Here is a 57,671-nt window from a genome sequence, read left to right as displayed (position 1 = left end):
GCCATGGGTGTAGGGCTGGTATTTGGCCTGCTTCACCGCTTTACAGGAGGTGTATTACTGTGACAGCAATACCTGAGATGGCAGTTGCAGCCCTGGGTACGGTTGCATTTGCCCTGTTATTTGGGGTACCTGCCTTATACTACCCATATTGCGGTTTCATTGGGGGAATCGGCTGGTTTGTATACAGTATGCTGGTAAAAGAATTATCGGAGCCGAATGCTGCTCTGTTTGCAACCATTGCCGTGATCCTGATTTCCAGAACATTTGCAGTCAGAAAGCACTGCCCGGTGACCATCTTTCTGGTATCCGGGATATTTCCCCTGGTTCCCGGGGCATTAGTCTACTGGACTGCTTACTATATTGTAACCGATAACACTGCGCTTGCAGCGCATACCGGGTTTCTTGCCCTGAAGGTTGCAGTTGCAATTGTGCTTGGTATTGTGTTAGTTTTTGAATTGCCTCAGGGATTCTTTCGCTTTGCAGCAAAAAAGGACAGACAGGCATCAGAAAAGAAAGGAAAAACGAAACGATGATATGGATTAAGAATGCTCATGTAATCAATCCTGCAACTCAGACGGAACAGGATATGGATATCTGCATAGAAAATGGAAAGATAGTTGATATGGGAACTGGTCTGAGTCCGGAAGGAGCAGCAGCATCAAAGGAAGATGTGGTGATTGATGCATCCGGTCTGATTGCAGCACCGGGACTTGTGGACGTACATGTTCATTTCCGCGATCCGGGTCTTACTTATAAAGAAGACATACAGACAGGTGCAAGAGCCGCTGCCAAAGGCGGTTTTACAACCGTTGTCTGTATGGCAAATACGAAGCCTCCGGTGGACAATACAGATACTCTGGAATATGTAAAAAAGGAAGGGGAAAAGACTGGGATTCATGTGCTTCATGCGGCAGCTGTGTCGAAAGGACTGAAGGGGCGTGAACTGACGGATATGAAGGATTTGGCATCCCATGGAGCAGCTGGTTTCACAGATGACGGGATTCCTTTGATGGATTCTGGTCTTGTGAAACAGGCCATGGAACTGGCGGCCAGTTTAAATCTTCCTTTAAGCTTTCATGAAGAGGATCCGGCATTAATTGAAAATAACGGAATTAATCATGGAAAAGTTTCAGAACGTCTCGGTATTTACGGATCTCCGGCAGAGGCTGAGGACAGCCTTGTGGCAAGAGACTGCATGCTTGCCCTGCATACCGGGGCTGCAGTGAATATTCAGCATATCAGTTCGGCTGCATCGGTTGGCATGGTCCGGTTTGCTAGAGATTCCGGGGCAGATGTTTATGCAGAGGTAACTCCCCATCATTTTACTCTGACAGAAGAAGCTGTACTTATCCACGGAAGTCTGGCGAAGATGAACCCACCGCTGCGGACAGAGGCAGACCGCTTAGCAGTGATAGAAGGTCTGAAAGACGGAAGTATTGATATCATCGCCACGGACCATGCGCCTCACAGTGCAGAAGAAAAAGACAGACCTCTCCTGGAGGCACCCAGCGGAATTATTGGTCTGGAAACAGCACTGGGGCTGGGAGTGACAGCGCTGGTCCGTCCGGGGCATTTAACCATGATGCAGTTATTGGAAAAGATGAGCATAAATCCGGCTAAATTATATAGACTGGACTGCGGCGTGCTGAAATCAGGCGGTATGGCGGATCTGGTGATTTTTGATCCGAACGAGGAATGGACGGCAGGCGAATACGTTTCCAAGTCTTCTAATACTCCATTTACAGGGAAGAAGCTTTTTGGAAAAGTAAAATACACAATCTGCAAGGGAAAGATTGTATATCAGGATGAAAAAGATTAATCAGACATACGCCAGAAAAGGATAAAAGATGGAAATCAGGTTGCAGGACCCAGTCGTTCCGGGGGATCTAAAAGCAGAAGGAACGCCAGAGGGTAATATGAGTGAGATAACAGAGTTGAATCCGAAAGGTATAATCACAGGAGAGATTCTGTTAAACCAGGCCATTGCCCAGACTCAGGCCACAAAGGAAGAGGCAAAAGCAGAGCAATCAGAAAAATCGGATAAACCAGAACAGTCAGGTTCGGACAGAGATACTGCTTCCGTACGTGATTCTTCTGATGTGTGGGATGAGGAAGAGTGGTATGAAGCTTTTCGAGAGATTACAGACTGGTGTCCTTCTGAAACGATTCCTGTTTCAGAGGAATTAAACCGGCTGGCAAAAATTTATCAGGAGCTTCTCTTAGCAGTTCTTACCCATGGGACCCAGGAAGGGGAAGAAGCAGACAGGCTGAATCAGGAATTGTCTTTGCTGCTGCAAAAATTATTGGTATCCCGCCTTGGGGATCTTGAACTTCTATTTAAGAATTATGGATCTGCTGAAAGCATCACTGCATTGCGGTCGGCGGTCTGCCGCAGCGTTATGGGAAAGAATTTAAACGGGGCAGAGCTGAGTCAGATGTTCGGAGTCAGAGATTTAACGGGGAAATCAGCAGAGGCTGTTAATGAAAGTGGAATCAGGACTCCGGTCCCGGATAACGAAAATGAGGCCAATACGGGAATCATTTACCAGCCGGCAGGTGCGGGTACGATTAAAAATAACCCAGGATACGCTAAGAACCTGATGAAAGAAACCTCATTGATGATTCTGGAGAGAGGCGTATCTTTAAAGGGGAAAGCGGGGAAGAACCACGGGGCCAGTTTAACTCTCTCTCCGCTGAAAACCGGAAGGATTTATGAAATAAAAGATCTGGAGACAGCTCAGCGTTATGCTTCGTATTTGAACAGAGAAGGGAATCTGTTTAAGCTTGCAGGTCTGACGGGAAAGAGCGAAGAACTCTGGGGATTTTTAGCAGCGCTTATGTCAATAAAAACTCAGATTTCTGTATCATCTCTGGGATTGGAAAAAGGTCTAGCCATGGATTTAAGAGAAGCAGGTGACCGATTGACTGATGAATGGATCCAGAAGATGGCAGCCGGGTCATCACAAAACTATTCAGGAGCGGCTGGAAGAAAACCAGTTTTTGATACAAAGGATGCATACAAGATCTTTTATTACATCATGAATTTATATCAGACAAAAGCGGATGTGAATGAGGCCGCCAATAAAGGCCTCCGTTTTGCCTATCAGCAATTTTTAAAGAAAAAAGAAATCACAGAAAATACAAGAGAGCCAGAGCCTTTTTTTACAAAAGGCAAAAGGAACCCTGTTGAGGATTTTAAGGAAGGCAGGAAATTAATTGAACGGGACTGGAATGAATTCTCAGAGTTCTTAAGCAACGGGAATTTCCAAGAGGTGCCCCAGGGAGTTTTGATACTGAGCCCATGGGGAATGCTTGCGGAGCCGGAGACTGATACAGAGCGCAGTGGAGGGGATTTTAGTCCGGTGTTTCTGGCCGGAGGGGCGGCCGCTTTCGTAATACTGATTCTCATCTTAGCATTTCTGAGGCTTTAGCAGATTATACATAAATTTCTTCTTTACAGAAACACTTTACTATGCTACCATGGTAACACATGAAAATTACGAGGAGGATTTATGTTATGAAAAAAAGCGTGATTATGGCAGCTGCATTATTAGGAGCAGCGGTTTTATTAAGTGGCTGTGGAGTGAAAAAGGAAGTGCCTGCAGCAGCAGAGACAAAGAAAGCAGAATCTTCATCTGCAGCAACTGAAAAAGCAGAGGAGACAACTGCTGCGGACACCGGCAAAGATACATTTACCGTTGGATTTGATCAGGATTTCCCGCCTATGGGATTTGTGGGAGATAATGGTGAGTATACAGGATTTGATTTAGACCTTGCCAAAGAGGTGGCAGACCGCCTGGGTAAAACGTTCAAACCCCAGCCAATTGCCTGGGATGCGAAGGACATGGAACTGGAGAGCGGAAACATTGACTGTATCTGGAATGGCTTTACCATTAATGGAAGAGAAGATGGTTACACCTGGACAAAGCCTTACATGGCTAACCGCCAGGTCTTTGTTGTGGCAAAGGATTCCGGAATCAAAACGCTTGCCGATCTTTCCGGTAAGGTAGTGGAGGTGCAGGCCGATTCATCTGCAGAGGCTGCATTAAAGGATGATGACACATTAACCAAGACCTTCCAGACACTTCAGACTACACCGGATTACAATACAGCTTTTATGGATCTGGAAATGGGAGCAGTAAACTGTGTGGCAATGGATGAAATCGTAGCAGCTTATCAGATCCAGCAGAGAAAGGCGGATTTTGTTATCCTTGATGAAGCACTTACAGCAGAGGAATACGGAGTGGGATTTAAAAAGGGAAATGATGCCTTAAGAGATCAGGTGCAGGAGCAGCTGGAAGCGATGGCAGCAGATGGTACATTAAAGACAATTTCTGAAAAATGGTTCGGTAAAGATGTAACAACAATAGGAAAATAATTGATACTGACGGAGGGCAATCATGGCTTTTACAAAGATACTTACACAACTGGCAGGAGGAATGTGGGTCAGCATCCAGATCTTTCTGGTGACACTTATCTTTTCTCTTCCTCTGGGACTCCTGGTCTCCTTTGGGAGGATGTCAAAAAACCGGGTTATAGAGGCCATTGTTAAATTCTATATTTCAGTCATGAGAGGAACCCCTCTGATGCTGCAGCTGATGGTGGTGTATTTCGGTCCTTATTACCTTTTTGGAATAAAGGTTGGGAACGGTTACCGTCTTTGGGCTGCTTTTATCGGATTTGTTATTAACTATGCAGCTTACTTTGCAGAAATATACAGAAGCGGCATACAGTCCATGCCTGCGGGACAGTATGAGGCGGCAAAGCTTCTGGGATATTCAAAGAACCAGACATTTTTCAGAATCATTTTTCCTCAGGTAGTAAAACGGATTCTTCCTTCAATTACCAACGAGGTAATTACACTGGTAAAGGATACCTCCCTTGCGTTTACCATCAGTGTACTGGAGATGTTTGCTGTAGCAAAGGCGCTGGCCTCCTCCCAGACAAGCCTGATTCCTTTTGTGGCAGCAGGTCTTTTCTACTATGTATTCAACCTGGTTGTAGCCATGCTGATGGAGTACATAGAAAAACGGATGAATTATTACCAATAGGAGGAAGCGAGATGTACGTACTGGAAATGAACCATGTGGAAAAATCATTTAACCAGCAGAGAGTCCTTCGGGATATCTCTCTGGCTGTGAAAGAGGGAGAGATTCTTTCTGTCATCGGGCCTTCTGGTTCCGGAAAGTCTACTCTGCTTCGGTGCGCCACCATGCTGGAACAGATGGATGGAGGAGAACTGTTTTATCTGGGGGAGAAGGCTGCGTGGAATGGAAGCGGTGGGACTTCTGTCTATGCAAAGAAAGAAAAACTGAGAGAGATACAGAAAAATTATGGTCTGGTTTTTCAGAATTTTAATCTGTTTCCTCATATGACAGTTCTGGATAATATTATTGATGCACCAATTCATGTTCAGAAGCGGAGTAAAGAAGAGGCAGTCAGTGAGGCAAAAGGACTCCTTCAGAAGATGGGGCTTGCGGATAAGGCAGATGCATATCCCTGCCAGCTGTCAGGCGGGCAGTGCCAGAGAGTTGCAATTGCCAGAGCTCTTGCCTTAAATCCTAAAATACTCTTTTTTGATGAGCCGACTTCCGCACTGGACCCGGAGCTGACCGGTGAAGTGCTTAAGGTTATTAAATCCCTTGCAGATCTGCATATTGCCATGGTAATTGTCACCCATGAGATGGCATTTGCCAGGGATATCTCTGACCGGGTGATTTTTATGGCAGAGGGTGTGATTGTTGAGGAGGGGACTCCGGATGAGGTGTTTGCGTCAAACAATTTAAGAACACAGAGCTTTCTTGGAAGGTATGGGGATATTCTATAATATTAAGAAAAAAGAAAAAAACTATTCACATTCGGATGGTATACTATATGCGATATAATAGGAAATGGCAAACAGAGAAAAGAGGATGCTTTATGAAAAAAACTTTGTTTATTGCATTAGCTGTGTGCGCAGCTGCTTTATTTACCGCATGCGGTAAATCACCAGAGCAGACCCAGAGCGCAGCCGGTACCGTTACAGAAACAGAGACTTCAACCGTGAATGATACCTCTCCGGCGGCAAGTGCGCAGGCGCCCGGAAGTACAGCAGAGTTTAAGATATTGACCGCTAAGGTCACGGAAGTAGCTGATAATATGGAATCCATGACTGTCATGAACGGTGATGAAAAAGCTACCTTCCATTTGAATGATGTTATGGTTGAAACCTCTTATTCACTGGAACAGGATGTGAAAGTTTCCATCATCTATAAAGGAGAGATTTCAGGCTCTGATACGGCCAATGCTAAAGTCGTTCTTGTTCTGGATGCTCAGGATAAGATGGAAGTACAGGATGTGACCGGAAGTGTAAGGGATCAGGCTATGAGTACTTTTACCATTAATTCAGATTCAGGAAAAGAGATGGGTTTTATTAAAGATAACTGCGAAGGGCTGGAGTCGGGCGTGTTAGGAAAAGCCAGTGATGACAGCAATGGAAGCGGTGCTTTGGTAAAAGTTACCTATGTAACGGTTACCTATGATGCAGGAAGTGAATCCAACTTCCCTTTAAAGGTGGAAGCAGCGAAGTAAACAATGCATAAATCCCGGATAGGCAGGGCTTTTTTGATAAAAGGCTTGCAAATTCGGGATTTTCATGTAAAATAAGAGAGATGACAGATCAGGGGCCAAAAGCCCCCTATTTTGATGATTTCGGCGTAGCATATGATATGGATTAAAACCAGATTTCAGAAAGGGAATTAAGATGATTAGTGCACATAGCGTAACATTAAGACTTGGGAAAAAAGCATTGTTTGAAGATGTAAATATTAAGTTTACGGAAGGTAACTGTTATGGCTTAATCGGTGCCAACGGTGCCGGTAAATCCACGTTCTTAAAAATTCTTTCCGGCGAACTGGAGCCAACCGGCGGTGATATTGTGATCACACCGGGTCAGAGACTTTCTTTCTTAAAACAGGACCATTTCAAATATGATGAGTATCAGGTTCTTGATACGGTTATCATGGGAAATGTGAGATTATATGAGATTATGAAGGAAAAGGATGCCATCTACATGAAGGAAGACTTCACAGATGAGGATGGTATTAAGGCTGCAGATCTGGAGGGAGAATTCGCTACCATGAACGGTTGGGAAGCGGAGTCCGATGCTGCAAACCTTTTAAACGGCCTTGGAATTGAGACCGACTTACACTATAAACTGATAAAGGATTTAACCGGTGCCCAGAAGGTGAAAGTGCTTCTTGCACAGGCTCTTTTTGGTAATCCAGACATCCTTTTGTTAGACGAGCCGACCAACCATTTGGATTTAGATGCTATTGCATGGTTGGAAGAGTTCTTAATTAATTTTGAAAATACGGTAATCGTGGTTTCCCATGACCGTTACTTTTTAAATAAGGTCTGCACCCATATAGCAGACATCGACTACAGCAAGATCCAGCTTTATGCCGGTAACTATGATTTCTGGTATGAATCAAGCCAGCTTATGGTAAAACAGATGAAGGAAGCCAACAGGAAGAAGGAAGAAAAGATTAAGGAGCTGCAGGACTTTATTCAGCGTTTCTCAGCCAATGCTTCCAAATCCAAGCAGGCAACTTCCAGAAAACGTGCCTTAGAAAAGATTGAGCTGGATGACATCAAACCTTCCAGCCGGAAATATCCCTATATCGATTTCCGTCCGGCCCGTGAGATTGGCAATGAGGTTCTTACTGTTAATGATCTATCCAAGACCATTGATGGGGTAAAGGTACTTGATCATATTTCCTTTACTTTAACCAGAGAGGATAAGGTGGCTTTTGTAGGACCCAACGAGCTTGCGAAAACCGTCTTGTTTAAGATTCTTTCCGGTGAGATGGAAGCGGATGAAGGTGATTATAAATGGGGGCTTACCACAACTCAGTGCTACTTCCCCAAGGATAACACCGCAGAATTTGATAACGATGATACCATCGTGGACTGGCTGACCCAGTACTCTCCTGAAAAGGAAGCTACTTATGTCCGTGGTTTCCTGGGACGTATGCTTTTTGCAGGAGAAGACGGAGTGAAGAAAGTAAAAGTATTATCCGGTGGAGAGAAGGTGCGCTGCATGCTTTCAAAACTGATGATTTCCGGCGCGAATGTTCTTCTTTTAGATGAACCGACGGACCACCTTGACATGGAATCCATTACAGCATTGAATAACGGACTGGTGAAGTTCCAGGGAGCGCTTCTTTTCTCCTCCCGTGACCATCAGATCGTACAGACAACTGCCAACCGTATTATGGAGATTGTAGGAGGTCAGCTGATCGATAAGATTACTACCTATGATGAGTATCTGGAGAGTGATGAGATGGCTCGTAAGAGACAGGTATTTACTCTGACAGAAGAAGAGATGAGTGAAAACCAGTAAAGTGACAGGCCGATGCGCTGCGGATAAGTATTTACCCGCAGCGCATCGGCCTTTTAATAATAATATTATTTTAATCCGTTATACAAGGTGTTAAGAAGCTCGTTATTGGAATCCTGGCTCAGTTCCCATATCATGGCGCCGCCTAAATTCCTGGATTTAATATAGTCTGCTTTATAGGCAATGGACTCCGGGTCTTCATAACTGATGAAGATTGTACCGTTAAATAACCACGGAACCTTTGATTGAGAGTGAAAGTATCTGGTATAACCAGTTTTGTTTAAATAGTTGGTCTTAATATCCTTGTAGCTGATGGAGTTGGCTCCGCCGTATGTCTGGTATAAACCGTTATTTGAGTTGTTGACGGAAGAATACAGGTATCCGTAAAAAGGAACTCCCATAACCAGCTTATCTGCAGGAAAGGCTGCATTTAACCAGGTGCTGACTGCAGAATCTACACTTGTTTTATATTGAGGGGAGTAATCATTATTATTATAAAGTGGTGCCAGTAAATCCGTATAAGGATCCCAGGTTCCGTGTAAATCATAAGTCATAATATTCGCATAATCCAGATACTGTGCCAGTGCGGACAGCTCCACATTTTTCACATAGGAAGCATCGGCTCCTCCGGCAATGGTGAGCAGATAGTGCTTCTGATCAATTGCTCCTCTGGCATCCAGCTTTTCACGGATTTTCTGAAGCAGCAGGGTGAAATTCTGTTTATCCTCTGGTCGTCTGCTGTTGGTAACAAGACCTCCGCTTACTGGATATTCCCAATCCAGATCCACACCGTCAAACCCATATTTGACTATAAAATCTACACAGCTGTCTGCAAAGGCACTTCTGGAAGCGTCGGTCAGCGCTGCATCTGAGAATCTTCCGGACCAGTTCCAGCCACCAACGGAAATCAGCGTTTTTAAATTGGGATTTTTAAGCTTCAATTCATTTAGAAGTCTGATATTATTAGGATCTATATCCGGATATCCCAGCGTAAGCTTTAAATCCGGTCCGATGTTGGCAAAGGCGTAATTAATATGGGTCAGCTTACTGGCATCGATCTGGTCAGGACAGTATCCCTTGTATGCTTCCCAGGCAGCATAATATCCTACCATTTTACCAGAGGGTGTCTCAGTGTTTACCGGAGGTAAATCTGGCTGCTGTGCAGTGGTTACAGTAACCGTATTACTTGGGGAAGACACATTTCTTTTATCTTTTGCCTTCACATAAAACTGGTAGGTCGTTGCCGGCGTTAAACCATTTACGGCATATGTAACAGAGGAAGTGGAACCCAGATATGTATTATTTTTATAAATCTGGTATTCCCTCACCCGGGTACTTCCTGCCGGAGCCTCCCAGGTCAGTGTAACTGAAGTGTCGGTAATATTACCCGCATTTAAATTTTGTGGTGGTGGGGAAGCGCTTCTGTCAGGCTTTGCTGCAAATGATTTTTCATTGCAGAAGCTGCTGATTAGAAAAAGTAAAAATACAGATATTGCCCACATGGTTGCCTTTCTCGTACTTCTTTTCATCGTGTTCTCCTTCACAATTTATTATAGAATAAAGTATAACATGATGGATTTTCCTTGAATAGCGCGCAAAAACTGGTATATTTACATAAAATTGGAAATTAGTTTGGACTGCCATTAAAAACTGATCTTGCAGAGAAATTTTTAATCGATTATAATCAGCCTTAAAAGGAGGTGAGAAACATTCATACAATTGATTCCTATGCATATGAATCCCGCTTAAAAGGGCTGAATCCTGGTTTAAAAGCGGCGGTGGCAATTGCAGCATTATTGATTTGTATCGGAACCGGAGATTATCTGGTCTCTGTCACGGTATTTTTGACCATGGGTGGGGTGACAGTTATTTGGGGAGGGTTGTCCATCTGGAAATATCTGGGACTTTTAAAGATACCCGCAGCCTTTCTGATTCTTGGAACAGCCGCCATTGTGGTGGGGATATCTCCCGCTCCCGCAGGACGTTTCTATGTATCGCTCCCTGGCTTTTATCTTTATCTGTCGGATAACGGAGCTATGCTGTCTGCACGTTTGATTATAAAGGCAATGGCCTGCGTAAGTGCCATGTATATGCTTGTTCTATCCACACCGGCAAGTGAGGTAATCAATTTACTGGGGAAGCTTCCTCTTCCCAGACTGATATTGGAACTAATGAATCTTATATACCGGTTTATCTTTGTAATGATGGATGTCCAGAGCCGCATGAAGCAGGCTGCGCAGTCCAGGCTGGGCTACCGCGACTTCTTTACCTCGTGCCGTTCTTTTGGGGGGATTGGAGCTAATCTCTTTCTGGTTTCGTTAAAAAAAGCGGGGACATATTACGATGCCATGACTGCCAGGTGTTATCAGGGAGAGCTTTTGTTTATGGAAGAGGAAAAGCCGGTAAAAAGAAAAGAAGCGGCAGCGGCAGCCGGTTATATCGCAGTTCTCCTGCTAATACTGCTGATATAAATGAGGAGGAATAAAGGATGGAGGAAATACTTTTACAGGCAGAGCATCTTTCGTACTCCTATGGAGACGGAAATAAAGCGCTTTATGATGTATCTCTGTCGGTGAGAAAAGGAGAAAAGATTGCGGTTCTCGGCTCTAATGGAGCGGGAAAATCCACCTGCTTTTTCAATCTTAACGGGGTTTTAATACCGGATTCTGGTACGATCTGGTATCAGGGGAAGAAGATAGAAAAAAAAGAATTAAGTGAGCTTCGACGGAAAGTTGGAGTCGTATTTCAGGATGCGGATAATCAGATCATTGCTTCCACAGTATCTGCGGAGGTATCCTTTGGTCCCATGAATTTAAAGCTTCCCAGAGAACAGGTGAAAACCAGGGTGGATATGGCTTTAGAGTCCATGAATCTAATGATGCTGAGAGACCGGCCGCCCCACTATTTAAGCGGAGGGGAGAAAAAGCGGGTCAGCATAGCAGATATTCTTGCCATGGAGCCGGAGGTAATCCTGTTTGATGAACCCACTGCGTCCTTAGATCCGGTAAATGTGGATATGTTAACGAAAGTTCTGGGAAAAATGTCGGATATGGGGAAAACGCTGCTGATTTCCACCCATGATGTGGATTTTGCCTATCAGTGGGCAGACCGCGCTGTGGTATTTGCAGGAGGAACCATTATTGCTGATGGTCCGGTAACGGATATCCTCGCCTGCGGTCCGGTTCTGAAACAGGGGAATTTGAGAAAACCGGTTTTAATGGAGGTTTATGACAGTCTGGTGAAAAGACGGATCATACTTAAAAACAGTCCTCATTTTAAGAATACACAAGAGTTAGACCACCTGCTTAAGGCGTGGTGTGAGGACTAAACAGCATTGTGTTATTGACAGAAACTGGTAATACAGTTACAATACAAGCGTATTATCAAAAAGGTGCCTGTGAAATTCTCCGCAGGATAATAGGGAAAAGGGTGAAAGTCCCTTACGGTCCCGCCGCTGTATATGCAGAGCAGGGCTCCATAAGTCACTGGGAAACCGGGAAGAGGGAGCTGCTGTGATTGATGCATGAGTCAGAAGACCTGCCTTTTTGTCGGGAGTATCCGGTTACGAGCGATGACCGGTGCCGGGAAGTCTTTTTGTTGTATAAAGATTTACCCATAGGGCACCTGTCTGATGAGTGGGAATCATCGGATATGAGGTGCTTATTTTATTGGAAGGAGAATGAAAATGAGTAAGAAAGAAAAAAGTATCATGAAACTTGCAGTTGCATTTGCGCTTACATTTGGAATGGTGTCCAGTGCCTATGCCATGCATATTATGGAGGGCTATCTGCCAGCGGGGTATTGTATTGCCTGGGGAGCGCTCAGTATTCCGTTTCTCACAGCCGGTTTCTTTTCCATTCAGAAGAAACTTCGGGATAACCGGAGATCCATTACCGTGCTTGCCATGTCGGGGGCCTTTGTATTTGTGCTTTCCTCATTAAAGATTCCTTCCGTTACCGGAAGCTGTTCTCACATGACAGGAACCGGTCTGGGAGCGATTCTGTTTGGACCATCGGCAGTCAGCATTCTGGGTATTATTGTATTGATATTCCAGGCAGTGCTGCTGGCACACGGCGGCCTTACCACACTGGGAGCCAATACTTTTTCCATGGCAATTGCAGGTCCTTTTGTGTCTTTTGGAATATACAGATTATGTAAAGCATTAAAAGTGAATAAGATGGCGGCTGTTTTTCTTGCTGCCACACTGGGAGATTTATTTACATATTGTGTTACCAGCTTTCAGCTTGCCCTTGCATATCCTTCTGAAATCGGAGGTGTGGGCGTTTCTGCTATAAAATTCCTGGGTGTATTTGCACCTACCCAGCTGCCACTTGCAGTGATTGAGGGAATTCTGACTACGGTCATCGTAATGACACTTGAAACCTATGCTTTGCCGGAGCTGAAAGCCATTGGTTTTGCAAAGGAGGTAAAATAATATGAGCAGAAGTAAGAAACAGACCATTGCAGTGCTGCTGGTATTTGTAGTACTGATCGCAGTCATTCCACTGTTTGCAGTAAAAGGAGCGGAGTTTGGAGGTTCTGATGATGCAGGAAGCCAGATGATTACGGAGATCCGCGGTACAGAATATGAACCCTGGTTTACTCCGGTCATGGAAACAGCGATAGGCGGAGAGATTCCCGGAGAGATCGAAAGCCTGCTGTTCTGCCTTCAGACAGGAATCGGAGTGGGAGTGATCGCGTTTTTCATGGGAAGACTGGTAGAACGGAAAAAATGGCAGGATAAACAGTCATAATAGGTTGAATGAAGAGGTAAATTGTACCCTGATAGTTAGACACAGAAAAAGAGGCTGTGCTTAACTATCAGGGTATTTAAAACTTGAAGTTCAGAACCAGACATTTGTCATAAACTGTTCTCATTAACAGCCATTGTTGCAAGAGATGAAAAATCCTTAATTCTGTATGTTTTTTTGTCCATATGCTGCAAAATATCGGCCTCACATAAAACCGCAAACACATGAAGCAGGTGACGGTAGCTGACACCGAGGTATTCCGCAACCTCCGTGTGTTTCCTATTATAGATATCTCCATCTGCAGATAATAGTATAAAATTAGCCAAACGGTTCACCAGAGGATAATTCTGGTTGGTCGCATAATTAGAGGTATTGCGCAATGCCTTTCGGCATAAAAACAGGCATAGGTAATTTAAAAATTTAGTATCATTTTTTAAAAGATGGCTGATTTCCCTTACAGGTAACAGGATACATACACATTTATCCAAAGCAATGACTCCATTAGTAAATTTCTGCGCACCCATAAATTCCATTTCCCCAAATAAAGTAGGAGATTTAAAAAAATCAATGATGGTAACTTTTCCGTTTTCATGAGTCAGGAAAAGTTTAGCATTTCCTTTTATTAGAAATACCAGATCAGATAAATCATCACCTTCTCTGCATATTAACTCATTTTTTCGAAATTCTTTCCATTTGGCATATGGAGTAATATCAAAGGAAAAGAGATTAGTGATATAGGAGGGAATCATTTCGTTCGCCTTTTTTATTTTCATAGACAAGTCTCTTTCAAACACAATTTTTATAATTTATCTTACTATAAAACTTCTCTAAATTCCAGGTTTATGTGAGAAAACTCATATTTTTCACAAAAAGCAAATGATATAATTACTGCGTATGAAAAGCAGTTTGTAAAAGCGGCAAGAAACTTGAAAACACAAATTTTTTTCCAGGGGGGGTCTCATGATAAAATTTGCACTACCATACAATGGCGATATGGATTTCATTGATCAATCGCTTTTAAAGTACGGGAATTATGTTGAAAGCTATTTTGGTAATTTAGGGATTGATGATTTTGGCGGGGGACGCGCCCAGACTCAAAATATTGTGAAACAGGAAAATGAATTAAAAGTAATCCTGGACAAGCTAAACGCTGTCGGCATTGATTTTAATTATGTCATCAACAATAATGGACTGATGAACGAGGAGTTTACGGAAAAATACCAGGAAAGGTATCTGAAATTCATCAACAAATTAGTTGATTTGGGAATACGAAAGGTCACATTGAGCAATCCATATCTAATCAAATATACAAAACAAAAACTGCCGGATTTAAAAATATCAGCTTCGGTTAACTTAAAAACTCGTTCATGGGAAGAACTTGAATATTTGATCCAATTAGGCATTGATGAAGCAACGCTGCATTATGATTTAATAAAGAATTTTGGAGAGCTGATCAGAATTCGTTCGAAAACTGATATATTGTTGAAGCTTATTCCAAATGACTTGTACATATCGAACTGTCCCTGGCAAAAAGGTCATACGCGCATGCAGGGTTCCCACAGCAAGCACAAGGAAACAAAAACGCCATACTTCAGCTATTACAGAAATAAATGTGTTAATATCCGGAATTTAAGACCAGAGGAGATATATAGTGGAAAATGGATTTCTCCAGCTGATATTCCTAAATACATGGAAATTGGCTATGAAAACTTCAAATTGCTGGATCGCCTGGCCACGACAGAGTGGATTATGAAATCCATTGAAATATATCTTGAGCAAAGCCGGACCTCCCATCTGGAGGAAATATTAGGTACTTATGGCTCCAAATCAAACATTCATGCCACTGTATCTGATGGCCCTTTGGAGCAGACTCTTTATCCAAGAGACCAGCTGGAGCTTATACCTGAAATATCTCATGTGGACAATAAAATCTGGTATTCTGCGGATCATACGGACAATTGCATGCATTGCGCTTTATGCCGCCATGCCGCTTTAGAGGGTCTGAATTATCCTGAGGATAAGAGAGAAAAGTATATCGAAAATAACAGGAGGTGGCAGAGCAGAATTACAAAACTATCTTATATCAATGATTTAAATATCGGCGAGATACAGCGTATAGAATACAAGTAGGGGGGGCAGATACGGATGGGCGAAATGTTATTACCATTATACTTGGATGAGAGCTTTATGGACTCTGAATCAGAGGGCAGAATTTTTTTGACCAGATTTGAGAAGGACTTTCAGAAGGATTGTTTTTTGTTTCATGAGGCGAGGAACTGTACAATCTCGCCGGAGGAAGCCAGGAGCATAAGCGGCAGGCATCAGTTATGTTATGCCTATGATATGTTTCATTTTGAAAACAGAGAATTCACCGTAGAGGGGTATCGGGAGATTTGCAATGATATTCAGACCATGATTGACACAGGATTTAAATATATTCTGGTATCAAACCCCTACATTATTGAACTGCTTTGCAACGAATACAGCAAAGATATTCGTGTGATTGTCTCATCGCAGCTGGAAATCAATCATGCACACAGTAAAATATTTTTTGATGTTTTAAACAACACCAGAAGTATTTCCTATGTTGTTGTATCTCAGAATCATCTTCACAAACAAGAATTTGAAGAAATGAAACAAACATTCGGAGATATTAAGCTTATGGTTGAGTTAGACCGCCTGATTTCAGATAATCAGATTGTGCATGAGCATTTCAATAACATGCTTTACGGATATTATAATGATGCTGTAAAATGCCATTTAAAAGAGTATATAGAGGAAAACCGTCGTTATTTCAGAAAGCAGGATTTGGTGGACCAGTTTGATGAAAACATCTCTTATAAGTTGGGAGAGATTGGCGTGGAGAAGGAAATCCCAGAAAAAAATCTGGAACATCTGCTTAATAATGAATTGGAAGATATCCAGGTAATTGATTATGATTTATGGCAGTAAAAGAGAAAGAAAACTCAGCCGTTGTGAATTGGAATTATTAAAATTAACTGTAATTATAAGGATGCGAGGGTATAGATCATGAAGCTTTTAATATTAGATTTTGACGGAACAATAGCAGATACAAAGAGCAGCATTGTTAATACAATCCAGGCCACGGGAAAAGAGCTGGGCTATGGAATTGCCAAGGAGAAGGACATACAGGAAAAAATAGGGCTGCCGCTCAAGGATACCTTTTCAGCCGTATTAAAAGTTCCAGACAGCGAGATAGAAAATGCCATTGATTTATACCGCAGAAAATACCAGGATATCTGCATGGAAAGTGTTACATTGTTTCCAAATGTAAAGAGCACGATAGAGTACCTGTCACAAAAGGGAATCGTTATTACAGTTGCCTCAAGTAAGGGCAAAGAGGCTCTTCATCTATTGCTGGATCATTTAAAGGTAAGTCCTTTCATTTCCCGCATCTACGGCGAACAGGATGTAAAAAATAAAAAGCCGGCTCCGGACATGGCAAAATTAATATTGGAGCAGGAAAAATGTGAACCGGAAGAGGCATTGGTGGTAGGGGATACGGTATTTGACCTTCAGATGGGAAAGGGCGCAGGCTGTCATACCTGTGGTGTAACCTATGGAAACAATTCTTATGAAGAACTGAAAGCGCAAAACCCCACCTTTATTATTAATAATTTCAGCGAATTGAAAAGCATCTTTTAAGCAGCAAAAGGAAAAGAGGTCTCAAATGGTTAAATTATATAATGAAATTTCCAGAACCTTTAACGAATATCTGCTGATCCCTAATTTATCCACCCCCCAGTGCAGACCTGATAAAATTGATCTGACGACTCCTATTACAAGATTTAGAGCAGGGGAGGCACACGTAAGGCTTAACATTCCGTTTGTGTCAGCGATTATGCAGGCTGTATCGGATAACAAACTTGCCATTTCATTGGCCCGGTGCGGAGGGCTGTCATTTATATATGGGGCTCAGACAATTGATTCTCAGGCTGATATGATACGGAAAGTCAAAAAATTCAAATCCGGATTTGTTGTATGCGATTCGTATCTTTCGCCGGAACACACTTTGAATGATATACTGAGGCTGAAGAAGGATACCGGGCATACTACCATAGCTGTTACCTCTAACGGAAATTGGGACGGTATTCTTACGGGAATTATTACAAGCAGAGATTACAGAATAAGCAGGGATTCCCTGGATAAAAAAGTCTGTCATATCATGACTCCTTTTGAAGCGCTTATTACAGGGAGGGATGGGATGTCCCTGAATGAAGCCAATGACTTGATTTGGGCTAATAAATTAAATTGTCTTCCTATCATCAATGAAAAACAACAGCTGGTCCATATGGTGTTCCGTAAGGATTACGAAGCTCATAAGGAGAATCCTTTAGAGCTTCTTGATGAGAAGAAGAGCCTTCTTGTAGGTGCTGGAATTAATACTTACGATTATCAGGACCGAGTTCCGGCACTGCTGGAAGCAGGCGCTGACATATTGTGCCTGGACTCCTCCGATGGTTATTCCACTTGGCAATATGACGCCATTACCTATATAAAGTCAAATTTTCCCAAGGCATATATTGGTGCCGGCAATGTGGTTGATGCCGAAGGATTCCGTTATCTGGCAGATGCAGGAGCAGATTTTGTAAAGGTCGGCATCGGCGGAGGGTCTATTTGCATTACACGTGAGCAGAAGGGGATCGGAAGAGGTCAGGCGACTTCCATACTGGAAGTTACTTCTGCCAGGGATAGATATAAGGAGGAGACTGGTATCTACATCCCTATTTGTTCTGACGGAGGGATTGTATACGACAATCACATAGCGATAGCCCTGGCCATGGGTGCAGATTTTGTTATGATGGGAAGATATTTTGCAAGGTTTGATGAAAGCCCGGGAAAGAAGCTGAAAAGAGGCAATGAATATGTAAAGGAATATTGGGGAGAAGGGTCAGACCGAGCAAAGAACTGGCAGCGATACAGCATGTCAGCTAAGAAAGATACTCATTTTGAAGAAGGTGTTGACAGTTATGTTCCTTATGCAGGCGCACTCAAGGATAATTTATCCGTCACTATCAGCAAAATAAAGTCCACAATGTCAAGCTGTGGGGCCGCTTCCATCGAGGAATTTCAAAAAAAAGCAAGGATCACCCTTGTTTCCCCCATAAGTATAAGGGAAGGCGGAGCCCATGATATCATACTGAAAGATAAGGATTACTAATGGTCTTAAAGAGTCGGTAATGCAGGGTTCGGTATGAAATACATCAGAAAAGCAGTCATCATGTCAATATAAAACCAAGGGGTTGTTACTCAACAAACATTAAGTTTGATGAGTACAGCTCCTTTTTTATATAATAGGAAAGTTCGACCTTGGTTGAACTCCTAAATAAAATAGCCCGCACAGATGCGGGTACAACAAATAGACGATGGCTAGAATACGTCAATATAAAAACCTTCTTCAAATTCATCGTCATCAAGATCATCATCCTCGATAAGGAAGTAATGCATATCCAGCAAATCAGAGTCAGTCATGTTTTTGACGAGTTTTGCAGTCATTCCTTCCGGGGGATTTTGAATATATTTTTGTCTGAGTTCCTCTATAAGTTTTGGATCCATTTATTTTAAGACCTCCTGTCTGTTAGTAAATTAAGTATGATACAGACAGGTGAAAAAATCAAGCGGAACGACATTTGGCTTTTGCCATTGTCCTTTCATAAAGTTTTTCCAAAGAAACTCTGTGGTGATCATAATAAAGTTCTACAAGCAGCATTTCATGCTTACATTTGGGGCAGTTCAAGGGATCATAACCAAAAGACAAAATAATGTTGCTGCGCCACTTTGTAAAACTCTGCAGAAGCTGGTGCTTGGACTTAGGGATGGCTTTGTACAAAGATTTATCTATTTCCCTGTGCCTTGAATAAAGTCCATAATAACGAGTCATTTTGAAGTTTTTCTCAGGGATATGCTGGATTAATAAGCGCATGAAATCAAGTGCAGGAAGTGTTTTCTTCACATAGGCATTATCTTCATGACGGTTATAATGGAAAGTGACATGTTCTCCATCATAGGAATCAATCCGCTTTAATGCGATGACAGGACGGCCAAGATATCGGCTGATATATTTGATTACAGTATCGGTATCGGAGAGATTGGGTTTGGCATAAACGTAGAAACCATTTTTATCTTTGCGATAAATGAGGGCCTTAGTTTTTTTGAAAGAAGGACCGAGGCGTGATTCCAACAGGTTCAAAAGAGCAGTCTGGAAGGATTTCCTTAAAAGGGTGTAGTTGAAGTGTTTCACAGTCCGCCAGGAGCCGTCATCAGAAAAGCCGCCTTCAGAGATAAGGCAATGGATGTGAGGAATCCATTCCAAAGGGCGTCCGAAGGTGTGAAGAACACAAATGAAGCCGGGGACAAAGTTTTTAGATTTGTTTATGTTATGAAACATTCGGAGAACAACACTGCGGACAGCCTGAAAAAGACAGTCCAGGAGAGAACGGTCGTCTAAAAAGAAATGTCGGAGTTCATCATCAATGGTAAAGACACAGTGTCTGTGTACGCAATGAATGAGTTTAAAGGACATAGAAGTAGAACGTGCCTGTGAATACTTTACGCCGCAAGAGGGGCAGAAGCGGCTCTTGCAGCGGAAGGGAACAAACTTCATATTTTCACAATGAGGACAGATATACATGGCGCCGCCAAAGGAAGGGTCGCCACAGTTAATCATCCGGTCAACGTTTTCAATAACGACTTGGCGAGGGTGAAGGGTATACAACATTTCTTCAAAATGGTCTGAAAATATTTTCTGTAGTATATTCATAAGTCCATTATGGAGCAAAGTGATAAAAAAAGAAACCCCTAATCCCCTCAAGATTGAGGGGCAGGGGAGCTGAAGTGTCGAAGACACTTATTTATATTTTGAAACGATTAGTTTTGCAACACGCCCTTTTCTAATGCTGTTTAAAATGGTATACTAACACTATCTTTTTGACGGAGGTGACTGTGATGAAAAAAATGGTTTCATGGAATGTGAATGGACTTCGGGCCTGTGTGGAGAAAGGCTTTCTGGATTATTTTCATGAGGTGGATGCAGATGTATTCTGTATTCAGGAAAGCAAGCTTCAGGAGGGACAGATTGACCTTTCTCTACCTGGCTATTATCAATATTGGAATTATGCAATAAAGAAGGGATATTCAGGAACTGCCCTGTTCACCAAAGAAGAGCCGTTATCGGTCACATATGGAATGGGGATAGAGGAACACGACCAGGAAGGCCGGATCATAACAGCTGAATTTCCGGAATATTACGTGGTGACCTGCTATACGCCCAATTCCCAGAATGAACTGGCGCGCCTTCCTTACCGTATGACCTGGGAGGATGCATTTCTGGCTTATTTAAAAGGGCTGGAGGAGAAGAAACCAGTTATATTCTGCGGAGACTTAAATGTGGCACACAAAGAAATCGATTTAAAAAATCCAAAAACCAACCGGAAAAATGCAGGCTTTACCGATGAGGAGAGAGAGAAGTTTACCGCACTGGTAGAAACTGGATTTGTGGATACCTACCGTTATTTTTATCCGGATCAGAAAGAGATTTACTCCTGGTGGTCGTACCGTTTTCGGGCGAGGGAGAAGAATGCAGGGTGGCGTATTGATTACTTCTGCGTATCTCAATCTCTGGTGGACAGGCTGGTAAGCGCAGACATTCACACCCAGGTAACAGGTTCTGATCACTGTCCGGTGGAGCTTGTAATTGAGTAGTCAGGGATCAGACAGAGTATTACAGGAGAACAGCAAAGAATGAATTTATTGACAATTGAGCATTTAACAAAATCATATACGGAACGGCTGCTGTTTGATGACACCAGCTTTAGCATTAATGAGGGAGAAAAGATCGGCCTGATCGGTATTAACGGTACAGGAAAGTCCACGCTTCTGCGCATTGTGGCAGGGCTTGAAGAGCCGGATGAGGGAACCGTGGCAAAGGGCAGAAACTTAGATGTCCGCTTTCTTTCCCAGAATCCCAGGTTTGAAGAGGGGGAGACCATTCTGGAAAGTATTATCCGGGAGAATGAAGGGCATGAACATGTCTGGGATTTAGAAACCCAGGCGAAGAACATGCTGACCAGACTGGGATTTACGGAATTTGATACCAGAGTGGACACGCTTTCAGGTGGTCAGAGGAAGCGGGTTGCGTTGGTAAGCGTTTTGCTTTCCACTGCAGATTTACTGGTTCTTGATGAGCCGACCAACCATCTGGACAGCAGTATGGCTGACTGGCTTGAAGATTATCTGCGCCGTTTTAAGGGTGCTCTTTTGATGGTAACCCATGACCGGTATTTTCTGGACAGCGTGATTAGCCGGATTGTGGAGCTTGATAAGGGAAAACTTTACAGTTATCAGGAAAACTATGGCGGTTATCTGATACTGAAGGCTGACCGTATGGATATGGAGCAGGCAACGGAGCGGAAGCGCCAGTCCATTCTAAGAATTGAACTGCAATGGATGCAAAGAGGTGCAAGAGCTCGTTCCACCAAACAAAAGGCCCATATCGAGCGGTATGAGGCTTTACGGGACCAGAAGGCACCGGAGCTTGATAAGAACGTGGAGCTGGATTCCATAGAGAGCCGTCTGGGACGCACTACCGTAGAACTGGAAGGGATTACAAAGGCTTTTGGCGATAAGGTCCTGATGAAAAATTTTAATTACATTTTTCTGAGAAATGACCGTATCGGAATCATCGGTCCCAATGGATCGGGTAAGTCCACTCTTATGAAAATAATCGTAGGCTGGCTAAATCCGGATGAAGGAACCGTAACGGTGGGGCAGACTGTAAAAATGGGCTATTTCGCTCAGGAGAGTGAGGATATGGACGGCAGTTTAAAGGTAATCGATTATATCCGAAGTGCCGCAGAATACGTGAAAACCAAAGACGGCAGTGTCAGCGCCTCCCAGATGTTAGAACGGTTCCTATTTCCGTCCAGCGTTCAGTATACAACTGTAGAAAAGCTCTCCGGCGGGGAGAAACGGCGGCTGTATCTGCTTAGGATCCTTATGGAAGCGCCCAATGTTCTGCTGCTTGACGAGCCTACCAATGATCTGGATATCCAGACGCTCACCATTCTGGAGGATTATTTAGACAGCTTTCCTGGTATTGTTATAACAGTGTCTCATGACCGGTACTTTTTAGACCGGGTTGTGCGGAGAATCTTCGCTTTTGAAGGACAAGGCAAGGTTTCTCAGTATGAGGGCGGATTTACGGATTATCAGGCAGCATTTACAGCCAGGTATCCGGATGGACTTCCAGGGGAAGAGGCAGTAACAGAGAAAAAAGCAGATACAGGAGAGAAAAAGGGACGGGAAAAGTCAAAAGGAGAGCGGAAACTTCGGTTTTCCTACAAGGAACAGCGGGAGTGGGAAACCATTGAAGATGATATAGCTGCTTTGGAAGCGTCAATTGAGACACTGGATGGTAAGATTGAAGAAGCGGCCAGTGATTATGGCAGGCTTAATCAGCTGATGGAAGAAAAGGCACAAAAAGAGGAACTTTTAGAGGAGAAGATGGAACGCTGGATGTATTTAAACGATCTGGCGGAGCAGATTGAGAACCAGTGACAGGTTGCTGCAAAGGAGAAAAGGGATGAAACAGTACAGGATCGCAGAGAAAGAAATAGGATATTATCCCATGGGAATGACAAAGACTGAGGGAGGAATTCATTTTTCCGTTGCTGCAAAAGGAAAGGAGTTAAGACTGCTCTTTTTTCATGAAGACGAAAACCAGCCTTTCTGTACATTTCTCTTTCCAGAGAAGAATAAGCGGGGGGAAGTTTTTTCTGCCACGATACTTGGGGATGACTTTACCGGGATTTACTATTGCTATGAGATAGACGGAAGACTGTTTTCCGATCCGTATGGGAGAGCTTTTACAGATAAGGAAAACTGGGGAGATTTAGAAGGAGCAGACCAAATCTCTAAAAGTCCGGCTGTATCAGATTTGTTCGACTGGGGAGATGACAGGCGCCCTTTGATTCCGTATGAGAATTCTGTGATTTACCGGATTCATACACGTGGATTTTCCATGCATTCTTCTTCAGGAACCAGGAACAAAGGGACTTTTCGTGGGATTGAGGAAAAAATTCCTTATCTGAAAGATCTGGGGATTACAACCGTTGAATTGATGCCGGTTTATGAGTTTTGTGAAGTGATTCTTCCTGAGGTTGTGCAGGGCAATCCTTATGGTGTGGATAAACCCACTGGAAAATTAAATTATTGGGGATATACTTCAGGATATTATTTTGCGCCTAAGGCTTCCTATGCTTCCGGGGATAAGAAAGATCCGGCCGGAGAACTGAAAAGTCTGGTAAGAGCGCTTCATAAAGAAGGAATAGAGATTATCACAGAGCTGTATTTTACAGGAAAGGAGTCTCCTTCCTTTGTTCTGGATGTAGTCCGTTTCTGGGCGGAGGAGTTTCATCTGGACGGGATTCATCTGGTGGGTTATCCCCCTCTCGATGTAATCGGACGTGATCCTTATCTGGCGGGGTTAAAACTTTGGGCAGATTCCTGGGGAGATATTCCTCTTAATCAGCCAAAGTATCTGGCAGAATATAATGACAGCTTTCAGACGGATATGAGACGAGTCCTCAAAGGGGACGAGGAGCAGATGATGAATCTGGTTTTCCGGACCAGAAACAACCCTTCTGACCGGGGGATGATTCATTATATGGCAAATACCAATGGGTTTACCATGATGGATCTGGTATCCTATGATACCAAGCATAATGAAGCCAATGGCGAATTCAATCAGGATGGAAATTCCTATAATTATTCCTGGAATTGCGGGTCTGAAGGACCTACAAGAAAGAAAAAAGTGGTGGGTCTTAGAAAAAGGCAGCTGCGTAACGCCTTCCTTTTGCTGCTTCTGAGCCAGGGAACGCCTTTGATTCTGGCAGGGGATGAGTTTGGAAACTCCCAGTCCGGCAATAACAATGCATATTGCCAGGATAATGAAACATCCTGGTTAAACTGGAACCTTCTAAAAACAAACAGGGATCTTTTTGAGTTTGTAAAATCTGTCATAGCATTCCGAAAGGCCCATCCGGTATTTCACAGAAGGGAAGAAGCAAAGAACAGGGATTATCTCGCCTGCGGGTTTCCTGATGTATCCTATCACGGAGTAAAGCCATGGTATCCGGAATATGAGAATTTCAGGCGCCAGCTTGGAATTCTTTATTGGGGAGATTATGCAAAAAAGGAGGATGGTACGTCAGACAATCATTTTTATGTCGCTTATAACATGCACTGGGAGCCTCATACCTTTGACCTTCCAAACCTTCCTAAAAAACAACAATGGCATGTGGTGTTCCATACCCATAAGCTGGAAGAAAACGGGAAGTATGAGGAAGGAAAGGAACCGGTTCTGGAAGAAAAGAGCATTCTCATTCCTCCCAGGACTATTGTGGTTTTAATGGGCAGAGCGGATTAATCCAGCCGGTATGTATACATGCTGCCGATATAATATGTATCAATATATTCCAGAATATCATTCTGACTGCTGCAGGTAATATGGGATACTTTTAAAAGTGCCTCATTTTCTATCTCCAGCAGTTTTTTTTGTTCCGCAGTAGGAAGCGTTGCTGAAAGAGAGAAGTCGACGGTATGCAAATCCATAAATCCCAGTTTTTTTAAATATTGGAAAAATGAATGTTCCAGGCTGGCTATGTCAATGGCAGGTATGGTATTGCACGGTACGTAATTATAGCTGATGCTGATAATCATCTCATTGCCTGTCCGTATTCTGGAGAAATAGTGGATTAAATCATCCGGACCGGCCTGAAGCTTCTGGGCGATCTCTGCCGGAATGTCGCTGCCCCGATAGATTCTGTATTCTAATAGCCTCGCACCCGATTGTAATCCTATGGATTCCATGTCCTCCGTAAAGCTGATTGGCTGGTGGTGAAATTGTTTTTGTACCAGTGAGCTGGTAACAAAGCTCCCCTTACCCGCAACTCTCCGAATATAGCCTTCGGCTGTGAGCGCAGAAATCGCTTTATTGACGGTCATTCTGCTGACATGAAAGCGATCACAAAGCTCCGTTTCCGTGGGTATCTGGTCTCCGGCATGGAGCGTCTGGTTTTTTATATCTTTTAATATACTGTCCTTTATTTGTATATACTTTGGTTTCTGATTCATAGACGCACTCCTTCAGGGCATATATGCCTCATATTATTATATACCGGAACAAGACGATTGTCTATACAAAATGGATATAAAATTTAGATAATATTACAGATAAAATAAGTTGCAATATTGTTTTTTTTGTGATAATATATGGGAAACAAAAGGAAATGAATATACTTAGTTTAAAAGTATATACATTACGGGGGAAAGAGATAGAAAGGAGGAATATGAAGCGGATTATACTTGTAACACATGGGGACTTTGCCAAGGGCATACTTACATCCGTGAAGCTGGTTATGGGAGAGACGGATTACATTGATTTTGTCTCGATCAGTGCAAAAGAAACAATTCCTGAGATAACCGGCATGATTGAGGCTAAGATGAGGTATGATTCTGAGGAGGCAATTACGATTATCATCAGTGATATTGCAGGAGGAAGTACGACCAGAGCGGCTATGGAGCTGCTCAGTCCAGGAGAAAACATTTATCTGGTCACAGGTCTGAATCTGGGGCTGCTGCTGGAAATTGCCATGATTCCCATGAGTGGAGAGAAGTCATCGGACAGACAGTTATTAAAAAGCGCAATCGAAAATTCCAGAAACACCATTGCTCTTGTCAATGATCTCCTGGATGAAAGCAGGTGTGAGACGGATGATCTTGAGGAACTGTAAAAGGACTTTACGCCGCCTGTTTTGCGGCACTGGAGGGAAGAATGATTAAATTATTACGGGTGGATGACCGTTTGATTCACGGTCAGGTTGCGGTAAGCTGGACTTCATTTTTGGGAGCAGATACCATATTGGTTGCCAATGATAAGGCAGTCACAGATAAACTCATGCAAATGGCTTTCCAGATGGCAAAGCCGCCCCAGGTTACATTATCCATTAAATCCCTGGAGGGAGCGGTGGCAGTAATCAATAATCCCAAACATAGCGGACGGACAATCTTCGTAGTAACCGCAAGTGTACAGGATGCTCTTTATTTAATAGAACGGTGTGATGCCGTTTCGGATGTTTGTCTGGGCGGAATCAGAAAAGCACCGGATAAGAAGATGGTGGAGAGGCAGGTGTACCTGGATAAGGAGGATGTGGAGGCGATTGAGAAGATACATGCTTTGGGAAAGGGGATTTATCTGCAAGCGGTGCCTACAGAAAAGAAACTGCAGTACGGTGAGATTTTAAAAGAGTTTCATAAATAAGAAGGAGGAGAATTATATGGTATTTAAAGCGTTGCTGCTGGGGATTCTTGCAGGATTTGCGATTTGGGATGGCCGGGTATTTGGACAGCATATGTTTGACCGGCCAATTGTAACCGGACCGATTGTAGGGCTGCTGCTTGGTGATGTACAAACGGGAATAGTAATGGGTGCAGCTGTTGAACTGGTAATGATGGGTATCGTGGGAATTGGTGCGGCGACACCACCGGATGTAGTATCAGGCGGAATCCTGGCGACTGCTTTTGCCATCATGTCGGGACTTGACATGGATGCAGCTGTCGCCTTATCACTGCCTATTGCCACCTTAGCTCAATCGGTAGGAATATTAGACAGGACCATTAATAACACGTTTCTTCACTGGGCCGATAGTGCGGCAGAGGAAGGGGATTACCGGGGAGTTGCAAAAGCGTTCTGGTCAGGGGCATGGTTGTTTTGGATAAGTTCATTTCTCGTGGTTTTCCTGGGAGTGCTTCTTGGTTCCAGTACCATTGCAGCGTTTGTGGATGCACTTCCGGCTTTCATATTGAGTGGTTTAAAAATTGCAAGCGGTATGCTTCCTGCTTTAGGAATTGCAATTCTCATGCAGCTCATATTTGATAAAACTAATGCAGCCTATCTTTTTGTTGGATTTATATTAACCGCATTACTGGGAATGAGTACAGTCGGAGTGGCGATTGTGGGCGCGGTTATTGCTTATACAGTCTACCAGGCTGCGACACAGAGAAAAAAAGAGCAGATGGCTTATGCTATGACACAATCAATGTCTGATGATTTAGGAGGTGAACTATAATGAGCCGTATGGATAAAGGGTATACCGAAAATAGCCTTATTACTAAATCTGATATGAGAAAGACATTCTGGCGCTCTTTTCCTTTACAGGGCTGCTTTAACTACGAACGCATGCAGAATGTGGGATTTTGTTATTCCATGATACCAGTACTGAAGCGCTTATATCCAGAGAAAGAAAAGGCAAGAGAAGCGTTAAAGCGGCATCTGTCCTTCTTTAATACGACACCACAGATGGTCAGTTTTATCACCGGTGCCTGCGTAGCCTTAGAGGAGCAGAATAAAAAATCAGAAGAGGGGTTTGATATTGAGTCAATCACAGCTTTAAAAGCCGCTTTGATGGGTCCCGTCGCTGGAATCGGTGATTCATTTTTCTGGGGAACATTCCGTATTATAGCAGCAGGAGTGGGCTGCGGCCTGGCCGCGAAGGGAAGCCTTCTCGGAGCCGTTCTGTTTTTGCTTATTTTTAATATTCCTCATTATCTGGTGAGATATTATGGATTAAAACTGGGTTATAAAAGCGGAATTAGTTTTATAGAAACGGCTCAGTCATCAGGTATGATTGAAATTCTTACAAACTGTGCCAAAATCATCGGTCTTTGCGTGGTTGGAGCCATGATCGCCTCTATGGTGGCATTTTCCACACCCCTTGTTCTTAACATTGGTGAGACGAAGGTTGAGTTACAGGGAGTGTTTGATCAGATCCTCCCAAAGGTTTTGCCCCTTGTACTGACATTTGGAATTTACGGATTATTAAAGAAAGGATATAAAACCGTGACAGTCATGTTTGGTATCATTGCAGCCGGCATAATCTGTGCGTTTTTAGGAATATTATAATGAATTTTAAGTCTAAAATGTATGATTATATCTGTGAGACTCCCGTAGTACTTATGGATATAATAAAACGAAGAAAAGAGATAACCAAAGAATTTGTAACATTTTATCAGGATAAGAAAATTGATCAGATATATGTGATCGGTTCAGGAACCAGCTACCACGCCGGGCTTTCAGCCAAAGCTTACCTTGAGGAAATTCTGAATATTAAGGTATTTAACAGTTATCCTACACAATTTGAACGGAATGAAAAGATTTTTAACAAAAATACTCTGGTGATTGGTATATCCCAGGGAGGGCAAAGCCTTTCCACGGTTGCAGGTCTGGATTCGGCTGCAAATAGGGGACTATATACTGCTGCATTGTCAGAAAATCCTTCGGCGCTTATATTTGAACATGCAGAAACTAAAACAAGGCTTTTTGTTGGAAATGAAAAATGCGGCGCAAAAACAAAGGGATATGCCGGAACTACGGTAACTCTTATGATGATGCTGACAGAGTGGGCAATTGCGAAGGGAATACTGACGGAAGAGGCCGCTCAAGGATATTTAGAACGGATGTACCGTGTAATTGCAAATATGGAGATGGTTACTGCAGAAGCCACCAGATGGTATGATCGGATCAAGGAGGAATTTCTACCGGCAAAAAGAATTATTGTGGTAGGGTACGACGGTATGTATGCTGATGTTCTGGAAGGTGCATTAAAGATTCTGGAAACAGTTCGTCAGGGAGTAACCGGTTATGATATAGAAGAATTTTTCCATGGTATTTATAATTCAATTACCGAATCCTCTCATATCTTCTATCTTGCATCCAAAGGTGATTACAAACCACGGGTGGAGAAACTGACGGATATTTTAAGCGAATGGACCCCTCATCACTATATGATTGCATCGCCTGAAGGTCTGCTTAAAACATCTTCGAAGGATTTGATCTGCCAGTTTACAGAAGATCCTCTTTTTTCTCCATGGGAATATATTATTCCGCTGCAAGTGGTTGCCTGTCTTGCGCCACAGGATCTTGGTATAAATCCAGATATACCAAAAGATCCTGAATTTCATAAAAAAATAGGAAGTAAAGAATTAGACGGTATCAGGGATCAGTATTCAGATCTAAACGGAGAAAAGAATGATTAAAGCAGTTATTTTTGATATGGACGGATTGATGTTTGATACGGAAAAACTGTATGATATTGCATGGGAGCATGCAGGAAAGCAGTTTGGCTATGTCATAAAGCCGGAAGATCTAAACCCGATGCGCGGCGCAAATCAGACGCTTGTTCAACAATTGTTTTATAAGAAGTTTGGTCCTGAATTTGATTTTATGAAAATACGAAAATCCAGAATCCAATACATGGAGGAATACATTGGAATTCATGGGTTGCCTCATAAGACGGGGCTTACAGAGCTTTTGCAGTATTTGAAGGAGAGAAGATATCAGATTGCAGTTGCAACCTCTACCCATGAGGAAACGGCTCACAGATATCTTTCTATGGAAGGGATTGCTGATTATTTTGGTGTCTGCATCTACGGGGATATGGCAGAAAAAAGCAAACCAGATCCGGAGATATACATAAAAGCGGTGAAACGGCTGGGGAGACAGCCAGAAGAATGTCTGGTTTTAGAGGATTCTCCCAATGGTGTGCAGGCTGGCTTTCAGGCTGGCTGTCCTGTAGTGATGATACCAGATGTCATACAGCCAGGTAATGCCGAAAAGCAGAGAACCGTTAAGATACTGCCCACTTTAAAGGAGGTTATCTGCTGCTTAGAAAGCAGTCTTAATAGCCTTGTCAGGGGAGTTTAGGATGATTGACCGGAAATTCCGGTCTTTCTCCATTTAATACCCTCCAGATGTCCATTGCTGCAAAAAGCTCCATACGGTCCAGTGATTCCCGGGTGTTGGCTGCGCAGTGGGGAGAAACAATAATATTTTCATATTGAAGCAGACTGCTGTCTGCGGGAAGGGGCTCCTTTTCAAACACATCAAGAGCAGCTCCTTTTATTTTTTTATCTTTGACAGCCTGAATTAAATCATCTTCCTGGATTAAACCACCTCTTGAGACATTGATTAGAATGGCAGATGGCTTCATCATATCCAGCTGTTCTTTTGCTATCATATACCTGTTTTTTTCAGAATAGGGAACATGAAGGGATATAAAATCAGCATTTTTATAAACTTCTTCTGGTGAAGACACCGGAGTAACACCCATTGGGGCATTGTCTGGGGTTAAATGATGATCATAGACAATGACCTTCATATCGAATCCCATGGCTGCTTTTCTTGATACCAGCTTTCCAATATTCCCAAAACCAATAAGTCCCAGGGTAAGACCGGACAGTTCTGTGTTAAATACATCCTTACGGATTGAAAAGTCGCTTTTTTTCACCGCCTCAGTCATAATCTCATGGTTTTTTGCACAGGCAAGCATGAAAAAAATGGTATGCTCTGCGACTGCATTGGAGTTGGCATCGCCGGAATTGGTCACCTGAATGCCCAGTTTCTCCGCATAAACGGTATCAATATAGTCTACACCTGCACTAAAGCTGGAAATCACTTTCAGGTTTTGACACCGGTCCAGCAGATTTTTATCGTATCGGAGCTTTCTGCTGGGACCTGTGAGTATGGCATGACATTGTTCCCAAACGGGGTCACCTAAAGATGCCGGAGCAGATAATAGAAGCTCGCAGCCTTTTTCCTTCAAATATTCCGTACCTGTATGTGAAATTGTTCTGGGGATCAGCACTTTAAACATATTGGATTCCTTTCTGAAAGCAGTTGTTATCTGTCTTATGATGATACTATCACAGACCACAAATGGTTTCAAGAGAATCTGTTAAAGGCCGGTTTCTATGGTTTCATTGCACCAGCAGATGGTGGCTTCACAGGATAAAATTCCTCGGCGGAGTATGGCGTTAAAAAAATGGGCGCGGTCTTTCGATATTTCTTCAATCCCTTTTTCCAGGTCATTCTGCATTGCCAGATATTTTTCCCGCTTATTCACATGAATCTGTTTATAGTCCTCTAACATTTTGATAATGTGATCTTTTGGCTGGTCGCTGGAGAATAATAATTTCAGCATAAATTCAGAACGCATAGGCTGTAACTGCGTTTCTTCCACCAGCCAGGTCTCTAATTCCATCCTGCCTTTTGGTGTGATCTGATACATTATTTTTTTCTCGTTGGTTTCATTTGCAACGATGTCCACCAGTTCTTTGTCCAGCATTTTTTTCAGCGTTGGGTATATATGTCCAAAGTTTTCGTTCCAGAATCCAGACAGCACAGTATCGCAATATTTTTTTATGTCATAGCCGGTACCTGGTGAAACATTTAAGATTCCTAATATTGCATATAGAGATTTATTTTTTAATGCCAATGTGGGTTCCTTCTTTCCTTCATTTTGCGTATTTTTCCAGTTTTTCTGCTGTGAGATCCCAGTTTGAACAGCGTCTCATTTCTTTAGATATTTTAAGGCAGTTTTCCTTTATATTCTCATCAAAGAGGAGCTGCTGTATCTGATCTTTCAGTTTTTTCACTGATATTTCCTTTATGTTATCTGACAGACCCAGATTCATGGATACAAGTCTTTTTGCTGTCATATGCTGATCATTGACCTGTGGAAATGCGAGCATGGGTACTCCAAAGTATAGTGACTCATTCACGCTGTTAAAGCCAGCGTGGGTGATGAAAGCGTCCGCCTTTTTTAATATTTCAAGTTGTGGAAGTACGTTTTTTACCAGAAAGTTTTGCGGTAGTTCACCTAATAGGGTAATTTCGCATTTTCTTCCTATAGACATGCAGACAAAATAGTCTGTATCACGGAATGCGCAAATGCACATTTTATAAAATTCCAGGAAATCTGTATTCAGACTGCCAAGTGATATATACAGCAGCTTTCTGTCCCCAATCATGGATAAGTCTGCTGACTCTGTATCCTGCGTCCGCTCCAGTGACGGTCCGGCGAATAGATATTGGGGTTCTTTTACTGAGTCATCACCGTTAAAGTCTCTTGTTGTATATACAATATTGTGATCGCCCCTGCTTATGAAAACTTCTTCCAGTGTCGGTTCGTCTATTTTATAACAGTCACAGATTCTGCTTAATATCTCATAACAATGATCTAACTGGGGATGTGTACCAGGTATGAGCATACGCTCTGGTACCGGTGCATGGCTCATGGAAAAAGAGGAGTGAGAACATATGACCGGTGTGTGCGTAAGGTGTTTTAAAAAGTAACCGCCTCCAAAAATCGAATCACTAAAGATTAGATCATATTTGCGTTCTTTTAAAATATCCAGGATCTGAGGCAGCATTACTTCAACATATGAAAGCATATATTCCATTATTGTGTAAAACGGATGCCGGTCCGTGGGACTGTAATTCTTTAAAAAAAGATTCAAACTGCTGCCAAAGTCAATCCAGTCTGCACCAGATTTTATCACCAGTTCTGAAAATTCAGCTGAACAGAAATAATCAACTTTATTTCCTCTTTCTGTTAGTTTCTTAACCAGTCCTAGTGTGGGATTAATATGTCCGTACAGGTTTGCATTTATAAATAGTATATTCATTCCGTTCCTCCTTATATCACTCTGATATAGTTGAATTTTATATCAGAGTGATATAGTTGTCAAGAATAATATTGGACGGGCATGAAAAAACAGCAGCAGGGCAACCGGTGGTTTATTTCAGTCGGTGCCTGCTACTGTTTAGATTATTTTGCATTTATAGTATAAGTATACTGTCCACGGAAGTCTGTTCCATAAAAGTCTGCAAAAGAAAGAAGAAAGACATCCGTATTTATTGATTCAAGAGATACCTGATTCTTTATGAGATACTGGTAAATACCGCTGTAATCAATGGGCCCCTGGATCAGAATACTTTGTAAGCGGCCATTGCGTAAAATTGCCTTCTTATAGCAGTTTGAATCCTCCTGTGACAGGACCTGATCTCCATCTTTTACGATTCCATCGCCAATTGAGAGAGTTGTAAGGCCGTAGAAGTTCATGGTATTCTTCATGCCGTAGGTATCTTCATAAGGTGTGGGTACTCCGCACATATTGCAGGCGGCTGTGTGACCCTGTTTCATGGCATTGGGCCATATGGCAGCGATTCCGTTTACATCTCCTGCCGCATAGATATTGCTGCAGTTTGTTTCCAGGTACTCATTCACTTTAATAAAGCGGTCCACCGCAATTTCACAGTCCTCCGTGCAGTCAGCTGCAGGGCGTACTCCGGCGGCGACAACAATCATATCGCATTCCAGAATCGTTCCGTCGTCCAGCATAACAGAAGTGATCAGGTCATTTTCCGGCATAGTGGTTAAAACTGCTTTCCGGCCCAGTATAAATTTGCAGCCGTGCTGTTCAAATAAGTTCTGATATGTCTTTCCTGCTTTTTCATCCAGCTGTTTGGGAAGAATCCGGTCAGCCAGCTCCAGAACTGTCACATCTTTCTTCTGTTCCAAAAATGCATAAGCAGCATCCATACCAACAAGACCAGAACCTAATACGAGAATTTTATCTGCAGTCTGGGCAAGCTTTCGGATCTGTTTTGCGTCACTTAAATCTCTGAGACCAAAGACATTTTTGGCTTCTCTTAAATTGGGGATGGGGGGGATCACGCTATGTGCGCCTGTGGCAATAAGTAGGCGGTCAAAGGAAAGCTCTGTACCATCATCAAGTAAAACGGTCTGCTTCTTTGAATCAATGTGAACCGCTTCCCTGCTTTTTAACCAGGTGATTCCAAATGTTTCAAAGAAATCTGCCGGGATAAAGGAAAGAGATGATTCAGCCCGTTCGTGGCTTAAGTATTTGTGAAGCATACACCTGGAATGGACCTGGTCGTCAACCGACACCATGATGATATCCGCTTTGGCATCCAGCTTCCGGATGGTTTTTGCAGCCGAGATTCCTGCAGCTCCTGCGCCGATAATTACATGAGTCATCATTCCACCTCCTTTACGTAAATCGCCTTGGTCGGACATGCTTTTACGCAGCTTGGCTCGCTGTCGTGTTCCAGGCAGAAGTCGCATTTGATCACTTTGGTTTTAGTGGTTGTATCCGCTTTTAACACGCCGTATGGGCAGTTCATCACACACATAAAGCAGGAACCGCACTTTTCTTCGTCGTAATATACGTGACCGGATTCCTCGTCCTTTACCAAAGCTCCGCTCATACAGGACATCACACATTCCGGCTGGTCGCAGTGGCGGCAGAAGATGGGAGCATACTGGCCGTTCCCTTTCATGACGATGTGATTTCTGGATTCATTTTCCGGATTGGTTAAATCCAGATCATAAATGCTTCCGTTATCTTTTCTATGAGCCTGCATACAGGCGAGTACACAGTTCTTGCACCCGTCGCATCTGGCTTCATCAATGACTATACGTTTCATATGCCCTCCTCCTATATATTAAGACCGGTCCGCTTCTCCATAATAATTTTTTCCAGTATATCAGCACTTTCCACAGCGTCATTATTGATAATCACCTGACCGCCGGTTAATGATTTCATACCGTCAGTGAGAACTTTAACTGCAACCTTGCTTCCTGTCACAAAGGGAGGAAGTCCTAAATGAAGCGGAAGACCAAGAGCGAGACCGAAGCAGCCATCTGCCAGAGCCTGTTCCTCCAGCCACTGTGCTGCGGAAAGAACAAGAGGAAGTTTGGGAAGATCAACGCCCAGTTCCTGTGCAATTTCTGTAGCAACAATTTCAAGACGACCGATGGCAAGGCAGGGACCAAAATTAAGAACCGGCAGAATACCCAGCTTTTTGCAGACTTCTCTTAATTTGGGACCTGCAAATTCTGCAGCTTCCGGTGTCATCAGGCCGCAGTTTTCAATGCCGCCTGAAGAACAGCCAGCAGTCAGAACAATGATATCTTTGGCAATCAATTCTTTTGTCAGTTCAACAGTAAGAACATCATGGCCTCCTGCTGTTAAGTTGGAACAGCCAACCACTCCTGCGATCCCCTTGATATCTCCCGATACGATTAAGTCAATCAGAGGCTTCCAGCTTCCGCCGAGGAAGTCCTTTAAGGAACCTTCGCTGACTCCGGTCAGAGTGTTGTCATACCCGTGCTCAGGCAGAAGATTTAAAGGAACTGTACCGCGTCGTTCCTGATAGGATTTTACTACCTTGTCTATGATTTTTTCACTCTGCTCCCTGCGGTGGTCAAAATCAAATTTCATAAGCTCTGCATTTGATTTTTTCGCCACATCATCAAGACAGATCTGTTTGATCTTTAGTTCGTCACAGATGGGCTCAATACCTGGTAGAGTACAGTTAAACTCGGAGAGAACCGCATCAATTGCGCCGGTTGCAAGGATAGCCTCACTGGTGTAGTTGTTTCCGGCATGGCCGTCAAATACCTCCTGGTAATGAGCGCCCCTTAACTGCAGATCCTGCCCTACACACGTACAGCCAACCAGCTTAAAGCCTTTGGCTCCTGCTGCTTTTGCTTTGGCAATTGCTTCCGGAGTCGTGAGCTGTTCCTGCAGATCCACAAAGATGGTGTGCTGGTGTCCGGTAATCATAATGTTAATATAGTCAGGGTTAATGACACGAAGTCCTACGGGAGCCATACGAAGCTCTGGCTGTCCTAAAAGTACGTCATTTAAAAGGTTTGTAAGAGTCAGTCCGTAAATGCCCGTAGAGACTCCAAGTCTTAAGCAGTCAACCAGCATATCCAGGGGATCTGAGTTTAAGTTGGTGGAACATTTAACCACACCCTTAAATACTTCTGACTTCGCACCTCCCGGCATAATTCCCAGCTCTTTCCAGCGGGCAACTCTAGGCGCGTATGCAACTTTTTCCGTCAGTTCCATTTCCACATATTCCGGTTTATACAGATCAGCAATTACGGCATCAGCCACTTTCTCAGCTTTTTTGTAGACATCAGATTCCACAATTCCGAAAATGTCTGCAAGATGGTCCAGGGATTTTAATCCTTTTAATTCCCCTTTCACTTTTGCTGTATTTTTTAAGTTTAATGCTGTATTTTCAACAATGTGTATGTAACAGCCGCTTCCTGAGGCCACCGCCCTTAAGAAATTCCTCGTAACAATGGTGTCTGCATCCGCTCCGCAGATTCCGCGGGGCGCATCCGGTGTAATCCGGCATGGACCGTTAGCACAGAGTCTGCAGCAGACTCCCTGAAGACCAAACCCGCATTTGGTGCTTTGTTTTTCAACCCGGTGGTGAGACGTTTCCATCGGTAAGGCAGAGATAAATGTTTCTAAAGGTTTGTCGGCGCTTTGACAGGTATTGCACCCGTAACATTGATTCATTGTTTTTTCCTCCTTTTGATTCTATACCATTTTGGTAAAGATTAAAATAAAAAATTATCCGTGAAGCAGCTTTGCCAAAGAACACTCTTTCAGCTCTTTATTGAGATTCATCTGAATTCTTAAGAACTCTCTGTGAGCCAGACAAGGCTGCTTGGGCTGGTTCACTAAACAGTCATAGCCGGACTGCATGCATTCAATCAGCAGCATGTTGGAATCTATGACAGTCAGAATATCATATAAAGTTGTGCGTTCCAGATCACAGTTTAAGGCATAGCCTCCCGCGCTTCCACGATAGCTTTTAATTAATCCCGCTTTCTCCAGCTTTCGTGCCATCTTATAAGTAATGGCTGAAGTGAGTGATTCTTTCTCACAGATCGTAGGAACGTTCATGATATTGCCCGATGATAAGGCTCTTATGATCCTAATTGCATAATCGCATTCTCTGGTAATGAGCATATCGCACCTCCACGTTATAAGATTAACATACTGTACTTAAATGGTCAAGTTTTATCAATAAGAATTTACAGCCCCCATACTTCTGCGGCTGGTTCAAAGCAGGTCTATGGGGGCTTCGGTATGGAACTGTTATTGGCAGTTAGTCTGCCGGATAAATGAGGTGTTCATCATCGATTCCGTAGAGAATAGTATCTAAGAACTTTCTTGCAAGATATTTTGCCATGCCTGGATTCATATCCAGATAGTTTCCACAGTCTCTGGCTGCAGCGCCTGGGATCTCCCCCTCAAAATCACGCATGAATTCATACATCTCCGTGATCAGCGGGACGATATCTCTGGACTTGTAATCACCTGCCAGAAGAAGGTAAAAGCCGGTGCGGCAGCCCATGGGACCAAAGTATAAAACTTTGGAAGCAAATGATTCGTGATTTCTAAGAAATGTTGCACCTAAATGCTCGATGGTGTGTATCTCTGCCGTATTCATGACTGGTTCAAAATTCGGTCTGGTCATGCGAATATCAAATGTGGTAATTGTGGTATCGCTGACTTTGTCTTTGCGGGAGACATAGATACCTGGAAGCAGCTTTAAATGATTGATAGTAAAGCTTGTTATTTTTTCCATATAAATCAGATCCTTTCTGAAAGCTGTTAAGCTGGTAGAGCAATTGGCTGGCTGTATTCATCCAAATTATAATAAAAAAAACCAATACATGCAATAGTCACTGTCATAAGAAACTGCAGCAGGGAAATTCATTCATGAAAATCACTTCCTGTTTCATACCATAGTAGGAGAAACGGGAAGGAGCGTCATAATGGAAGAATGGTTTCGATTATCAGAGGATGAAGTCCTAAAACAGCTTCATGCTGACAGGAGTGGACTAAATTCCGAAGAAGTTTTAAGGCGCAGGCAGATGCATGGACCCAATCTGCTAAAAAAAGCAAAAAGGAAGAGTGCCTTTGAAGTATTTTTAGATCAGTTTAAAGATTTATTGGTCATAATCCTGATTATAGCCGCAGTAATTTCCATGATATCAGGTGACGTCGAAAGTACCGGTGTAATCTTTGCAGTTTTACTGCTGAATGCAATTCTTGGAACAGTACAGCACCAGAAGGCCGAAAAATCCTTAGACAGTCTGATGTCCTTATCTGCGCCAGTGGCATGGGTGAGACGGGACGGGAGAAATAAGGAAGTTCTGTCAGAGGAAATTGTACCGGGAGATCTCCTTTTGCTGGAGGCAGGAGATATGGTGGCTGCAGATGGCCGCATACTGGAAAATTATTCTCTGCTGGTTAACGAAAGCTCTTTAACCGGAGAATCTGTAAATGTAGAAAAGCATACCGGAAGGCTGCGTATGGAAAAAGTTCCTCTGGCCGAACAGTCCAATATGGTCTTTTCCGGTTCCCAGGTAGCGGCAGGCAGGGCCATAGCCGTAGTCACCGGAACGGGAATGAACACGGAAATAGGAAGAATTGCCTCATTAATGAATGACACCGGAGAGAAAAAGACACCTCTCCAGGTGAGTCTGGACCAGTTTGGCAGCAGACTGGCAGCAGCTATTCTGGCAATCTGTGCAATTGTTTTTGGATTAAGCATTTACAGAAAAATGCCTGTTTTAGATTCTCTTATGTTTGCGGTGGCGCTGGCTGTTGCTGCCATACCTGAGGCGCTCAGCTCCATAGTCACCATTGTACAGGCGATGGGAACCCAGAAAATGGCAGGAGAAAACGCCATCATTAAGGATTTAAAAGCGGTGGAAAGTCTGGGATGTGTATCCGTTATCTGCTCCGATAAGACAGGAACGCTGACGCAGAACCGCATGACGGTGCAGCAGGTTTTTGTAAACAGCAGGCTTTATCTTCCTGAGATGCTCAAGCCTGAGATTCCCGTACATAAATATTTACTATACGATGCTGTCCTGAATAATGATTCCAGCCACGTTGAGGGGCAGCTAAACGGGGAACCAACAGAAACCGCGCTGATCTTAATGGCGGAGCGGGCAGGGTTAGATGATGAAGCGGTCAGATCCTGCCATCCGCGATTAGGAGAAGTTCCTTTTGATTCAAAAAGAAAACTGATGAGCACCCTCCACTATCTGGAAGGCAAGAATGTTTTATTAACAAAAGGTGCGGTAGATATCCTTCTGCCCAGGATAACTCATATATGGTCGTCGGATGGAGTCCGTCCTCTAAGAGACGGTGACAAGCAGATGCTTATGGAGCAGAACATGATGTTTTCCGCCCAGGGACTTCGTGTTCTTACATTTGTCTGCAGGGAAATGGATAAACAGGAAAAGCTATCTGAAAATTCAGAAAACGGGTTTACTTTTCTCGGTATGGTATCCATGATGGATCCTCCCCGTCCGGAATCAAAAAATGCAGTCTCAAATGCCAGAAGAGCGGGAATCTATCCTGTTATGATAACAGGAGATCATAAAATTACGGCAGCAGCCATAGCGGAGCGGATTGGTATACTGGAGGAAGATGATCTTGCAGTCAGCGGTCCGGAGCTTGATGATATGACGGAGGATGAGCTGGGCCACCGTCTGGAATCCATCAGTGTGTATGCCAGGGTTTCTCCTGAGCATAAGATCAGAATTGTCCGGGCCTGGCAGAAGAAAGGCCATATAGTGGCAATGACAGGAGACGGCGTCAACGATGCTCCCGCATTAAAACAGGCGGATATCGGAGTTGCCATGGGACAGATGGGAACAGAGGTTTCCAAGGAGGCCTCTTCCATGATTCTGACGGACGATAATTTTGCTACAATTATTAAGGCAGTTTCCAATGGACGGAATGTTTACAGGAATATCCGCAATGCCATAAAGTTTCTTCTTTCAGGAAATATGGCGGGTATTCTATGTGTTCTTTATACCTCCCTTGCTGCACTTCCCATACCGTTTGCACCGGTACACCTATTATTTATCAACCTGCTGACAGATTCCCTTCCAGCCATTGCAATCGGGATGGAACAGGCGGAAGCGGATCTCCTGTCCCAAAAGCCCAGAAATCCGAAAGAGGGGATATTAACAAAGCGGTTTATCCTTGTGATTCTTTTTCAGGGGGCACTGATTGCGGTTTGTACCATGGCAGCCTACAGTACCGGACTGCTGACCGGCAGCGAGACTGCAGCCAGTACCATGGCATTTTCCACGTTGACACTGGCCAGACTGTTTCATGGCTTTAACTGCCGCAGCAGCCATTCCATATTAAAAATTGGTCTTTGCAGCAATTTATGGAGCATCATGGCATTTGAGGCCGGAGCAGTTCTTTTGGGAGCGGTTCTTTTTATTCCGGCGCTTCATAATCTTTTTTATGTTGCAGACTTAACAGGAAGACAGTTTGTCACCATCTTTATATTTGCGATTCTTCCGACCCTTGTTATTCAGGCCATGAAAACAATCCGGGAGAGTCTGCACTAAGGTTTTTTGTATAACTTGACATATTTTCGCCTGTATGGTAGTATAAAATTGTATTAATTATAATAAGCCTAAGAGATGACAGAGCCAGGTGATGAGTGCGGGGAACCGTTCATTATCGAGGCTCTTTCTTTATTGTTTGGTAAATAATTAACAAAATGAAAAAAGACGGAAGGGGAAGGTATCATGGGAAAATATGTAATCGCTATGGATCAGGGAACCACCAGTTCCCGGTGCATACTGTTTGATGAGAAAGGGGGCATCTGCAGCGAGGCACAAAAAGAATTCAGGCAGATTTTTCCAAAACCAGGCTGGGTGGAGCACGACCCAATGGAGATATGGTCATCACAGTTTTCTGTAACCATGGAGGCCATGGGAAAAATTGGGGCACATTACAGTGACATTGCAGCAATCGGAATTACAAACCAGAGAGAAACCACAGTTGTGTGGGATAAGGAGACGGGGGAACCTGTTTACAATGCCATCGTATGGCAGTGCAGAAGAACTGCTGACCGCATTGAGCGCCTGAAAGAAGATGGTCTGGAAGGACTTATCAGAGAGCGGACCGGTCTCATTCCGGACGCTTACTTTTCCGGAAGCAAGATTGAATGGATTCTAGATAATGTAGAAGGAGCCAGAGAAAGGGCGGAGCGCGGAGAACTGCTTTTCGGAACCGTGGACAGCTGGCTGATCTGGAATCTGACCAAAGGCTGCATCCATGTGACGGACTATACCAATGCATCAAGAACCATGCTGTTTGACATTCACAGAAAATGCTGGGATGAGGATATTCTGAACTATTTTCATATTCCAAAAACCATGCTTCCGGATGTGAAACCTTCAAGCTGTGTTTACGGCTATACTTCCTCAGATGTGATGGGCGGGAAAATTCCCATTGCAGGAGCAGCAGGAGACCAGCAGGCAGCCTTATTCGGACAGTGCTGCTTTGAACCAGGTGAGGTTAAGAATACATACGGAACCGGCTGCTTTCTTCTGATGAATACAGGGGAAAAAGCGGTAAAATCCGAACATGGACTGCTGACTACCATTGCAGCCAGTGATCAGGACCGGATTCAGTATGCTCTGGAAGGCAGTGTTTTTGTGGCTGGTGCTGCAATTCAATGGCTGCGGGATGCCATGCGCATGGTGCGTACAGCTGCCCAGACAGAAGAGTATGCCCAGGAAGTGGAGGATACCGGCGGTGTCTATGTGGTACCGGCATTTGCGGGTCTTGGCGCCCCTTACTGGGACCAGTATGCAAGAGGGACCATTGTGGGTGTGACCAGAGGAACCAGCAAGGAGCAGTTTATACGGGCTACGCTGGAATCCATGGCTTATCAGGTTCATGACCTGATTGAAGCTATGGAGCAGGATTCTCAGATTCATTTAAAAGAGCTGCGTGTAGACGGCGGAGCCTGTGCCAATAATTTTCTCCTACAGTTTCAGGCAGATGTTTTGGATACCCGGATTGTCAGACCGAAATGCATTGAAACAACTGCACTGGGCGCCGCGTATCTGGCTGGTCTGGCTGTGGGGTATTGGAAAGACAGGGAAGAGATTAAGAAAAACTGGGAGTCGTCTAAAACCTTTGACAGACAGATGGAAGAGGAATGCCGTAAAAAGCGGATTAAGGGCTGGAAACGGGCAGTAAGATGTGCCCTTTACTGGTCTCAGGATGAGGACCAGTAGATCTACAATTAACTTGACAATCAGATTTAAATTGTGTTAGCATTATGACAATTGAATAAATAACCTTTGAGACGAAAGAGTAAGGATTATATTACGGAGCTATCCGTTTATTTTCCTTACTCTTTTTTTCTATAATCCTGGTAAAGCAGGAATTATCACAGATTTGGAGGAATGAATTATGAAGGAATTAAATTACGATGCGGCGATCATCGGAGGCGGAGTGACCGGCTGTGCCATAGCAAGAGAGTTGTCCCGCTATCAGTTGAAAATCTGTGTCATTGAACGGGAGGAAGATGTCTGTTCCGGTACTTCAAAATCCAACAGTGCCATTGTTCATGCAGGCTATGACGCAGAGCCCGGCTCATTAAAGGCAAAATTTAATACAGAAGGAAACCGCCTGATGGGAGAACTTTCAGAAAAGCTGGATTTTTCCTTTGTCCGAAATGGTTCCCTGGTACTTTGCTTTTCAGAAGATGACAGACCTGCCCTTAATGCACTGTACGAAAAAGGCATAGAAAACGGAGTTCCCCAGCTGACTATACTGACCGGAGACGAAGTCCGGGCCATGGAGCCAAGTGTATCTGAAACAGTAACAAGTGCTTTATATGCGCCCACAGGAGGAATCGTATGTCCGTTCGGGTTAACCATCGCTTTGGCAGAGAATGCCTGTGACAATGGAACTGACTTCCTGTTTGAGACAGAGATTGAACAGATTAAAAAAACCGATTCCGGTTACGATTTAATATCCCGGGATAAAATCATTCATGCCTCCTATGTGGTCAATGCGGCAGGTGTCTACTCTGACGTGATCCACAATATGGTCAGTGAAAACAAACTTCATATTATTCCGAGAAAAGGTGATTACTGCCTCCTTGACAAGGAAGCAGGAAATCTTGTGTCACATACCATCTTTCAGCTGCCCGGAAAAATGGGAAAAGGAATCCTGGTAACACCTACGGTTCATGGAAATCTTTTAACCGGTCCGACAGCAGTTAACGTACCGGATCGGGAGGAGACTGCCACAACTGCAAAGGAACTGGCTGATATCATTGAAAAGGCTGCCTGGGGCGTGAACAACGTTCCGTTCCGTCAGGTGATTACCTCATTTTCCGGTCTTCGTGCCCATGAGGAGGGAGATGATTTTGTAGTCGGAGAGGCAGAGGATGCCGATGGTTTCTTTGATGCAGCAGGCATGGAATCTCCTGGTCTTTCCAGCGCTCCTGCAGTGGGTGTTTATCTGGCAGAGCTGATAGCCCAAAAAGCCAATGTGCAAAAGAAGGAAGATTTTTTAGAAACCAGAAAAGGGATTATTAATCCACAGAAGCTTACTCTGGAAGAACGGGCAGAACTTATTAAAAACGATCCCAGATACGGAACGATCATCTGCCGCTGTGAAGGAGTCAGCGAGGGAGAGATTGCAGATGCAATTAACAGAACCCTGGGTGCAGTCTCCGTAGATGGAATCAAACGCCGTGTACGTGCAGGAATGGGCCGCTGTCAGTCAGGATTCTGTATTCCCAAGACTATGGAAATTCTGGCCAGGGAAACAGGAAAACGGATGGAAGATATCTGTAAAAACAGATCCGGATCCAATTTGCTGACAGGCAAAAGACAAGGAGGAGAGTGACATGACAGAGCATGAAATCGTTATTATCGGCGGAGGTCCGGCAGGTCTGGCTGCAGCAGCTGCTGCCAGAGAAGCGGGCACTCAGGATATATTGATACTGGAACGGGAAGGCCACCTGGGCGGTATTTTAAATCAGTGTATTCATAACGGCTTCGGTCTTCATACATTTAAGGAAGAACTGACAGGACCGGAATATGCCTCCCGCTATATTGATATGATTGAAAAGGAGCATATTCCATATAAGCTTAATACCATGGTTCTTTCGATTAGCAGTGACAGGGTTCTGACTGTTATAAGCCGGGAAGAAGGTTTGATTCAGATAAAGGCAGGAGCCGTAATTCTGGCAATGGGCTGCAGGGAACGTCCGAGAGGAGCCCTTAATATACCTGGCTACCGTCCGGCGGGAATCTATTCCGCAGGTACTGCCCAGCGTCTTATGAACCTGGAAGGCTATGAAGTGGGAAAAGAAGTGGTGATTCTGGGTTCCGGAGACATCGGCCTTATTATGGCAAGGCGTATGACCCTGGAGGGTGCCAAAGTGAAAGTGGTTGCAGAACTTATGCCTTATTCCGGAGGTTTAAAGAGAAACATAGTACAGTGTCTGGATGATTTCGGAATCCCGTTAAAATTAAGCCATACGGTGGTTGAGATACACGGAAAGGAACGTGTTACCGGAGTCACACTGGCTAAAGTGGATGAAAAGCGCAGACCGGTTCCGGGAACGGAGGAGTATTATTCCTGTGATACTCTTCTTCTGTCAGTCGGACTGATTCCGGAAAATGAGCTTTCCAAAAGCGCAGGGGTCGATCTGGACCAGATAACCGGGGGGCCCGTGGTAAATGACCGTTTAGAAACAAGCGCAGAAGGAATATTTGCCTGCGGAAATGTACTTCATGTTCATGATCTGGTGGATTATGTATCCGAAGAAGCGGCGCTGGCAGGAAAAAGTGCGGCAGCCTATGCAGCTTCCCAAAAAGAGGAGTCTCCCGCTTCATTCATCCGGATCCGGGCTGTAGATGGTGTCCGCTATACAGTACCCCAGTTTGTAAACCGGGATTCTGACGCAGACCAGTGGAAGATCCGTTTCCGTGTTTCAGATGTATACCGGGACCGGTATATCAGCGTCTATTATGATGGAGAACGGGTATATCACAAGAAGAAAAAGGTTCTTGCACCTGGAGAGATGGAGCAGGTAGGAATTAAAAAAGAAAGTCTGGAAAAATATCCGGATTTGGCAGAAATCGTAATCTGCACAGAGGAGGATTAATATGGAAGAGCGTGAACTGATCTGTATCTGCTGTCCCCTGGGCTGTCCTTTAACGGTACGTATGGAGAATGGTACGGTAACTGTAACCGGCAATTCATGTGCCAGAGGTGCTGAGTATGGGGAGAAAGAAGTATTAAGCCCAACCAGGGTTGTAACATCCACAGTAAAGGTAATTGACGGAGAATTTGCCATGGTTCCTGTAAAGACAAAAACGGATATTCCAAAAGGCAAAATCTTTGATTGTATGAAAGAGATTCAAAGAGCCTCTGTTCATGCCCCGGTTGCCATCGGAGATGTAATTATTGAAAACTGCGCAGGCACCGGAGTTGATATCGTTGCCACAAGAAATGTAAAAAGCTCCTGATGAATCAGGCAAAACCCGCAGCAAACGCTGCGGGTTTGTTTTAATCCGCCTGTTCCGGCACAAGCCGGAAAAAGACCTTATTTTAAAATTAAATGAAGATTGGCGAAAAAATTTCTTGACGGTCGTGGGAAGGATTGATAAAGTAGAACAAGATCCATAGACTTTTGGGCGCGGAGGGACTAGAATGAAAGCAATTGAACTGCTGGAGACATCTCCGGTGATTGCGGCGGTAAAGGATGAAGGTGGGTTAAAGCGGTGTTTTGATTCAGAATGCCAGGTTGTGTTTGTCCTTTACGGAAGTATACTAAACATCGGAAACATAGTACGGCAGATAAAAGAGCATGGAAAGTATGCTATGGTACATGCAGATCTAACCCATGGTCTCAATTCAAAAGAAATTGTAGTAGATTTCATCCGGGAAAATACTTGTGCGGATGGTATCATCAGTACGAAGCCGTTACTTGTAAAGCGCGCGGTGGAATTGGGATTATTCGGGATTCAGAGAACCTTTATCATTGATTCTCTTGCCATGAGTACCACAAAGAAGCAGATTGACACCTACCATCCGGATATGGTTGAGATTATGCCCGGAGTTATGCCCAAAGCACTGGAAGAGATCCGCAGATATACCAATATTCCCATCATCGCCGGAGGGCTGATATCGGACAAGAAGGATATTATGGCTGCTTTTCATGCCGGAGCGGATGCGATTTCTACCACCAGGGAAGAGTTATGGTTCATGTAAAAGGAGGATTTTATGAAATTAGTTACTTACGAGGTTGACCGTAGAAGAGATATCGGGGTCGTGAGCAGGGATGAGATGTGGGTGTTCCCTCTTAAGGCTTTTGGTATGGAATACACAGAGATGCTGGAAGTTGTAAAGGGACTGAGCCGGTCAGAACGGGACCTGCTTGAACATGCATCCGGACTGGATCCCGACAGCAGCAACATCGTAGGAGCGGCTATGATGAAGGAAGTTATCCTCCTGGCCCCGATTCTGACACCAGATCAGGATATTATCTGTCTGGGTCTTAATTACATGGAACATGCCGAGGAGTCAGCGCGTTATAAAAAAGAGGCGTTTGACGGAGAGAGAAACTACGCAGTCTATTTTTCAAAGAGAGTGAATGAAGCAGTTGCTCCTTATGGTGAGATCGTAAGCCACAGTGACATTGTGGACAGCCTGGATTATGAAGCTGAGTTAGCTGTTATAATCGGAAAAGATGCAAAAGATGTGCCTGCAGAGGATGCAGAGGATTATATATTTGGTTATACCATTATTAACGATGTGAGCGCACGCAATATTCAGACAGCCCATAAGCAGTGGTATTTCGGGAAGAGCCTGGATGGATTTACTCCCATGGGTCCGTGTATTCTCACATCCAATTCCATTTCCTATCCGCCTGAGCTTTCCATTCAGTCTAAGGTAAACGGAGAACTGAGGCAGGATAGCAATACCAGTCATATGATATTCCCAATCGACCACATAATCAGTGAGCTGTCAAGAGGTATGACGCTAAAAGCTGGAACCATTATTTCCACCGGAACTCCCAAAGGGGTGGGAATGGGCTTTAATCCGCCCGCATTTTTGTCTGCAGGCGATGAAGTGGAATGTATCATAGAAAAGATTGGCTCCATTAAAAACCGTGTGATATAAAACAACACGTTTCAGGAAATGTTTAATAATTATCTTTTTATTTTATCGTCAGCCCGTCCAGCCAGAATTAAGTTGCATTCCCTTAGCTCTCTTGCAACATATTGCCCTACTTTACCATGACCTCCTATGATCATAATTTTGCCTTTTATGTTTATGTATGCACTCCTTGTCATTAATACTTGATAAATGAAGTTACTGACAGTAGGAAATCGAAACCTGCTGTACAAAAATAATAAAAGTGATAAAATAGAAAAAAGAAATGAGAGGGAAGAGGTACATAAGAGATGATTACTGTCAGTGCATGTCTGATTGTAAAAAACGAAGAAAATGTATTGGCCCGCTGTCTTTTAAGCCTGAAGGATCTGGTTGATGAGATCATTCTTGTGGATACCGGTTCCACAGACAGAACAAAGGCGGTGGGGGAACAGTTTGGATGCAGGATCTTTGATTTTTCGTGGGTGGATGATTTTGCAGCTGCAAGAAATTTTTCCTTCGATAAAGCGGAGATGGATTATATCTATGTGGCAGATGCCGACGAGGTAATTGATGAAGAAAACAGGAAACGGTTTCTTCATTTAAAGCAGTGTATTTTGCCTGAAATAGAAATTGTACAGATGAAATACACCAATCAGCTTCGGTTTAATACAACATATAACTTTGATACCGAATATCGTCCCAAGCTATTTAAAAGAAACCGGAGGTTTGAGTGGCAGGATCCCGTTCATGAGACGGTCCGCTTAGATCCCGTAATATTTGACAGCGATATAGAGATAATACATATGCCGGAAGGAAATCACTCAAAACGTGATTTTGAAATTTTTCAAAAGCTGATAAAAAAAGAAATCCCCCTGTCAAAGAAGCTTCGTACCATGTATGCCAGAGAACTGTTTGTCTCTGGTGAAGATCAGGACTTTCTGGAAGCAGAAGAATATTTTGCCAGTCTGCTGTCAGAAGACAGGGAAGAGGAAGAGCTGAAAGTCATTCAGTGCGTTCTGACCAGATGCGGGAGAATCAGGCATGATGCTGACCAGATCTTAAAAAATGCCCTGAAGAATGTGGCCTGTAAGACGGCAAGTGCCGAGGTCTGCTTTGACGTAGGGGAGTATTTTTTAGAAAAAGGAGATTTGCAGGAAGCTGTAATCTGGTTTTATAATGCAGCATACGAGACGGATAGTGAACTGAATATCCGGTATTCCGGGGAGTTCCCTCTGCTTAAGCTGGCCATTTGTTACAGGCAGGCAGGAGATATGAAACAGTCAGAGCTGTACCAGGAGCTGGCAAGGAAAGCAGCACAAGAACAGGTTTCAGGGGATGAATGATGAAAAAAGATGCAACAGTCAAAAGAATCTGGTTTCTTCTGACTGTTGCACCTTTTGTGCCGTATCGGAGAGTTTACGGCAGTGCTTTAGTAATTTTCAGCTTTTCTTTCAAAATAGGCTTTCGGATGAGCGCATACCGGACAGATCTCAGGAGCATCTGCACCTTCATGAATATAACCGCAGTTGCGGCACTTCCAGCCAAGAGGAGCATCCCCTTTAAAGGTTTTATCATTCTTTAAACTGTCTAACAGCTGAAGATATCTCTTTTCATGAGCTGCTTCCACTTTACCTACAAATTCAAACTTCAGTGCAAGCTCGGTGAACCCTTCAGCTTTGGCTTCTTCCGCCATTCTTTTATACATATCCGTCCACTCGTAGTTTTCACCTTCTGCAGCATCCACAAGGTTTTCTTGTGGAGTGCCAATTCCGTGCAGTTCTTTAAACCACATCTTGGCATGTTCCTTTTCCTGGTCCGCAGTTTCCAGATATAATGCAGCCATCTGCTCATATCCGGCCTTTTTTGCAGCCGATGCATAATAAGTGTACTTATTCCTTGCCATGGATTCCCCGGCAAACGCATCCTTTAAATTCTCTTCAGTTTTTGTACCCGCATATTTAGACATCGTAATAACCCTCCTGTTTGAAAATCGATTTAGCCGAAGTATCTTTCCAGTAAGCCTTTGAATGCTTTTCCGTGGCGTGCTTCATCCTTAGCCATCTCATGTACGGTATCATGAATTGCATCTAAATTTAATGCTTTGGCACGTTTTGCAAGATCAAATTTACCTGCTGTTGCACCGTTCTCAGCTGCTACTCTTAATTCCAGGTTTTTCTTTGTGCTGGAAGATACACATTCGCCTAATAATTCAGCAAATTTGGAAGCATGCTCAGCCTCTTCATGAGCAGCCTTTTCATAGTATAAGCCGATTTCCGGATAGCCTTCTCTGTGAGCAGCTCTGGACATGGCAAGATACATACCAACCTCTGTACATTCACCTTCGAAGTTCGCTCTTAAATCCTTCATAATATCTTCCGGAGAACCCTGAGCTACACCAATTTCATGCTCGCAGGCCCAGGACATATCTTCATCCTGTAACTTAAATTTCTCGGAACCAGCTTTACATACTGGACAGAATTCCGGAGCTGTTTCTCCTTCGTGAACATAACCGCATACTGTACAAACCCATTTCTTCATGATCTCATGTCTCCTTTTATTTTAATTTTTAGTTTTATTAAATTCTGGTAATCGATAACAGTAATGATTACTGATATTAATTTACCACAAGTTTTATCCTGTGTCAAGAGAAATTCTCAATTATTTTCCAGACAATCGTTACAAGTGCCGTAAAAATAAATCTTATGGCTGTCGACCTTGCCGTTTGCATGTTTTTGAGCCAGATCATTGATGCTGTCCATAGATTCCATAGGCAGATCATACACCTGACCGCAGTTGCGGCATACAAAATGGTAATGGGGTGATGTGTCCGCATCAAAGTGGTCGGCGCCATCTCCGCAAGTCAGCTTTTGAATCTCTCCCAGTTCCACCAGCAGGTTTAAATTCCGGTATACGGTACCAAGGCTGATATTGGGAAACTCTTCGCGGATTGATGTGTATAAGGCATCTGCAGTGGGGTGGTCGTGCCGCGCCATTAAGCTGGTCTTAATAGATTCTCGTTGACGGCTGTACTTTAATGTTTTCATGGCCGCTCCTTTTCTATAAAATAATAATTATAGTAGTAATTGTTACTATTTAATAATATAGGATTCTGCTCCGTTTGTCAATCTGCAGTTATAATCTATATGTGTTCTTTTGCTATCCTTATAAATTCTTCTGTTGCCTGGGATAAGTATCTTCCCTTATGACAACCGAATGCAAGGATTCCATGGCTCCTCATGTAATTTAATGAAAAATAGTTTAAACCTGCTTTTTTCATAACTGTGACGGAACCGTCCTGGCTGCCTGACATAAACATCTTGGGATAAAAGGTAATTCCCATACCCTTTGAGGCAAGGGCGAGAACTGTTTCGATATTCTCGGTTTCCAGAAGAATTGCAGGAGAAAGCTGTGCCTCTTCGAATATCTCGTCTGCAATGGTGCGCACCCGGTTTCCTTTATTAATGAGAAGATAGGGACAGTCTTTTAGGATTGTAACATCTGCGTTGGTTTCCAGTTCCTTCTTAATCTCTTCCTGTCTGCCTGGAAAATACCGGTCTAAAATCTGGTCAGGGACTACAAGAAGAATCTCTTCTTCACAGATGGGCACCGTTTCCACATTCTCCGCTTTAAATGGGAGGAGGTCAATCATTAAGTCAATATCACCATGAATCAGTGCATTGCTCAGTTCAGAAGAATTTCCTTCTACCAGATGAAGCTCAATATTGGGAAACTTCTCCTGAAAGGCAGGAAGGATGACAGGAAGAAGAAAACGTCCTCTGGTATGGGACACTCCAATGGAAAGCTGTCCAATGGTAAAATCTTTTATATCTGCTAACTGGCGGTATGTCTCATCCTTTAAATCCAGCAGCTCCTTTGCCCGGATTTTTAAGGCACGGCCCGCATAGGTCAGGGTTAAAGGCATAGTCCGGTTAAAAAGCTGAACATCAAATTCTTTTTCCATATTGGAAATATGGTTGCTTAGTGACTGTTGTGAAATATAGAGCCGTTTGGCGGCTCTGGTAATATTTAATTCTTCTGCAACAGCCAGGAAATATTCCAGGTTCAGGAAGTTAATCATAAATAAGCCTCCAGCTTAGGGATATAGGGGAGAAGCCGGTCAAGGGAGCTGTTTACAATCAGGTCCCGGGGAAAGGAAATCTCATCAAGAAGCTCCAGTGCACGGGTATGATTACCAACATCAGCCTCAATATGGGCATCGCTGTTTACGATAACAGATGCTCCGTAATGGCGGCATAAATCAAGCATAACCTGATAATTTTCCCTTGCATTCATTCGGGCACTTAAGGGGTGGAGAGAGCTGGAGTTAACCTCTAAAAGAGTGTGGTTGCGGGCCGCTGCAGAAACCAGGGTATCGTAATCTGCCGGAAAGCGGCTGTCATCCGGATGACCGATGATTTTCACATGGGGATTTTCAATGGCGCCAATATAGGCGCTTGTATTCTGTGCCATGGTTCCGTTTTCGTAGCAGGGTTCGTGAATGCTTGCAATGGCATAATCCAGTTTTTCAAGAAGCCCATCACTTAAGTCTACACGGCCGGAATAATCCAGTATATTCAGCTCCGCTCCCATGAGAATATGAACTCCGTAGAGCGTGCGTGGGATGACTTTAAAGTTAATAAAATAAAATTCGTTGCATGTTCCTGGCATTTTTGGTGCGTGGTCTGTGGAACCCATCAGAGAAAGTCCTTTCTCAGAGGCTGATTTTGCCATTTCATACAGAGTGCTGTATGCGTGTCCGCTTGCCACAGTGTGAGTATGCAGGTCCATTATGTCCTTCATCATGTTTGTCCTTTCTATTGTAAAACCGGCTCTTAAAATACCGGCAGGTATATATATTTCTTAAAATATAACATATTTTTCCTGAGAAAACTATAGAAATATCAGGCGGGATGTGTTAAATATATACTTAGATTATGCCTGAAATAAGGTATTTTATGAATGGAGGAGTTCTTATGGAAGAAGAGATGAAGACAGATGCTATCCCGCAGGAGCGGGTGGAAACTATGGATGATTATGCAGCAGAGCTGGAGGCATCCTTTAAACGTGTCAGAGAAGGTGATACAATAACCGGAACAGTCATCCGCGTAAGTGAGGACCAGGTGTTTCTGGATCTGAAATATTATGCTGAAGGGATTATTAACAAGGAAGACTTAAGCAGTGATCCTGATTTTAACCCTCTTCTGGAGATTCATAATGGAGATGAAATCACCGCAAACGTTATTAAAACCGATGACGGAGAGGGAAATATTTTACTCTCAAGAAAGCTTCAGAATGATCAGGCAGCCTGGGATAAATTAAAGACCATGATGGAAGACCGAACCATGATGAAGGTAAAGATCGCAGAGATTGTAAAAGGCGGAGCAGTGGTTTATCTGGAGGGAATTCGAGGATTTATTCCTGCTTCCAAACTGGCTGCAGAGTATGTTGAGGATTTAAAGGAGTTCAGTGGAAAATCCATAGATGTTACGGTGATTACTGCTGATGAAGAAAATAACAGGCTGGTACTCTCCGGAAAGGAACCTGCTTTATTAAAACAGAAGGAAGAAACGAACCGGAAAATTGCAAAATGCCAGGCCGGCGCAGTTATGGAAGGAACAGTTGATACCATAAAGGATTATGGTGCATTTATCATTTTGGAAAATGGTCTTTCCGGTCTCCTTCATATATCCCAGATCAGCAATCAGAGAATCAAGCATCCAGGTGTGGTTTTAAAAGAAGGTCAGACTGTAAAGGTTAAAATTCTTTCAACTGCAGATAATAAGATCAGCCTGAGTATGAAAGCTGTGGAAGCCGACGAGGAAGAGTCAGAAGAGATCTTTGATTACAAAGAAGATGGAAGTGTATCAACCGGACTTGGCAATCTTCTGAAAGGATTAAAATTTTAGAAACTGGGGAAAAAGAATATAAAATATTGGGTTTCTATGGTATACTATTAAAGGAGTAGCAGGGGCTGTCTATCGGGCTGCCCCTGTCTCACTGACCCGACAGGTTGCCAAGGAGAGGGGGAATGTGGAATGAATATTCCCAATTCATTTGATCAGGTTGACCAGTGGAAATCCATTATATTTTTGTATGATTCTGCTTTAAGGGAAATTAATACAAAAATAGAAATACTCAATAATGAGTTTGTGCATATCTATAATTACAACCCCATTGAGCACATCAAGTCAAGACTTAAGACACCAGACAGTATTGTTAAAAAATTAAAACGGTACGGATATGATGTGACCATAGATAATATGGTGGAAAAGTTAAACGATATTGCAGGAATCAGGATTATCTGCTCGTTTACTTCAGATATTTACCAGATTGCTGAGATGATAACAAAGCAAAGTGATGTAACAGTCCTTTATGTAAAGGATTATATTGAAAATCCTAAGCCCAACGGATACAAAAGTTACCACATGGTAGTAACCATACCAATTTATTTGACAGATGGACCGGTTGATACTAAGGTAGAGGTTCAGATCAGAACAGTTGCCATGGATTTCTGGGCAAGTCTGGAGCATAAGATATATTATAAATTTGAAGGTAATGCGCCGGCATATCTGCAGCAGGAATTGAAAGCCTGTGCAGATGTGGTCAATATGCTTGATAAGAAGATGTTTTCTTTGAATCAGGCTATTCTGGAGTTGAGTGAAGCACAAAAAACAATACCAGACGGTCAGGACAGCAAGGCAGAGGAAGAAGAAAAAGGTGCAGACCTGACAATTCCGCCCGCTTAATGCTGTTTTTTATCTTCATAAAAAGAAGGTTATTCTATGGGCACATTAACAAAAGACACATTTAAAATTCTCAAATATAATCAAAGGAATGGTCTGATCTTTACGCTTCTGTTTCGCCTGGTCACAGCGCCTTTGTACCTGCTTGCCTTAAATACAGGTCTTAAGTTTTCGCTCAAAATGGCGGATTACAGTTATTTAACTGCGTCAAATATCGGATCTTTTCTAATGAAACCATGGACAGCAGCTATGATAGCTGCTCTTCTGATTCTTGGGATTTTAACCATGCTTCTGGAAACGGGGTGTCTGATTACTCTGTATCAGGGAGCATTTTATTACAGAAAGCTGACATTGTGGCAGATTTTCGCAGGAGGGATATCAAAACTCTTCGATGAGATACGCCGGAAAAACTGGCAGCTGGGAATACTGGTGCTGGCGGATTATTTTATTACCAATCTGTATCTGGTCTACCGGTTTTTTACTCATGTAAAACCCATTAATTTTGTTACTTCTGAACTGTTAAGCCGGCCATGGGGCAGGGTGATGCTGATATCATCGGTTCTTTTGATCCTGTTTTTTGTAATTCCGGGCCGATATGTCTTTCATACCTGTATGATCGAACAGAAGCGGTTTCGGGATGGGTATCTGAAAAGCTGGTGGCTTTTAAGGCGCAGGATTTTTGAAGTTCTTCCCCTGATGCTTTGCTATTATGGGGTTGCCATTCTTACGCTTTTTGTTCTCTACGGGTTCTGTGTGTTTCTTACCGCGGTTGCGGTCACCTTATTTACAGATAACAGGCTTGCGCTTGCTGTGCTCCCCGCAGCCTGTGACTGGATTGAACTGGTGCTTATTTTCTTTTCCAGCATGCTTCTGTCTGTGGGTAAATGCGGTGCAGTCAGTGTCCAGTATTTCAGATTTAATAACCGGATGTCCAGAAAGGCGGCAGCAATCGGATATGAAGGTAAGCCTTTCGGTAACCGGAAGACAGCGGGATTCATCATGGCCTCCGCTGCAGTGCTTTGTCTGCTGTCCCTCTTTTATGTATTAAGAAACGGTTCCGTTATCACCGGAGATATGCTTAGCGAGATAAAGATCACAGCCCACCGGGGCAGTTCCAATGAAGCACCGGAGAATACCATGGCGGCGCTCCGTAAGGCTGTGGATGATCTGGCTGATTTTGCTGAGATCGACATACAGGAGACAAAGGACGGGATTGTAGTTCTGGGTCATGATTACACGTTAAACCGGGTAGCAGGAATTAACCGGACCATCGCCTCCTTCCGTTATGACGATTTAAGCAGTCTGGATGTGGGGGCCTGGTATTCAGAGGAATACAGAGGGGAGAATATTCCCACTTTAAAAGAAGCCATGGAATACTGCAAAGGCAGGATCAATCTGAACATTGAGATTAAGAACGTGGGCGATAAGAGTGATTTGCCGGATAAGGTGAGGAAGCTGATTGAAGAATATAAGATGGAGGACCAGTGTGTGGTGACCTCCAGCCGGTTTTCCTATCTTGTAAGAATCAAAAAGGCAAATTCCCAGATCCGGACGGGTTATATCATTTCTGCAGCTTACGGTGATTTTTATTCCAGCGATTCCATAGACTTTATCAGCCTCCGTTCCAGCTTCATAAATGAACGGCTGGTTGAGGCTGCTCATAAAAAGGGCAAGGCCGTTCATGCCTGGACGGTAAATGGAAAGAGTGAGATGGAGCGAATGAAGATGCTGGGAGTGGATAATATCATTACAGACTATCCTATTCTTGCGCGGGAGATTATCTACCGTGAGGCAGCTACAGAAAGTCTGCTGGAATATTTACAGCTGGTATTAAAATAGACAGGAGAACACAGATGAGAATTGTATTACAGCGGGTCGCCCATGCTGCGGTTACCGTAGATGGGCAGGAGACCGGCCGCTTCGGTGCAGATATGAAGGTTTTATTACTAAATGACGGGCCATTTACTTTGGTATTGGACAGTGATACGATCTGTCCGGCAATTTAACAACAGGGCACAGCCCCAATAACAAAGGAGGATTATTTATCATGGATAAAACAATTGGACAGACACTTCAGGAAGAATTAACATTTAAATTTCCCCATATAGGTAAAGAAGCACCGGAACAGATGGGAGAAGCAGAGCAGTTTAGTACCGGCTATAAGAGATTTCTGGACAATGGTAAGACAGAGCGGGAATGTGTCAGAGAGGCTGCAGCCATGCTGGAAATGCAGGGGTATGTACCTTTCGACCGGACAAAGTCCTACAAAGCAGGTGATAAAGTATATCAGATAAACAGGGGCAAGGCGATAATTGCAACAACATTTGGTAGAGAAGGGCTGGAGAAGGGACTTCGCATGAACGGTGCCCACATTGATTCTCCAAGACTTGATTTAAAGCCCAATCCGGTTTATGAAAAGAACGATCTGGCTTATTTTAAGACTCACTATTACGGTGGAATCCGTAAGTACCAGTGGGCTGCGACTCCGTTAGCCATGCATGGCGTGATCATTAAGAAAAACGGAGAAGTGATGGAAGTCAATATTGGTGAAAAAGAAGGCGACCCTGTATTTTGTATTACGGACTTACTTCCCCATCTGGCAGCAGAGCAGAATGACAGAAAGCTGGGGGAGGGACTGAAGGGGGAGGAACTGAATGTTGTCATCGGATCTCTTCCTTTTAATGACGAGGCAGAGTTAAAAGAGCCTGTAAAACTGATGACTCTGAAGCTGTTACATGACCGCTTTGGAATTACAGAAGCGGATTTTCTCCGTGCAGAGATCGAGCTGGTACCGGCACAAAAAGCCAGTGATGTGGGCCTGGACCGGAGCATGATCGGTGCATACGGACAGGATGACAGGGTATGTGCCTATACAGCTCTCATGGCTGAGATTGATGCGGCAAATCCGGAATATACCACAGTGACCGTACTTGCAGATAAGGAAGAGATCGGTTCAGACGGCAATACCGGATTAAACTCCCACTTTGTACTTCACTACATTGAGGATCTGGCAGAGATGGCTCATGCAAACGTCAGAACGGTTCTGCGTAATTCCATCTGTTTATCCTCCGATGTGAATGCAGCGTATGATCCAGGCTTTGCTTCCGTTTATGAAGAGCGCAATTCCTGTTATATCAATAAAGGATGTGTCCTGACAAAGTATACCGGAGTCAGAGGAAAAGCAGGGTCTAACGATGCCAGTGCAGAGCTGATGGCTAAGATAATCGCCATGATGGATAAGGAAGGCGTATACTGGCAGATTGGTGAGCTGGGCGCAGTAGACCAGGGAGGCGGCGGAACCATAGCAAAATATGTGGCAGCAATGGATGTGGATGTAGTGGATTTAGGAGTTCCGATTCTCTCCATGCATTCCCCCTTTGAGCTTTCTTCCAAACTGGACGTTTATAATACATATAAGGCATTCCAGGCTTTTTACAAATAATAACGGAATATTGAAATTTTTGTTAATTTCAGGAAAGAGCTTTTTTTACTGTGCCTGATATGGTATAACTGACAGGAAGCAGTGCGATTATGATCTATAATTTTAGAAGGAAAAAGGATTGTATTATGAAAAAAATTTTAAATGTATGTATGTGCGGTCTTATTGCCGCCGCTATTGTAACCGGTTGTTCCAAAAAACCGGCGGTTGAAACGACAGCAGCACCAGAATCCACGGAAGCAACGGAATCCTCCGCTCAGGAGACAGTACCGTCTGTAGATTTATCAAAAGTGGATAACGGAACCATTACTCTTGGGAATTACATGGGCATCGAAGTGAAAAGAGATGCTGTTGAAGTGACAGATGAGGAAGTGCAGCAGGCAATTGACAGCGATCTTGCTGCTCAGGAAAAAGATGTAGAGGTAGATCGTGCCATACAGTCTGGCGATGTGGTAAACATTGATTTCGTTGGTAAGAAAGATGGGACTGCATTTGATGGCGGAACTGCACAGGGTTATGATTTAACCATCGGATCCAATCAGTTTATCCCTGGCTTTGAAGAAGGCCTGGTAGGAGCAAAAAAAGGAGACAAGCTCTCTTTGGATGTTACTTTCCCGGAAGATTACAATAACAAGGATCTGGCT

Annotated in this window: 57 protein-coding genes, 1 pseudogene and 1 riboswitch (2 of these 59 running past the window's edge); of the genes and pseudogenes, 40 read left to right on the top strand and 18 right to left on the bottom strand. The window is 43.5% G+C overall.

What is annotated here, in order from left to right:
• The 9 genes from RZO55_RS22805 to RZO55_RS22765 all read left to right on the top strand — a co-directional run.
• A protein-coding gene (locus RZO55_RS22805) for a threonine/serine exporter family protein (RefSeq protein WP_318066543.1) crosses the window boundary here: on the top strand, positions 1–63 show its end. The gene continues 723 nt to the left of window position 1, outside the view; the window shows 63 of its 786 coding nt (coding positions 724–786); its start codon lies off the left edge, out of view; the stop codon is at positions 61–63.
• On the top strand, positions 60–533 hold the full coding sequence (locus RZO55_RS22800; RefSeq protein WP_318066542.1) for a threonine/serine exporter family protein: 474 nt from the start codon (positions 60–62) through the stop codon (positions 531–533). The genes RZO55_RS22805 and RZO55_RS22800 overlap by 4 nt, the downstream gene beginning before the upstream one ends.
• The gene (locus tag RZO55_RS22795; RefSeq protein WP_318066540.1) at positions 530–1,819 is read left to right on the top strand and encodes a dihydroorotase; all 1,290 of its coding nucleotides are present in this window, start codon (positions 530–532) and stop codon (positions 1,817–1,819) included. The genes RZO55_RS22800 and RZO55_RS22795 overlap by 4 nt, the downstream gene beginning before the upstream one ends.
• A 28-nt stretch (positions 1,820–1,847) precedes the next feature.
• On the top strand, positions 1,848–3,431 hold the full coding sequence (locus tag RZO55_RS22790; RefSeq protein WP_318066539.1) for a hypothetical protein: 1,584 nt from the start codon (positions 1,848–1,850) through the stop codon (positions 3,429–3,431).
• Between the two features lie 86 nt (positions 3,432–3,517).
• The gene (locus RZO55_RS22785) at positions 3,518–4,378 is read left to right on the top strand and encodes an amino acid ABC transporter substrate-binding protein (RefSeq protein ID WP_318066538.1); all 861 of its coding nucleotides are present in this window, start codon (positions 3,518–3,520) and stop codon (positions 4,376–4,378) included.
• 22 nt (positions 4,379–4,400) lie between these two features.
• The gene (locus RZO55_RS22780) at positions 4,401–5,051 is read left to right on the top strand and encodes an amino acid ABC transporter permease (RefSeq protein WP_318066537.1); all 651 of its coding nucleotides are present in this window, start codon (positions 4,401–4,403) and stop codon (positions 5,049–5,051) included.
• 11 nt (positions 5,052–5,062) lie between these two features.
• Positions 5,063–5,827 carry an amino acid ABC transporter ATP-binding protein gene (locus RZO55_RS22775; protein WP_318066536.1) on the top strand — a complete coding sequence of 255 codons (765 nt, stop codon included), beginning with the start codon at positions 5,063–5,065 and terminating at the stop codon, positions 5,825–5,827.
• A gap of 92 nt (positions 5,828–5,919) precedes the next feature.
• Complete coding sequence (locus RZO55_RS22770) at positions 5,920–6,570, top strand: hypothetical protein (RefSeq protein WP_318066535.1); 651 nt, start codon at positions 5,920–5,922, stop codon at positions 6,568–6,570.
• A 172-nt stretch (positions 6,571–6,742) separates the two neighbouring features.
• On the top strand, positions 6,743–8,383 hold the full coding sequence (locus tag RZO55_RS22765; protein WP_318066534.1) for an ABC-F family ATP-binding cassette domain-containing protein: 1,641 nt from the start codon (positions 6,743–6,745) through the stop codon (positions 8,381–8,383).
• A 65-nt stretch (positions 8,384–8,448) separates the two neighbouring features.
• On the opposite strand, the gene RZO55_RS22760 is transcribed toward RZO55_RS22765, so the two are convergent.
• Positions 8,449–9,909 carry a glycosyl hydrolase family 18 protein gene (locus tag RZO55_RS22760; protein WP_318066533.1) on the bottom strand — a complete coding sequence of 487 codons (1,461 nt, stop codon included), beginning with the start codon at positions 9,907–9,909 and terminating at the stop codon, positions 8,449–8,451.
• 171 nt (positions 9,910–10,080) lie between these two features.
• Between RZO55_RS22760 and cbiQ the strand changes: the two genes are divergently transcribed.
• The 4 genes from cbiQ (at position 10,081) to RZO55_RS22740 (ending at position 13,134) form a co-directional block, all read left to right on the top strand.
• Positions 10,081–10,851, top strand: a complete 771-nt coding sequence (cbiQ, locus tag RZO55_RS22755) for a cobalt ECF transporter T component CbiQ (RefSeq protein WP_318066532.1) — start codon at positions 10,081–10,083, stop codon at positions 10,849–10,851.
• 17 nt (positions 10,852–10,868) lie between these two features.
• Positions 10,869–11,708, top strand: coding sequence for an energy-coupling factor ABC transporter ATP-binding protein (locus RZO55_RS22750; RefSeq protein WP_318066531.1), 840 nt, complete (start codon positions 10,869–10,871; stop codon positions 11,706–11,708).
• Positions 11,709–11,752: 44 nt separating this feature from the next.
• A riboswitch (cobalamin riboswitch) is annotated at positions 11,753–11,939 on the top strand.
• A gap of 126 nt (positions 11,940–12,065) precedes the next feature.
• Positions 12,066–12,815, top strand: a complete 750-nt coding sequence (locus tag RZO55_RS22745) for an energy-coupling factor ABC transporter permease (RefSeq protein WP_318066530.1) — start codon at positions 12,066–12,068, stop codon at positions 12,813–12,815.
• Between the two features lies 1 nt (position 12,816).
• On the top strand, positions 12,817–13,134 hold the full coding sequence (locus RZO55_RS22740; protein WP_318066529.1) for an energy-coupling factor ABC transporter substrate-binding protein: 318 nt from the start codon (positions 12,817–12,819) through the stop codon (positions 13,132–13,134).
• A gap of 107 nt (positions 13,135–13,241) precedes the next feature.
• On the opposite strand, the gene yeiL is transcribed toward RZO55_RS22740, so the two are convergent.
• A complete protein-coding gene (yeiL, locus tag RZO55_RS22735; RefSeq protein WP_318066528.1) occupies positions 13,242–13,904 on the bottom strand; it encodes a transcriptional regulator YeiL in 663 nt (220 codons plus the stop codon).
• Between the two features lie 187 nt (positions 13,905–14,091).
• On the opposite strand from yeiL, the gene RZO55_RS22730 reads away from it, so the two are divergent.
• The 4 genes from RZO55_RS22730 (at position 14,092) to RZO55_RS22715 (ending at position 18,313) form a co-directional block, all read left to right on the top strand.
• The gene (locus RZO55_RS22730) at positions 14,092–15,261 is read left to right on the top strand and encodes a U32 family peptidase (RefSeq protein WP_318066527.1); all 1,170 of its coding nucleotides are present in this window, start codon (positions 14,092–14,094) and stop codon (positions 15,259–15,261) included.
• Positions 15,262–15,276: 15 nt separating this feature from the next.
• Positions 15,277–16,083, top strand: a complete 807-nt coding sequence (locus RZO55_RS22725; protein WP_318066526.1) for a hypothetical protein — start codon at positions 15,277–15,279, stop codon at positions 16,081–16,083.
• Positions 16,084–16,161: 78 nt separating this feature from the next.
• Positions 16,162–16,797, top strand: coding sequence for an HAD family hydrolase (locus RZO55_RS22720; RefSeq protein WP_318066525.1), 636 nt, complete (start codon positions 16,162–16,164; stop codon positions 16,795–16,797).
• 25 nt (positions 16,798–16,822) lie between these two features.
• Positions 16,823–18,313: an IMP dehydrogenase gene (locus tag RZO55_RS22715; RefSeq protein ID WP_318066524.1), complete on the top strand. Its 1,491-nt coding sequence runs from the start codon at positions 16,823–16,825 to the stop codon at positions 18,311–18,313.
• 209 nt (positions 18,314–18,522) lie between these two features.
• On the opposite strand, the gene RZO55_RS22710 is transcribed toward RZO55_RS22715, so the two are convergent.
• Together RZO55_RS22710 and RZO55_RS22705 are read right to left on the bottom strand one after the other, a co-directional pair.
• On the bottom strand, positions 18,523–18,708 hold the full coding sequence (locus RZO55_RS22710) for a hypothetical protein (protein WP_318066523.1): 186 nt from the start codon (positions 18,706–18,708) through the stop codon (positions 18,523–18,525).
• Between the two features lie 58 nt (positions 18,709–18,766).
• Complete coding sequence (locus RZO55_RS22705) at positions 18,767–19,912, bottom strand: IS91 family transposase (protein WP_439100073.1); 1,146 nt, start codon at positions 19,910–19,912, stop codon at positions 18,767–18,769.
• Positions 19,913–20,097: 185 nt separating this feature from the next.
• Here RZO55_RS22705 and RZO55_RS22695 point away from each other — a divergent pair, with 185 nt between their 5' ends.
• From RZO55_RS22695 to RZO55_RS22685, 3 genes are read left to right on the top strand one after another with little or no spacing between them, the layout of a single operon-like run.
• Positions 20,098–20,853 (top strand): exodeoxyribonuclease III, encoded by a 756-nt coding sequence (locus RZO55_RS22695; protein WP_318066522.1) that lies wholly within the window; start codon positions 20,098–20,100, stop codon positions 20,851–20,853.
• Between the two features lie 39 nt (positions 20,854–20,892).
• On the top strand, positions 20,893–22,707 hold the full coding sequence (locus RZO55_RS22690) for an ABC-F family ATP-binding cassette domain-containing protein (RefSeq protein WP_318066521.1): 1,815 nt from the start codon (positions 20,893–20,895) through the stop codon (positions 22,705–22,707).
• 25 nt (positions 22,708–22,732) lie between these two features.
• Positions 22,733–24,577: an alpha-amylase family glycosyl hydrolase gene (locus RZO55_RS22685; protein WP_318066520.1), complete on the top strand. Its 1,845-nt coding sequence runs from the start codon at positions 22,733–22,735 to the stop codon at positions 24,575–24,577.
• Here RZO55_RS22685 and RZO55_RS22680 read toward each other — a convergent pair.
• Positions 24,574–25,284 (bottom strand): GntR family transcriptional regulator, encoded by a 711-nt coding sequence (locus tag RZO55_RS22680; RefSeq protein WP_318066519.1) that lies wholly within the window; start codon positions 25,282–25,284, stop codon positions 24,574–24,576. The two genes, RZO55_RS22685 and RZO55_RS22680, sit on opposite strands and share 4 nt — an antisense overlap.
• 215 nt (positions 25,285–25,499) lie before the next feature.
• Here RZO55_RS22680 and RZO55_RS22675 point away from each other — a divergent pair, with 215 nt between their 5' ends.
• The 6 genes from RZO55_RS22675 to RZO55_RS22650 are packed head-to-tail and all read left to right on the top strand — an operon-like array spanning position 25,500 to position 29,911.
• On the top strand, positions 25,500–25,943 hold the full coding sequence (locus tag RZO55_RS22675) for a PTS sugar transporter subunit IIA (protein WP_318066518.1): 444 nt from the start codon (positions 25,500–25,502) through the stop codon (positions 25,941–25,943).
• Between the two features lie 41 nt (positions 25,944–25,984).
• Positions 25,985–26,470, top strand: a complete 486-nt coding sequence (locus RZO55_RS22670) for a PTS sugar transporter subunit IIB (RefSeq protein ID WP_318066517.1) — start codon at positions 25,985–25,987, stop codon at positions 26,468–26,470.
• A 16-nt stretch (positions 26,471–26,486) separates the two neighbouring features.
• Positions 26,487–27,278: a PTS mannose/fructose/sorbose/N-acetylgalactosamine transporter subunit IIC gene (locus RZO55_RS22665; protein WP_097005430.1), complete on the top strand. Its 792-nt coding sequence runs from the start codon at positions 26,487–26,489 to the stop codon at positions 27,276–27,278.
• On the top strand, positions 27,278–28,111 hold the full coding sequence (locus RZO55_RS22660) for a PTS system mannose/fructose/sorbose family transporter subunit IID (RefSeq protein WP_318066516.1): 834 nt from the start codon (positions 27,278–27,280) through the stop codon (positions 28,109–28,111). The genes RZO55_RS22665 and RZO55_RS22660 overlap by 1 nt, the downstream gene beginning before the upstream one ends.
• Positions 28,111–29,244: an SIS domain-containing protein gene (locus RZO55_RS22655; protein WP_318066515.1), complete on the top strand. Its 1,134-nt coding sequence runs from the start codon at positions 28,111–28,113 to the stop codon at positions 29,242–29,244. The genes RZO55_RS22660 and RZO55_RS22655 overlap by 1 nt, the downstream gene beginning before the upstream one ends.
• Entirely contained in the window at positions 29,237–29,911 is a 675-nt protein-coding gene (locus tag RZO55_RS22650) for an HAD family hydrolase (protein ID WP_318066514.1), read from the top strand. The genes RZO55_RS22655 and RZO55_RS22650 overlap by 8 nt, the downstream gene beginning before the upstream one ends.
• On the opposite strand, the gene RZO55_RS22645 is transcribed toward RZO55_RS22650, so the two are convergent.
• The 8 genes from RZO55_RS22645 to RZO55_RS22610 form a co-directional block, all read right to left on the bottom strand.
• Positions 29,898–30,932 carry a hydroxyacid dehydrogenase gene (locus tag RZO55_RS22645; RefSeq protein WP_318066513.1) on the bottom strand — a complete coding sequence of 345 codons (1,035 nt, stop codon included), beginning with the start codon at positions 30,930–30,932 and terminating at the stop codon, positions 29,898–29,900. The genes RZO55_RS22650 and RZO55_RS22645 overlap by 14 nt on opposite strands.
• Before the next feature lie 9 nt (positions 30,933–30,941).
• The gene (locus RZO55_RS22640) at positions 30,942–31,481 is read right to left on the bottom strand and encodes a PadR family transcriptional regulator (RefSeq protein ID WP_318066512.1); all 540 of its coding nucleotides are present in this window, start codon (positions 31,479–31,481) and stop codon (positions 30,942–30,944) included.
• Between the two features lie 19 nt (positions 31,482–31,500).
• Entirely contained in the window at positions 31,501–32,673 is a 1,173-nt protein-coding gene (locus RZO55_RS22635) for a macrolide family glycosyltransferase (RefSeq protein WP_318066511.1), read from the bottom strand.
• Between the two features lie 143 nt (positions 32,674–32,816).
• Positions 32,817–34,052 carry an NAD(P)/FAD-dependent oxidoreductase gene (locus RZO55_RS22630; RefSeq protein WP_336624352.1) on the bottom strand — a complete coding sequence of 412 codons (1,236 nt, stop codon included), beginning with the start codon at positions 34,050–34,052 and terminating at the stop codon, positions 32,817–32,819.
• Positions 34,049–34,498, bottom strand: a complete 450-nt coding sequence (locus RZO55_RS22625; protein WP_318066510.1) for a 4Fe-4S dicluster domain-containing protein — start codon at positions 34,496–34,498, stop codon at positions 34,049–34,051. The genes RZO55_RS22630 and RZO55_RS22625 overlap by 4 nt, the downstream gene beginning before the upstream one ends.
• A gap of 11 nt (positions 34,499–34,509) precedes the next feature.
• Complete coding sequence (gene cooS, locus RZO55_RS22620) at positions 34,510–36,393, bottom strand: anaerobic carbon-monoxide dehydrogenase catalytic subunit (RefSeq protein ID WP_318066509.1); 1,884 nt, start codon at positions 36,391–36,393, stop codon at positions 34,510–34,512.
• 54 nt (positions 36,394–36,447) lie between these two features.
• Positions 36,448–36,849: an RrF2 family transcriptional regulator gene (locus RZO55_RS22615; RefSeq protein ID WP_318066508.1), complete on the bottom strand. Its 402-nt coding sequence runs from the start codon at positions 36,847–36,849 to the stop codon at positions 36,448–36,450.
• Positions 36,850–36,988: 139 nt separating this feature from the next.
• Positions 36,989–37,471: an S-ribosylhomocysteine lyase gene (locus RZO55_RS22610; RefSeq protein ID WP_318066507.1), complete on the bottom strand. Its 483-nt coding sequence runs from the start codon at positions 37,469–37,471 to the stop codon at positions 36,989–36,991.
• A 190-nt stretch (positions 37,472–37,661) separates the two neighbouring features.
• Here RZO55_RS22610 and RZO55_RS22605 point away from each other — a divergent pair, with 190 nt between their 5' ends.
• The 8 genes from RZO55_RS22605 to RZO55_RS22570 all read left to right on the top strand — a co-directional run bounded on the left by RZO55_RS22605 (position 37,662) and on the right by RZO55_RS22570 (position 48,188).
• On the top strand, positions 37,662–40,268 hold the full coding sequence (locus tag RZO55_RS22605) for a cation-translocating P-type ATPase (RefSeq protein WP_318066506.1): 2,607 nt from the start codon (positions 37,662–37,664) through the stop codon (positions 40,266–40,268).
• A gap of 183 nt (positions 40,269–40,451) precedes the next feature.
• Positions 40,452–41,954: a glycerol kinase GlpK gene (glpK, locus tag RZO55_RS22600; RefSeq protein WP_318066505.1), complete on the top strand. Its 1,503-nt coding sequence runs from the start codon at positions 40,452–40,454 to the stop codon at positions 41,952–41,954.
• 178 nt (positions 41,955–42,132) lie between these two features.
• The gene (locus RZO55_RS22595) at positions 42,133–43,581 is read left to right on the top strand and encodes an NAD(P)/FAD-dependent oxidoreductase (RefSeq protein WP_318066504.1); all 1,449 of its coding nucleotides are present in this window, start codon (positions 42,133–42,135) and stop codon (positions 43,579–43,581) included.
• 1 nt (position 43,582) lies between these two features.
• Positions 43,583–44,848, top strand: coding sequence for an NAD(P)/FAD-dependent oxidoreductase (locus RZO55_RS22590; protein ID WP_318066503.1), 1,266 nt, complete (start codon positions 43,583–43,585; stop codon positions 44,846–44,848).
• A gap of 1 nt (position 44,849) precedes the next feature.
• Entirely contained in the window at positions 44,850–45,212 is a 363-nt protein-coding gene (locus tag RZO55_RS22585) for a DUF1667 domain-containing protein (RefSeq protein ID WP_318066502.1), read from the top strand.
• A gap of 184 nt (positions 45,213–45,396) precedes the next feature.
• On the top strand, positions 45,397–45,957 hold the full coding sequence (locus RZO55_RS22580; RefSeq protein ID WP_097005415.1) for a glycerol-3-phosphate responsive antiterminator: 561 nt from the start codon (positions 45,397–45,399) through the stop codon (positions 45,955–45,957).
• A gap of 12 nt (positions 45,958–45,969) precedes the next feature.
• Entirely contained in the window at positions 45,970–46,869 is a 900-nt protein-coding gene (locus RZO55_RS22575) for a fumarylacetoacetate hydrolase family protein (protein ID WP_318066501.1), read from the top strand.
• Between the two features lie 284 nt (positions 46,870–47,153).
• Complete coding sequence (locus RZO55_RS22570) at positions 47,154–48,188, top strand: tetratricopeptide repeat-containing glycosyltransferase family 2 protein (protein ID WP_318066500.1); 1,035 nt, start codon at positions 47,154–47,156, stop codon at positions 48,186–48,188.
• 86 nt (positions 48,189–48,274) lie between these two features.
• Here RZO55_RS22570 and rbr read toward each other — a convergent pair whose 3' ends face one another.
• From rbr to RZO55_RS22545, 5 genes are all read right to left on the bottom strand, one after another.
• Positions 48,275–48,811, bottom strand: a complete 537-nt coding sequence (gene rbr / locus RZO55_RS22565) for a rubrerythrin (RefSeq protein ID WP_318066499.1) — start codon at positions 48,809–48,811, stop codon at positions 48,275–48,277.
• Positions 48,812–48,840: 29 nt separating this feature from the next.
• Positions 48,841–49,383 carry an NADH peroxidase gene (locus RZO55_RS22560; protein WP_117415852.1) on the bottom strand — a complete coding sequence of 181 codons (543 nt, stop codon included), beginning with the start codon at positions 49,381–49,383 and terminating at the stop codon, positions 48,841–48,843.
• 116 nt (positions 49,384–49,499) lie between these two features.
• Complete coding sequence (locus RZO55_RS22555) at positions 49,500–49,889, bottom strand: Fur family transcriptional regulator (RefSeq protein ID WP_097005409.1); 390 nt, start codon at positions 49,887–49,889, stop codon at positions 49,500–49,502.
• A gap of 95 nt (positions 49,890–49,984) precedes the next feature.
• Positions 49,985–50,923, bottom strand: coding sequence for a LysR family transcriptional regulator (locus tag RZO55_RS22550; protein ID WP_318066498.1), 939 nt, complete (start codon positions 50,921–50,923; stop codon positions 49,985–49,987).
• Positions 50,920–51,648, bottom strand: a complete 729-nt coding sequence (locus tag RZO55_RS22545) for a phosphatase (protein WP_336624351.1) — start codon at positions 51,646–51,648, stop codon at positions 50,920–50,922. The genes RZO55_RS22550 and RZO55_RS22545 overlap by 4 nt, the downstream gene beginning before the upstream one ends.
• Positions 51,649–51,818: 170 nt before the next feature.
• Here RZO55_RS22545 and RZO55_RS22540 point away from each other — a divergent pair, with 170 nt between their 5' ends.
• From RZO55_RS22540 to tig, 6 genes and pseudogenes are all read left to right on the top strand, one after another.
• Complete coding sequence (locus RZO55_RS22540; RefSeq protein ID WP_318066497.1) at positions 51,819–52,751, top strand: S1 RNA-binding domain-containing protein; 933 nt, start codon at positions 51,819–51,821, stop codon at positions 52,749–52,751.
• A 129-nt stretch (positions 52,752–52,880) separates the two neighbouring features.
• A complete protein-coding gene (locus RZO55_RS22535) occupies positions 52,881–53,591 on the top strand; it encodes a GTP pyrophosphokinase (RefSeq protein ID WP_318066496.1) in 711 nt (236 codons plus the stop codon).
• A gap of 36 nt (positions 53,592–53,627) precedes the next feature.
• Entirely contained in the window at positions 53,628–55,427 is a 1,800-nt protein-coding gene (locus RZO55_RS22530) for a glycerophosphodiester phosphodiesterase family protein (protein WP_318066495.1), read from the top strand.
• Between the two features lie 68 nt (positions 55,428–55,495).
• Positions 55,496–55,594: pseudogene (locus tag RZO55_RS22525) on the top strand (D-aminoacyl-tRNA deacylase); the annotation flags it as partial.
• A gap of 41 nt (positions 55,595–55,635) precedes the next feature.
• The gene (locus tag RZO55_RS22520; RefSeq protein WP_439100072.1) at positions 55,636–57,030 is read left to right on the top strand and encodes an aminopeptidase; all 1,395 of its coding nucleotides are present in this window, start codon (positions 55,636–55,638) and stop codon (positions 57,028–57,030) included.
• A gap of 125 nt (positions 57,031–57,155) precedes the next feature.
• A protein-coding gene (tig, locus tag RZO55_RS22515) for a trigger factor (RefSeq protein ID WP_318066494.1) crosses the window boundary here: on the top strand, positions 57,156–57,671 show its 5' portion. It continues 588 nt past the right edge of the window; the window shows 516 of its 1,104 coding nt (coding positions 1–516); it begins with the start codon at positions 57,156–57,158; its stop codon lies beyond the right edge, outside the window.

The sequence above is a fragment of the Clostridium boliviensis genome, assembly GCF_033342255.1.
In the GTDB taxonomy this organism is placed as follows: domain Bacteria; phylum Bacillota; class Clostridia; order Lachnospirales; family Lachnospiraceae; genus Lacrimispora; species Lacrimispora boliviensis.
This window is presented reverse-complemented; position numbering and strand designations above follow the sequence as displayed.

Coding starts and splice junctions, on each gene's coding strand:
- RZO55_RS22760 (WP_318066533.1), bottom strand. CDS start 9,909: ATGAAAAGAAGTACGAGAAAGGCAACCATGTGGGCAATATCTGTATTT.
- RZO55_RS22690 (WP_318066521.1), top strand. CDS start 20,893: ATGAATTTATTGACAATTGAGCATTTAACAAAATCATATACGGAACGG.
- RZO55_RS22575 (WP_318066501.1), top strand. CDS start 45,970: ATGAAATTAGTTACTTACGAGGTTGACCGTAGAAGAGATATCGGGGTC.
- RZO55_RS22765 (WP_318066534.1), top strand. CDS start 6,743: ATGATTAGTGCACATAGCGTAACATTAAGACTTGGGAAAAAAGCATTG.
- RZO55_RS22545 (WP_336624351.1), bottom strand. CDS start 51,648: ATGATGAAGGACATAATGGACCTGCATACTCACACTGTGGCAAGCGGA.
- RZO55_RS22740 (WP_318066529.1), top strand. CDS start 12,817: ATGAGCAGAAGTAAGAAACAGACCATTGCAGTGCTGCTGGTATTTGTA.
- RZO55_RS22650 (WP_318066514.1), top strand. CDS start 29,237: ATGATTAAAGCAGTTATTTTTGATATGGACGGATTGATGTTTGATACG.
- RZO55_RS22635 (WP_318066511.1), bottom strand. CDS start 32,673: ATGAATATACTATTTATAAATGCAAACCTGTACGGACATATTAATCCC.
- RZO55_RS22745 (WP_318066530.1), top strand. CDS start 12,066: ATGAGTAAGAAAGAAAAAAGTATCATGAAACTTGCAGTTGCATTTGCG.
- RZO55_RS22535 (WP_318066496.1), top strand. CDS start 52,881: ATGAATATTCCCAATTCATTTGATCAGGTTGACCAGTGGAAATCCATT.
- RZO55_RS22705 (WP_439100073.1), bottom strand. CDS start 19,912: ATGAATATACTACAGAAAATATTTTCAGACCATTTTGAAGAAATGTTG.
- RZO55_RS22555 (WP_097005409.1), bottom strand. CDS start 49,889: ATGAAAACATTAAAGTACAGCCGTCAACGAGAATCTATTAAGACCAGC.
- RZO55_RS22665 (WP_097005430.1), top strand. CDS start 26,487: ATGGTATTTAAAGCGTTGCTGCTGGGGATTCTTGCAGGATTTGCGATT.
- RZO55_RS22670 (WP_318066517.1), top strand. CDS start 25,985: ATGATTAAATTATTACGGGTGGATGACCGTTTGATTCACGGTCAGGTT.
- RZO55_RS22560 (WP_117415852.1), bottom strand. CDS start 49,383: ATGAAGAAATGGGTTTGTACAGTATGCGGTTATGTTCACGAAGGAGAA.
- RZO55_RS22630 (WP_336624352.1), bottom strand. CDS start 34,052: ATGATGACTCATGTAATTATCGGCGCAGGAGCTGCAGGAATCTCGGCT.
- RZO55_RS22720 (WP_318066525.1), top strand. CDS start 16,162: ATGAAGCTTTTAATATTAGATTTTGACGGAACAATAGCAGATACAAAG.
- RZO55_RS22520 (WP_439100072.1), top strand. CDS start 55,636: ATGGATAAAACAATTGGACAGACACTTCAGGAAGAATTAACATTTAAA.
- RZO55_RS22610 (WP_318066507.1), bottom strand. CDS start 37,471: ATGGAAAAAATAACAAGCTTTACTATCAATCATTTAAAGCTGCTTCCA.
- RZO55_RS22695 (WP_318066522.1), top strand. CDS start 20,098: ATGAAAAAAATGGTTTCATGGAATGTGAATGGACTTCGGGCCTGTGTG.
- RZO55_RS22710 (WP_318066523.1), bottom strand. CDS start 18,708: ATGGATCCAAAACTTATAGAGGAACTCAGACAAAAATATATTCAAAAT.
- RZO55_RS22675 (WP_318066518.1), top strand. CDS start 25,500: ATGAAGCGGATTATACTTGTAACACATGGGGACTTTGCCAAGGGCATA.
- RZO55_RS22540 (WP_318066497.1), top strand. CDS start 51,819: ATGGAAGAAGAGATGAAGACAGATGCTATCCCGCAGGAGCGGGTGGAA.
- RZO55_RS22775 (WP_318066536.1), top strand. CDS start 5,063: ATGTACGTACTGGAAATGAACCATGTGGAAAAATCATTTAACCAGCAG.
- RZO55_RS22680 (WP_318066519.1), bottom strand. CDS start 25,284: ATGAATCAGAAACCAAAGTATATACAAATAAAGGACAGTATATTAAAA.
- RZO55_RS22660 (WP_318066516.1), top strand. CDS start 27,278: ATGAGCCGTATGGATAAAGGGTATACCGAAAATAGCCTTATTACTAAA.
- RZO55_RS22615 (WP_318066508.1), bottom strand. CDS start 36,849: ATGCTCATTACCAGAGAATGCGATTATGCAATTAGGATCATAAGAGCC.
- yeiL (WP_318066528.1), bottom strand. CDS start 13,904: ATGAAAATAAAAAAGGCGAACGAAATGATTCCCTCCTATATCACTAAT.
- RZO55_RS22725 (WP_318066526.1), top strand. CDS start 15,277: ATGGGCGAAATGTTATTACCATTATACTTGGATGAGAGCTTTATGGAC.
- RZO55_RS22625 (WP_318066510.1), bottom strand. CDS start 34,498: ATGAAACGTATAGTCATTGATGAAGCCAGATGCGACGGGTGCAAGAAC.
- RZO55_RS22795 (WP_318066540.1), top strand. CDS start 530: ATGATATGGATTAAGAATGCTCATGTAATCAATCCTGCAACTCAGACG.
- RZO55_RS22605 (WP_318066506.1), top strand. CDS start 37,662: ATGGAAGAATGGTTTCGATTATCAGAGGATGAAGTCCTAAAACAGCTT.
- RZO55_RS22570 (WP_318066500.1), top strand. CDS start 47,154: ATGATTACTGTCAGTGCATGTCTGATTGTAAAAAACGAAGAAAATGTA.
- rbr (WP_318066499.1), bottom strand. CDS start 48,811: ATGTCTAAATATGCGGGTACAAAAACTGAAGAGAATTTAAAGGATGCG.
- RZO55_RS22655 (WP_318066515.1), top strand. CDS start 28,111: ATGAATTTTAAGTCTAAAATGTATGATTATATCTGTGAGACTCCCGTA.
- RZO55_RS22585 (WP_318066502.1), top strand. CDS start 44,850: ATGGAAGAGCGTGAACTGATCTGTATCTGCTGTCCCCTGGGCTGTCCT.
- RZO55_RS22750 (WP_318066531.1), top strand. CDS start 10,869: ATGGAGGAAATACTTTTACAGGCAGAGCATCTTTCGTACTCCTATGGA.
- RZO55_RS22770 (WP_318066535.1), top strand. CDS start 5,920: ATGAAAAAAACTTTGTTTATTGCATTAGCTGTGTGCGCAGCTGCTTTA.
- RZO55_RS22590 (WP_318066503.1), top strand. CDS start 43,583: ATGACAGAGCATGAAATCGTTATTATCGGCGGAGGTCCGGCAGGTCTG.
- RZO55_RS22785 (WP_318066538.1), top strand. CDS start 3,518: ATGAAAAAAAGCGTGATTATGGCAGCTGCATTATTAGGAGCAGCGGTT.
- RZO55_RS22595 (WP_318066504.1), top strand. CDS start 42,133: ATGAAGGAATTAAATTACGATGCGGCGATCATCGGAGGCGGAGTGACC.
- RZO55_RS22730 (WP_318066527.1), top strand. CDS start 14,092: ATGATAAAATTTGCACTACCATACAATGGCGATATGGATTTCATTGAT.
- RZO55_RS22780 (WP_318066537.1), top strand. CDS start 4,401: ATGGCTTTTACAAAGATACTTACACAACTGGCAGGAGGAATGTGGGTC.
- RZO55_RS22685 (WP_318066520.1), top strand. CDS start 22,733: ATGAAACAGTACAGGATCGCAGAGAAAGAAATAGGATATTATCCCATG.
- RZO55_RS22790 (WP_318066539.1), top strand. CDS start 1,848: ATGGAAATCAGGTTGCAGGACCCAGTCGTTCCGGGGGATCTAAAAGCA.
- RZO55_RS22580 (WP_097005415.1), top strand. CDS start 45,397: ATGAAAGCAATTGAACTGCTGGAGACATCTCCGGTGATTGCGGCGGTA.
- RZO55_RS22550 (WP_318066498.1), bottom strand. CDS start 50,923: ATGATTAACTTCCTGAACCTGGAATATTTCCTGGCTGTTGCAGAAGAA.
- RZO55_RS22715 (WP_318066524.1), top strand. CDS start 16,823: ATGGTTAAATTATATAATGAAATTTCCAGAACCTTTAACGAATATCTG.
- glpK (WP_318066505.1), top strand. CDS start 40,452: ATGGGAAAATATGTAATCGCTATGGATCAGGGAACCACCAGTTCCCGG.
- RZO55_RS22530 (WP_318066495.1), top strand. CDS start 53,628: ATGGGCACATTAACAAAAGACACATTTAAAATTCTCAAATATAATCAA.
- cooS (WP_318066509.1), bottom strand. CDS start 36,393: ATGAATCAATGTTACGGGTGCAATACCTGTCAAAGCGCCGACAAACCT.